A 57,671-nucleotide genomic window follows, 5' to 3' on the forward strand; every position below is an offset into this window, starting at 1 on the left:
CTAAATTGCCTGCCGGCATAAAACAGCCTCTTCCATCAGGCAAACCATGGCTAAGTGAGTCTCCAGAGAACAACCATCCACACTGGATGCTACAGCGCCGTAGATGGGGTCATGAAATCCGGCATCTGCGCTCGCGCTCAATATCCGTTTCTCAGCTTCAGGCTTATGCAATGCGTCAAGAATTCCTGTGCTTGCCGCGAGTACAGCAGCAAGAGCGTAGGCGCCCCAGTTCGATATGGCTGCGGTCAGCAAGAGATCAACAGGAGTAGACGGAATGACATTAGGCAGACAAACGCTTTCCCCCGGCTTGGCGGACAGAAGATTTTCCCGGATCGCATCGGCAATATTCGCCATGCCGATCTCATTGCCGCCGTCGCCAATAGCCAAGGTGGCAATCCCCTCGCGCCGCGCCGCCATAAACAAGTAATCCAGCTTACTTTGCGGCTCGCTGATTTCCTGTCCTCCCATGTTGTGAATCAGGCCGGCGTCATTCATGCCGCCGCACTCTATCGCGATGCAGGCGGCAGGCTTGAACCGCCGGATCAGCTTGACCGCTTCACTCCGGGCTTGCTCCCGTTCACGCGGAAACGGCAGGACCGAAAGTGTAAGCAATTTATTGCGTTCGACAGAATGATGGAGAACCTCGGGCTCCAGACAATGAAAGCCCGCTGCCTGAGCGACCCGCTGCATTCCTGGAATAAGGCAATCTGTGGTCACAATCAGGGGAACCGCTTTTAGGGCCAGCCGAAGCGCCCGCGCTAAAACGACCGCTCCCGCCGGACCGTCCGATTCACCGCATTGCGGCGCCACCAAAGGCTGATCGATCCAGCCGGTGGCGATGACAACAGGATCTCCCGGCTGGACGGTATGACGCAACAAGTCTACCGCTGCCAGCAAAACAGGCTTATCGACCTTGTCCCGCGCGGCCTTATACAGCGTATGAATAACCCCTCTGCCGGAAATATCGGCATTGCTCAGCCGGTCCAGTGCTTCTGCGACTTCTGTTAATTTTGCTTCGTTCATGTTAACGGCTTCCTCTACAAGGTAATATTCCATTTTTGAATTAGTTTTTTCAACTCACCGCTCTTTTCCATATCGACAATGGTTTCTGTGGCCAATTTGGTTAAGGCTTCATTGCTCTTTTTCAAGCCTACGGCATTTCTCTGCGGTGAATAGCGGTCTTCCAGGATGACCACGCTGTCGTCGATATAACCGGACAAGATCGAAACATCGCCGCCGTATACATCGACACGACCGGAGTCAAGCGCTGTCTTGATTTCCGGGTGCGATCCGAATTCCAGAAACTGCACTTTAATGCCAAGTTTGTCCGCTTCCGCCTGCAGGTCCCTGCGAGCCGTAGCGCTTTGCGCCACCCCGATCTTCTTGCCATTCATATCCTTCAGCGACTTCATGCCCGAGCTCTTCTTGACCATAAAGCCGATATGATCGGTAACGTAGGGATCAGTAAAATTATAGCTTTTCTTGCGCTCGTCCGTAACTGTAAAACTGGCAATAGCCATATCGATCTCGCCGTTGTCAAGCAACGCTCCCCGCGTTTTCGCAGTAACAGGCAGCAACTCCAGTTTCGTCTCGTCGCCAAGGACTTTTTTTGCCATCGCCCGGGCAATGTCAATTTCCAGTCCGTCAATTTTATTCGTTAGCGGATCTTTGTAGCCAAATTTAGGTACATCCACCTTGACACCGACCTTCAGCACGCCGCGGTCTTTTATCGCTTTTATCTCTGCGGCTTCGCCGCCCTTTCCTCCCTGCTGCGCCGGCTGGCTGCCGCCGCATCCTGACACAAACAGCATGAGTCCCATCATCAGGCACATGACAAAAACAGCGAATCGTTTCATGACTATCTACTCCTCTTTATTTTCGATTTTTATCAACCATGTAAAAAACACGAATGCCTTGCCCGAATACGATCGACCTGTCCCTCCTCTCCTGGCGGGAAATAAAAAAAGCGCCTCGTCTCCAAATGGAGACAGGCACCATTGCCAGCCACTATATTATCAACCGGAAGCGAGTTTTCTCTTCCTTACAGCTATAATAAATAATTATATCCTAAATGTCAACTAGATAATTGCAGGATGCAGAAATTACTCGCGTTTTAAAAACGTGGGTAATTTTTTGATTTTTTACTCAAGTTCTATTGATATAGGAAGGAGTTTGTCGTTTGGAGCAGAACTTTTTTTGCGAAAAGAAGTTGCGTAAGTGGCGACGCGCATTTATATAAACGTTCTGACGGAGGTCTCCCATGTGCTTAACCTGCAGACTCATTCAACAAGAAATCACTCCCCCGGGCGGCATTATTCATCAAACTAGCTGCCTTATACTTCACCAATGCTTGGATATTAACATCCCTGGTTATTTAATCCTCTCCCCAATACGCCACGTAACCCACTACCAGGACCTTGCGGCTGCCGAATTAACGGCCATACATACTATACTCCATCAATCGGCAAGAATTCTGCAAGAGTTACCCGATGTAGACAAGGTATATATCTGTAGTCTAGGAGAAGAGACTACCCATTTTCACTTTCACATCTTCCCCCGATATCAGTGGATGCTGGATTGTCCATCCGAATCAATTTATACCGGTGACAAAGTAGACGGGGCCAAGCTGTTTTCGTTTATGCGTATCAAGTATAAGACTTCGACCGCTGCGCTGTTATCCAATGAAGTCATTGCTACTGTGGATTATATAAGGAATAAATTAGTTGCTCGAAGTGCTCAATCGCAGGAGTCAGAAGAAGAGTCTGACGTGGGAAGGATTTGCAAAGCTTGAGGAGCGATTCCCGCTTTGGCTGACTGCCCCAATCGGCAGTTTTTGGAATAGCATGAAAAATAATGAGCCAGACTAGATGTTCACTTTTCAAAAATGTTATACTAATAAATAGCGAATAAATACTTTTTGTTGAAATTGATTTCATAGGGAGGGACTTGAATGAAAAAACTATTTATACTCAGTCTTGCAGTCGTGATGATTATAACGACAGGCACATCTTTTGCTGCACCAAACAGCCTTACTGAAATCGGCAATGGTGTAAAATGGCAGGAAGGCATAGTTACGGCAACCGGCACAGGAGTTCGGCCACACAATATAGTGAGTGATGCCCAGGGAACTGCACTCGCTCGCAGAGCAGCCGTAGTAGATGCTTACCGTGGACTCGCCGAACAGATTTACGGAGTACAGGTCGATAGCAATACAACTGTCGAGCAGTTAATGGTAGTAGAAGACACGACAAAAACATCCGTATCGGGCCTAATTAAAAACGCTAAGATTTTAAAAGAAAAACAATTGCCTAATGGTACATACCAAGTAATATTGAGCGTCAATCTATTTGGAGCGCAAGATAGTGTGGCCGCCAGTATCTGGACTAACAAGCCACCTGCTATAGCTACGCCGGCACCAATCCAGCCGTTTGAAACTGTGCAGCTGCAAAATAGAATGGTACCGATAAATTCAGTTACCGGAGTTATTGTAGATTGTCGCGGTCTAAATCTTGATCGGGTAATGTCACCGATCATTACAGATGATTCTGGTCGTGTTATTTATGGAGCCCAATATATTGATGTCAGTTCCATTATTAACTATGGTGGGGTAGGCTATGCGGGTCCTGACAATCCAAACGATGTTATGCGGGCTGGGGCTCAGCCAATTCATGTAAAAGCGTTGAGCCTTAATGATTTTAATAGAAATCCCGTGATCTCTAGAGAAGATGCAGACAAAATCTTATCAGCAAACTCGGAATCCGGCTTTCTTCGGAGCTGTCCTGTAGTTTTCCTTCAATAACTACGAAACTACGACGGCAGCCAAACAGCTACTCATTGTATGTGTATAGTTTCAGTATAAGGGTGGTTTACTTTGCAAGTAATAAAAATCATGGTTATCACGTTGATTGTAATTGCACAATGCCTATTAGTATCAGCACAGACAATCCTTGTAGACGGACAAGGGCCAACACGTGATGCAGCGCTGCACGACGCTATGCGTCAGGCCGTTGAACAAGCGGTGGGAACTTTAATTGACTCTCAAACGCTGGTACAAAACAATATGGTGTTAAAAGACGAGATATATGCAAAATCACAGGGTTATATCCGTGACTATACTATTCTAAGCGAGAAACAAGCGGGTGGTTTATTTACTTTACAGGCCAATGTAACAGTTGACTCGCAACCCAACTCAGCCTTAATGACAAAACTTCAACGTTTAAAAATAATTGATATGGGGTTGCGTGATCCCAGAATTGGTGTCGTAATTAAAGAATACTACATACGTCCTATCCCTGATCCGGCCGCCGAAACAGCAGTTATCGATCAATTAGCCGAAGCTGGATTCCGTAGAATTGTAGATCCCAACAGCTTAGCTCAAATCCGTCGGTCGGACACTGTTAAGGCAATAATTCATGGAGACACTCAAGCAGCCCTGCCGATGATGCTAAAAGACAGAATGGACTACTTAATCGTAGGCGAAGGTTTTGCCGAATATGCCGGCCGGGACCCAGGAGGCAGTATTATATCCTGTCGCGCCCGAGTAGAAGCCAGGCTCATAAAGGTGGATACAGGCGAAATTATAGCCGCTCAAGGTTTTCATACTGGCGGCATCGATGTAACAGAATTCACGGCCGCTAAAAAGTCTCTAAATAATGCCGGCAAAGCTGCAGGCAAATATTTTGCCGAAAAACTCCTTACCTATGCAGCCAACCCGGAAAAAGGTATACAAATTAAAGTCATCGGAGTCAATGACTATTCCCTGGTAAATTTATTAAGTCGCTCAATTAAGCAGCAAACAGGCATTACTAACGTGTTTTTACGTGATTTTCAACAGGGAGCCGCTATGCTTGATATTAACTATACAGGCTCCCCGTCTGTGTTGGCTGAACAGTTAGAAGCTATGCCGCAATTACCTATCAAAGTCATCGAAGTATCCAACAACTGTATTACAATTTCCCTTAAGTGATACAAAATAAGGACAGTTGCAAATTTGCTAACTGTCCTTGCATCGTTTAAAAATCGTGTTTGCCTGACCAGCCTAGCCCCAAAAATCCACGCTGTTTTTTCTTTAATTTCTTTACTGCAGCATCGCCCGGCTGAATGTCTTTCTTTACTTTTGCGTCCTCTGAATCTTTGACTTTAGCAATACAAATGGAATCAAAAACTTCCGTCACTTCAAGTTCGCCAGCATTTCTCTTCATTACAATAAGTTCACCGGTTACCGGATGGCGCATAGTACTGCTGGCGCTATTAACTTCAAAGATATCACCAGTAGTAACATTGTGGTTAGTGCCTAAATCAATAACATATTGGCCAGCTTCACTTTTAATTATATAGCCCTGCAATGGAATAAATTTGTATATTTTCCTTACAGAATCATACGCCGCTTCGGCAAGAGCGCCGTTAATATCGTCGTCATAATTGGTAACTGCTGTCTGATCAGACCAAACGATCTGTCCATTTTGGACATCAATTAATTTTAGCGTAAGCACAACAGTAGTCTTTTTTGTACCTTCCACCCATTCATTCCGATTGCGTTTTTTATTGTAATAATTATGTCCGGGCTCTTTCACCGAATCGCCATCAACAGATCCCGTCAGCAGATAATTCAGCCCAAGAATACCACCTAATTCTGTAACAGAGGCTTCATTAATATATCCTTTGGCACCCAAGCTTTGTTCAGCAAAAACCCTGGATAATTCATTTCGTTCCACGACAATACAAGACTTTAACTTCGTTAAATCAGCAGTAATTGTCTCAGCGGCAATAGATCCAAACTGGCTGTACTGACTGTCGTTTTTTAATGTAAGAACACCAATCTTTTTCGCAGGAGTTCCATTTGCTAAAACGGCACTAGAAATAACCAATAGCAACAAACCAGTTAAGATGACTACAACAAAACTTTTTCGCATGCATACCCTCCTGTATATCTTCAAATTGTAACATCGTCTTATTGTAATTCAATTTTTTACAGCTATGTCCTCCTAATTTAGAAAAATATGCCACAATTGGAAAGTTGCTGTCGAATAGAAGCGTACCTCTCGGCGTGGTAGTTGAGTTTGGTTGTTCAAGTCAAAAACCGTCCCGTGCGCCAAGAAGCGCACGGAGTATAGCAGGAGCCGAATGCCTTAATTGGGCACGTCCGGTTCCGTGAGGGGAGCTGGGGCGTGAGCACCGCTACTACTCGACAGAAGGGCAGGGGACCTGTCCCCTCGTCTCCTGAGCTGAAATATATAAGTTTTTTCATGATACATGCATTCTTTTTAGCGCCTTTTTAAAATTTTATGCTAAAATAATAAGGTAATTCTAGCATTGAAAAAGAGGACGATAAAAAGAATGACAGCGTGGAATGTGTTTGAAATTTTGGGAATTGTGGCCTTTGCCGTTTCGGGAGCGTTAACTGGAATCCGTAACCGGCTGGATATATTTGGCGTCCTGGTTCTGGCCATCATCACCGCAATTGGTGGCGGGATACTGCGGGATGTAATTCTTGGCAATACGCCGCCATTGACGTTTCGTGATCCGACCTTCTTTATCATTAGCTGTGTGTCTGCGGTTTGTGTATTTTTTACCTATCATTGGCTGGATCGATACAAAAATACGATTCAGGTGCTTGACGCCATCGGTTTGGGCGCGTTTACCGCGACCAGTGCGAATCTGGCAATTCAGCACAATCTGGATTCCTTGTTTATTGTCACGGCCATTTCAGTTATTACCGGCATTGGCGGCAGCGTGACGCGGGATATGATTGTTAAGGAAATTCCTTATGTATTCCGGCAGGAGGTCTATGCGATCAATGTCATCATCGGCGCTGCGTTTCTGTACTATGCGCAGCAGTATCTGCCCGGTAACATTCCTTTATACCTTTGCTTTACCGTTACGACAGTCCTGCGGCTTTGCTGCATTAAATACGGCTGGAATTTCCCGGTTCTCGGCATGGATTCCAAGAAAGCGATATCCGGCCCGCGCAAATCCTGACAAAGACTGTGCTGTGATCATAGTAAAAGCACAAGCGCCATGAGATTGTCTCGTGGCGCTTGTGTCATTGGTTCCACAGCGCCACACATAAGTGCAAACTAAAAGGAATTTTATAGAAAAAGATTGCAGCGGTGCAATGTTTATTTACATAACGCAAACAACTTGCTATAATGGCGGTGAGTATAACAGGAAAATTGTAATCACAGTTATAGTAATTAAAATGATTATTAAAATTTATTGAATACAAGGAGTTAAGGTCAATGAACAAATCAAGAATAATGTTGATTACCACATTAATAATTGCTTCGGTATTATTGCTTTCGGCGTGTACAAAGGCAACTAGTGATTCGAAGGCTGAAGTTGTAGCAGGAGCCTTAAATTCGTCTTATTTGATTGGAAAGGAAAGCATAACTCTTGTCAACGGTGTGTTTGAAAAACCAGCTGCACCAGGTTCTGCGGCAGTGAATAAAACACAAGTGTGGGATCAACCGGTTATCGGGGATTTAAATGCTGACGGGAAAGAGGATGCGGCTGTTTGTTTGGTTAACTCTCCAGGTGGCAGTGGTACGTTTTATTATATAGCTGCTGCTATAAAAGATGCGAATACGAAAAGCTATAAAGGAACAAACGCGGTATTATTGGGCGATAGAATTCAACTTTCGAAAATAAGCATTGAAAATAGTGTCATAACCGTAGTATACAATGCCCGTAAACCAGGTGAGCCAATGGCCGTGGCTCCTACTGTCACAGTTTCCAGGAGATTTTTGGTTGATAATGGCTTGGTCAAAGAAATAATCGATGAAAGTGCTACCAATAAGACTTCGTATAATCTTATAAGAACGGCACATAAAAATAGCAGTAACGTTAATTTTCCACAGCTATCAGGATTCAAAGGTCAGATGTTAATGGACTATATGAATCAAAGCCTGAGAAAGGTTGCAGACAAATATGTCGGTAAAGATGAATATACTGATGTGAAAATTGACTACACTGTAACAAGGCAGGATGATGCGGCTCTTAGTGTCGTATTCAAGGGAACTGCTGTAATGAAGAATATCGGAAATATCAAGATTATGGAAAGTATAAACCTCGATGTCGGGCAATCTTCTAATGAGATTAAATACGATAACCTAATCAAGAATACCGACGAGGCTAAATTAAATTTAAAGAATAGCCTCAAGCAGGCTGCGGAACAAAAAGGCATTAAAGGCGGATTTCAGGCTGAAGGCGTACGAATATACTTTACAAATACGGACATAGTATTCTTTTACATGCCGCCGGATGATAGTGCCAAGGAGTTTGTGGAATTGAGTATTCCGAAAGTTGAAATAGAACCATACCTAAACAATGATTTTGGACCTAAACCTGCTTCGTAGATTACCCTTAGTCTTCTTTTTATCCTTCGCACGGCCTGGGGACTTTCGGGGTCAGGCCTCACTATTTACACTAATGGTAAAATATGATAGTATGGCCTCAGAAGAGAACGGCAGGATGGTGGCGCCAGTATGGCAAGACAATCGAGAATTCATTATGCGGGAGCTCTGTATCATATTATAGCTCGCGGCAACAACCGAGAAGTTGTGTTTCATGATGGAGATGATAAGTCAAAGTACCTTGCCCTCGTTGAACGATATAAACAGAAGTACCAGTTTCATCTGTACGCCTACGCGATCATGGATAACCATGTCCACCTGCTGGGAGGAGTTGCAGATGAACCACTTTCTAAAATCATGCAGGGGATTCAGCAGAGCTATACCCAATACTATAATCGTAAATATGACAGAGTGGGACACGTCTTCGAACAGCGATATAAGGCAAAGCTGTGTAATAGTGATCAGTATCTTGTAAGCCTATTGCGGTATATTCATCAGAATCCCTTAAAGGCCGGGACCTCTCAAACCTGTTGGACTAGTCATCCTGCGTATCAGACTGGAAACAGCAATATCGTGGATACGGAATTTATATTATCGATGCTTTCTAATAACAAAACGAAGGCGATCCAGAAGTATATGGAATATATGGAAGTAGAACTGTCGGAGATTCAGCAAACCGAGACTTTTGAGCATATATATTCGATGCCGAAGACAACAGAAACATCCGAGGCGTCAGAAGCCTCGCCCGTCACTTTTGATGAATTATTGACAACAGTAGCATCAGTTAGCGAGATCAATAAAGAGCGGATCATGCACGAAAGACATGATCGTCGAGTGGTAGAGGCGAGAAATATCCTCATCTACGTAGCCGTTCGGATGGGAGTAATGACCAAAACAGAGTTGACCAAGGTGCTGCCCCTAAGCATGAGCGGGATTATTGGAGGGTACAACAAAGTCGTTGACAGAGATGAGCTGAAGCGCCTGGCAGAGAAGATTAGCAAACAATTTGTGTAAAGAGTGAGGCCTGACCCCGAAGCGCTGCGAAACGGCTGCGGGCCGCATGTTGCACGGTCTGACGCCGGGGCCCATGCTGTTCCAGGAAAATCCCGATTTTGTCTGGACTGTAATCGCCAGTTTTTATGTCGGCAATGTCGCTTTGTTGATCATCAACCTGCCGCTGGCGAATTTGTGGGCTAAAGTTATTTTAGTGCCCTATAAGCTGCTGTATCCGTTTATTCTGATCTTTTGTATTATCGGCGCCTATAGCATCAATAATCAGGTGTGGGACATTGGTGTGATGCTGCTGTTCGGCGTAATCGGGTATTTGATGAAAAAGCTGGATATTCCGATGACTGCTACCGTCCTGACCTTTGTGCTGGGGCAGCAGATTGAGAGCGCGCTGGTTCAATCCTTGATCATATCGCAAGGCAGCTGGCTGATTTTCTTCCAACGGCCGGTATCGGCAGCGCTAATGGGATTAGTTGCGATTATTCTTGTTGTTGGCATCTATAGCAGCGTCAAGAATAAGCGCGATATGCTTGCGGATGATTTAGAGGTCTGATGCCGGATTAGTCAGGCGCGCTTGGCGGCTGTCCCGAAATGGTTTGGCTGCCGCAGGCGGTTATGGTTAAACCAGGCGGACTTGACGAATAAGGTGGCTTTGGTGGCTTATCTGATCAGATAGACAGGAGCGAGTTGTGAAAGCCCCGCTCCTGTCTTTTCTTCAGAGAATATCTTCGTAAGATAATCACAGTCAATAATTCATCGCAATTTTTATCCGCGCGGGAGATTGTCGTTTTTGTTTATCTATGTAACAATAATTATCAATTAGTATTTGTTTTGAACATAGCTTTGCTTTGCAGCTACAATCAAAGAAGGGGATGCCATTATTATGAAAATCTCAACACTGAAAATGCGTTTACTGCTGATTCTACTACCGTTCTTTTTACTTTCGTTTGCCGCCCTGGCCGGAGCCGGTTATTATCTGTCGCAGCAGGCTCTCAGTCAAAGTGTTGAAGAAACTGCCCTGTCTATCGGGACTGATTACTCTCACCGGGTTGAATCGTATGTTCATGAAGCCGCTCTCCAATTGGAGTCTTTTTCCGCGATTAAAGAGATCTATAACCCTGCTGACAAACAATTGCTGCTGAATGCGCTCAACGAAAGCAAACAGCGGTTAGAGAATCTGGAGAGTATAACCTATATCGGGCTGGACGGTTCCGGTCTCCGCCCTGACGGCACGATTGTGCAATTGGGTGAACGCGGATACTTTCAACAGGCGGTCGCTACGAAAAAGCCAGTCGTTTCGGAGGTTTTAACCTCTAAGACAACCGGTAAAGTCGCCATTAATGTGGCTGTGCCGGTAACCTTTAACGGACAGCTGACCGGCGTATTGACAGGAACAATTTCGCTTGAAAAACTCAGCAGTCTGATTAAAGGCTTGCAGTTTCAGGATACCGGCTATGGCGTGATTGCCGATCGTGCGGGCAATGTCCTGATTCACCCCCGGCTGCCCGAGGTTGTTGGCAAGTTGAACTTTACCGAGAAAAAAGTCAACCCTGAGCTGAAGCTTAAACAGTCGGAAATGGATGATCATTTACTCGGTTTGTTCAAAACCGCCGCCGAGACGGGAACGGCAACAAGAGGCATCTATACGTTTGTCGATGGTGTGACCAGAATCGGCGTATTTAGCCCGATCGACCTGATCGGCAGCCAGCGCTGGGTTATGATTGTCACCGCGCCGGAAGCGGAAGCCATGCAGCGGATCACATCATTAGCGAGGGTTATGCTGCTGGTATCGATTGTTTGCCTGGTCTTAGCCATTATCTTTATCCTGTTCATCAGCAAACGGATTGCAGCTCCGATTACCCTGCTGCGCGATGAATGTCTGCGCCTGGCGCAGGGGGATCTGCGCGAACAAGAAACCAGCATTCGCTCTGACGATGAAATCGGTCAGCTGGCGCAGGGATTTCAAACCATGCGCGGCCATTTGCGCTCACTGGTCGGTCAGATTCAGTCGCAGTCCGGGCAGTTGGCCGCTTCCAGCCAGGAATTGACCGCCAGCGCCCAGCAGTCGGCCGATGCCGCCAATCAGGTAGCCGGGTCTATCACTGAAATTGCCGGCGGCGCTGAAGCGCAGGCGGCAGCTGCCGCACACATCATGACGATTGCCGAAACCATATCGGCCCAGGTATCACAGATTGCCCGCAACGCCAGCGATGTGTCAGGCACGGCGATGACAACCTCTCAAACGGCCGAGCAGGGACGGCAGGTGGTCGATAAAACCGTTGGCCAGATGAGTGAAATTGACAAAAGCACCGCTGCCTCTCAGTCGATGATTGTCGAGCTGAGCAAAAGCTCTCAAGAAATCAGGGAAATCGTGACATTGATATCCACCATTGCCGGCCAGACCAATCTGCTGGCGCTCAATGCCGCTATTGAAGCAGCCCGGGCCGGCGAGCAGGGACGCGGCTTTGCCGTCGTAGCCGATGAAGTCCGCACTTTGGCGGAAGCATCCCGCCAAGCCGCCCAAAAGATTGGTGCGCTGGTGGAAAAGAATGAAGCCAATCTACGGCACGTCGTTGCCGCTTCGCAGACTGAAGCAGCCGGCATTCGCACCGGCATTGCTCTGGTTCACGATACCGGCGAAACCTTCAAAACGATCGTAGACGCTATTCTGCAGTTAACCGGTCAGGTTGAAGCAATCTCCGGCTCTATCCGCCAGATTGACGCCGGCAGCCAGGATCTGGTCCGGTCAATCCGGGGAGTTGAAACAGCCAGCAAGAATGCGGCGGCTGAATCGCAAACCATTTCGGCGGCTACAGAGGAGCAATCCGCGTCGATGCAGGAGATTGCCTCGTCCAGTCAAAGCCTGGCTATGTTCGCCGCCGACCTGCAGACTGCGATCGAAAAATTCCGGTTATAACTGAAGCATACACCGGAAGGAATGGCCGATCTGCAGCGAATAAATAGACCCGGAGGAGAACGCTCCTTCGGGTCTATTTATAGTTTACACCGGATATTGGGTGCGGCCTAACATTGCTCCTCGCTCATTCCAGGCTCTTTAATCCGCCAGTTCACCCAGGCGGCAATAATGGCAAACAGTAAGGCGATTACCCAGAATACAGACGGTATGCCCAGCGCCAGCGCAATCGCGCCGCCGCTCAGCGGTCCGATCACGCTGCCAAGCTGCACCGCCCCTGTGGTTACGCCGTAGGCGACTCCCTGCCTGGCGCGCGGGATGAGGAAAGGGACTTTCGGGGTCAGGCCTCACTATTAATACTAATAATGAAATATGATAGCATGGCCTCAGAAGAGAACGTCAGGATAGGCTGTGGCCCGCATGGCATGACAATCAAGAATTCACTATGCGGGAGCTCTGTATCATACCATAGCTGCGGCACAACCGAGAAGCACTCTTAAAGAATTACTGACAACGGTAGCTTCAGTCAACAAGATCAATAAAGAACGGATCATTCACGAAAGACATGACCTTCGGGTGGTAGAGGCGAGAAATATACTTATCTACGTAGCCGTTCGGATGGGAGAAATGGCAAAAACAAAATTGAGCAAGGTGCTGCCCCTTAGCATGAGCGGGATTATTAGAGAGTACAGCAAAATCGATGACAGAGATATTCAGGCGTCTGTGCAGAGAAGATTAGTAAGCAATATTGTGTTAAGAGTGAGGCCTGACCCTGAAGCGTCCATCAGACGAACAAAAGTGAAAGTTTAATTTAAACCATGTTCACTTACTGATAAGGGAATAAGAAAGATGAAGGCAATGCAGGATGTCTCGATAAGGCAGTTAGCAAGGATAATAGGATATCGAAGAGTGTGATTGATAGAATCTGATTGGGACGATGGACCTGCCCCCTTGCCCCTCATAATCAAAGTACATAATGATGAATTATTTATTCATAGTGATAATCAAGCATTTTCATAAGTTTCTCGGTATCAGCCAACCTTTTCACCGCCTTTGATTTTGCCACTTGCGATAATTCTGCTACCAAAAGATCGGCAATATATAGCGGTCCAGTCATCGAATTGTGATAAGATAAACTATCATATTCGCAAGGCAATATAATGTCCGAGTAGGGCACTAAAGGTGCTGCAAACCCATCAGTAATAGTTATTATTGATGGGGATCTTAATTCCCGAATTGCTTTTACCATTTCTATTGTGGATTTTGCGTAGCGCGGTAAGCTAACCACAATCATCAAATCATCTGCGGTAATACTTGATATTCGATCAATATCTTGTCCCACCGGGGAAAGCAACTCGCAATTGTCCAATTGTTGGCTTAAACACTGATACAAAAAGTATGAAATTGTAAATGATGTTCTTGCGCCTAACAAATAAATGGTTTTTGCTTTTTTTATAAATTGTATTGATTCTTGGATCACTTCTTCAGATAGCATCGCTTGGGTATTTTTAATGTTGTTTATCTGTTTTTCAGCACACTTCACTATAAGAGAAGCATCATTAACCGTTTCCAAGTTCTTCGCCAGTCTAGATTCAGGAGTTAATTTGTTGCGAATATAGTTTTGAAGTTCTTTCTGTAAGTCGGAATATCCGCTAAATCCTAGACTAAAAGAAAAACGCATAACAGTAGTGGTGCTGGTGCCTATACTTGCGGCTATTTGATCAAGAGTTTGAAAAGAGGCCTCAACCAGATTATCTTGAATGTATTCAGAGACCTGAAGCTGTGCCTTTGTTAAATTATTAGAGCTGCTTTGAATTTTCTGCAGTATATTCAGTTCCATTATATCATCCTAACTAATTCAATAGTATTTACTACTATTATAGTATCTTAATTTATGAATTGGCAATGTTCTTAGAATTATTAATTATATTCTTGACATTTGATAAACGGGGTAGTAATCTATAGCTATAATTGTCGTATTTAATACAACAATATTATAATTATAATAGTATTTAATACTAAAGTTCGATCGGAGATGAGCGGGGATGAATTCAATTAACACAATATACAGAAGGTAACGAATGTTAATTACCGAATGGAAAAAGGCCTTTCAATTCTTTGGTCAATTCATTAACATGAGTATGATTCACCGGTGTAATTTCTTTTTTGTCGCTATATGTAACGCATCACTCATTTCCTATACCGGACATTGAATAAGAAAAAGTACACAATTTTGTGCAGTTTAACTTTGCGATAATTGTGTACTTTCATATTTCCATAACACTAACAGAGGAAACGAAAACAGCCAAAGATATAGAGCTTTTTTGCGATGTTTGTCCTTCCGATTTATTCGCTATCCAAATCATTCGGGCTGCAAAGACTACCCGGTAGCATACTTGAACAATACTTTTGTGCCCTGGCTGATTTATAGAATTTAGAGAGGAGGTATTAATTAGGCTTAATAGCAGATGTTAGCATTTAGTTTTCTTTTGTACACCGGCCTAATTATGGAATTTAGAAAGGGGTTGTATTCATGAAGGTAGCTTTGACGGGGAAAAAAGGGATTCCTATGCAGATACTAATAGCATTTATTCTAAGTATTGTAGTTGGAATTATGTATCCCGCTTTTGCGAAATCTATTAAGCCGCTGGGAGATATTTTTATTACACTCATCAAAATGATTATTGTACCGGTAATTTTTTGTACGATTACTACCGGCATTGCCGGTATGGGCGATATGCAGAAATTAAAACGGGTAGGCACTAAAATGTTAGTCGTTTATGTTGGTATGACGTTTGTGGCATGTGCCATTGGATTAGGCGTGGGGTATCTGGTCCGTCCGGGAATGGGTGTTACTATGGCGGCGTCTCAGGCATTCACCCAAGTGGTTAAAACACCGACAGTCGGGGACTTTTTATTGGCTATGATACCCTCAAATTTTGTGGGGGCGCTAGCTAAAGGAGATATTGTGCAAGTTTTGGTATTGGGAGTTTTTGTGGGGGTTGCCCTTATAGGCCTTGGCAAAAAAGCTTCAACAGTTAAAGAGGTATTGGAGCAAGGTGCAAGTATCAGCTTTTACATTATAGATATTATTATGCTGTACTCGCCAATTGGTGTATTTGCATTGATGGCTAATGCAGTTGCTGTTTATGGTGTTTCGATTTTTGGCGCGATGATGAAATATATTATTGCTGAGTATATTGCCGCGCTATTAATAGTGATTTTAGTTTTTATATTGCCGCTCATGTTGTTTGCGAGGATCAATATAGGTAAAGCGATTAAAGATATCGGCGCAGTTTTCATTATGAGTGTTTCAACCTGCAGCGGCGCTGCTACTCTTCCTTTGGCAATGGATACGGCCACGAGCAAATTCAAACTACCCCAATGGCTCGTTGACTTTTGCCTGCCGCTGGGCGGTACTGTCAATTCGACTGGAGCCGCTATGTATAAATCTATTCTTATTGTTTTCGCGAGCGATTTTTACGGGCTTACGCTATCTGTTGATCAAATGATCATAACTGTGCTGATATCGACCATGCTTTCTGTCGCTTCGCCGGGAATCCCAGGCGGTGGGATAGTTATGAGTGCTATTATGCTGAACCTGATGGGGCTGCCTTATGAAATTGCCGGTATGCTTGCCGGTATATATCGTCTGGTTGACATGGTTCATACCCCAATGAATGTAATTGGCGATATTGTAGGGGCAATCCTGATAGGCAAAAGTGAAGGACTTTGGTCGAATGAAGAGTATGTGAAGGAAAGTGAAGCCTGAATTTATTGAAACGGCAAATGTTGAAAGGTTTTCAACTGATTTCAAATTTAAAAGCCTACGGGCGAGGAGGATGTAATGATGTCAAACGCAGGATGCAGAATCTTTTTAAAAGTCAACCGTCCCAGTAGAAATCTGGTAGAAGGCTTTAAAGGAATACCGGTCGCCAATATTGCCGATGAAATGAATCGTTTCAGTTGTGTGGATGCGCGGATTAAGCCGCTTAATTCCCAACCGCTGTTAGGGACGGCATTTACGGTGAAAACAAGAATTTCTGATAATTTACTGCTCCATAAGGCGTTAGAACTTGCCCAGCCTGGAGACGTTATCGTCGTTGATGCCCAGGGCGATACAGTTAATGCGATAACCGGCGAAATTATGATGTTGACGGCTGAAAAACTGGGATTGGCCGGTGTCGTTGTTGACGGTGCAGTGCGTGATGCCGATGCACTGAAAGAATTGAATATGCCTGTATATGCAGCCGGGGTTACTCCCAAAGGTCCTTACAAAGATGGTCCGGGCGAAATCAATGTGCCGGTATGCATCGGCGGAATCGCTGTCAACCCAGGGGATATCGTGGTAGGAGACGCGGATGGTATTGTGATAATCAATCCGTCCGACGCTGCGGTTATACTGGAAAAGGCTAAAGGAAAGTTGGCTAAGGAGCAGGAGATACTTAAGGGAATTAGGGATGGTGTTCCCAGAGATAAAAGTTGGGTAGATAAAACCCTAAAGACACTGAACTGTGAAATTATCGATGATTATTATCGATAAGAGCAGGTGGTTGTCTATGCCGGGTAACGGCAAGCGGAGAGTAGTGGCATACAATAACGTAATTAATGGAGGCACGTAATATGATTTCCAAACGAGCTCGCGAGGTTCAAATTTCGCCTACAGTGGCACTGACCGGCAAGATAGCTGAGCTCAGGCGACAAGGAACAGACATCATCTCATTTAACATTGGCGAACCAGATTTTCCAACACCGGATTATGTAAAAAAGGCGGCTTTTGATGCGATTAACAAGAACTTTACCAAATATCCTCCCGCTAGCGGCTTTCTGGATCTGAAAGAGGCGGTGGTTAATAAATTGCGGATTGATAATGGGCTATCCTATGATCCCAAACAGATTTGCGTTAGCAACGGAGCGAAGCAGGCGGTGGTTAATGCGTTGTACGCGTTATGCGGCGAGGGGGACGAAGTCATTATTCCTGTGCCTTGCTGGGTGAGTTATACGGAGATGGTTAAGCTGACCGGAGCGGATTCGGTGCTAGTCAAGGTCGACGAAAAGAATGGTTTTGCGCTTGATCTGGCGGCAATCGAGTCGGCGATAACGCCGCGCACTAAGGCGATCATTATCAACACGCCGAACAATCCATCCGGAGCGGTATACAGCGAGGAGAGCTTACGGCAGCTTGCCGCCATGGCAGTGGAGCACGATTTTTACATCATCTCAGATGAAATCTATGAGAAACTTATTTTCGACGAGGAAAAACATTTTTGTATTGGGTCGATTTCGCCTGAGGTGCAAGAGCGGTGTGTGATCATCAACGGGGTGTCCAAAGCATATGCCATGCCGGGCTGGCGGATTGGTTATTCCGCTGCTGCCAAACCAATTGCCAAGGCAATCGAAGCATTTCAAAGTCAAATGACATCAGGGGCCTGTTCCGTTTCTCAAAAGGCGGCGCTTGCGGCAATAACCGGACCGCAGGACGACCTAAATAAAATGCGGGAGGAATATGACAGACGGCGGCGCTTTATGCAGAAACGGCTTAGCGAGATCGATGGTTTTGCATGTGACCCGGTCAAAGGAGCATTTTATTTACTTCCGGATATTTCAGGATTGCTGGGACGGACATATGCTGGGAAAACTATTGCCAGCTCGATGGATCTTGCCTCCTTTTTGCTGGAAAAAGCCAATATTGCTGTAGTTCCGGGGGAAGCGTTTAACGCTAAGGACAAATTGAGATTTTCTTATGCGAACTCAATGGATAATCTGGCGGAAGGGCTTAATCGGATCGAAGCCGCTATTGCTCTGTTGAGCTAAGCAGAGGAACGAGAGCAGCTAAAAATATAGAGTATTTTAGTACGATAAAAGCGTAAATGTTAGACGTCGATGGGCGTTTTACATTTGCGCTTATTCTTTTACAATAAGAGAGTAATTGGTCCGGCGAAATTGCTTTTAGGGCTTGACTTTAATTAGCTGGTCTTTGTCCCTCTATAGCAAACGAAAGGTACGCCTAGGGTGTGAGCCTAGGGCGTACCTTTTTGCCTCCGTTCGGCTTGGCGGGAGGTATTTGTACGAATACATACCAAATTGCCGGAATTTTGCAGGGAATCGCGAAGCGGCAGATAATGTATGTATTGTGGGGCTTTTGCACTAATTTTTGCTAAATGAGGGGGCGGGCAGTTTAATACGCTTCCGTTACTTTAAAGACTCTTCGCCGTTTAACTCTATGTAAAAATACTTTCATTGTAGGAGATTAAAATGATAAAGTTTATGAGAACAATAACGAGCATCAGCCTGATCATCATAGTAGTCTTGGCAGTAAGTGGCTGTGCTACCAAAGGTGTTAGTCGACCACCAGAACCTGCTAAGCAACAAGTTGTTCAAGACGCGGCAGTCACAGAAAAAGCGGTTATGGATAACTTCAATGCGCTAATGCAGAAAAAGGATATCACTGTCCAGGAGATAATTAAGTACATTGATGAAAATATTGCTGCTGTATCGCAAATTAGCGCATCAACTATGGTCATTGGGCTTGAGAACGTTCAAAAGGAAAAGCTGCCCAAACTGCAAGACAAAGTTGGCGATAGCGAGGCAGTCCAAATAGCATTGACAAGAATCTATAAAAATGGTCTAACAAGTCAAGCTATCAGTAGTATCGAAAACAAAGAAGTCAAAGATATATTGATTGAGGCCCAAAACAGCGGTTTCAAGATCGAAACAGCCGAAGGAATGTACTTTCCCGTAATCGACTACTCCGCTTACAAGAAGTACCGCAATGCTGTTACCCAAGACATTGCTGCCTTTATGGATATCATGGCTGTTGAATCAGATAAAACTCCTATTAAGGATGCTGCACTCACGATAAGCTGGAGTGAAATACTCAAGCGGGCGATGACGCAAGAACAGTTTATCAAGAACTATGGCAATTCAGCTAAAGTAGAAGATATAGCACAAGTACTAAACCGTTATGCGGCTTTCGCCCTATATGGTGCCAATAATACGCCTTTATTTAGCTATGATACGAAACAAATGGTGCCGGAAGCTAAGAAAACGTATTTGGAAACTATGTTTGATGCTAATAAAGGTAGTTTTTCAAAGGTCATGAGTGAGTATCTTGCTTTGTTGACAAAGAATGATTATAAATTAACTGATGAGGTACAGAAATATAGAAATAAAGCATCCGAGGAAATTCGCTAAACATGGTGGGGCGTTTGGTTAACGTGTGAAATTGCTCCGCCAGCGTTCTGTAATCCAGATTGCTCATAAGTGTCTCAGCGTACCCGCAGCTATATAAAATAAAAACAACATATACCGGCAAAATTCTGCAAAAGAATTCATTTTTGCAGGATTTCGCCGTTTTTTTGGGAATGTAATGAGGAGGGGGTCTGTAGCTTTTTCGCTGAAGAGAGAGACCTGATGTATAGGGGTAACGGTTGAATCATTTGTCCGAATTCCAGGCGTTCAAGCAACCTTCACGGCTAAAGGAAGAAACTGAAGTTAGCACGGAAAAAGGCAGTGGACAGGCGTGAACGTGATGAGATTCTCAAAAAGCTCAAAGGATTGGACGGAATATCCATCCGGCAAATTGCCCGAGTGACGGGCATTGGAAAAAACGTGGCAGCAAAGGCATAAGACCGTAGAACCGTCCCCGTGTCTTCCCCGTATCCTCTGTTCATCCACATAGCTTAAGACATAGCTTTGGAACAGATCTCTATATCGGGATTCGCAGAATATCCGCTTAGTACAAAAGGCATTAGGGCATGCCGATATATCCACGCCAATGATATATACACATATTATTGATACCGAACTAGAAGAGGCGATGAATAGCTTTAGAAGATAGTAATAATACGTTTTTTTTGAATAAGTACGGACAGATTCAACGATAGGCATTTTTATAATGGACAGGAAAAACTACTAAAAATGTTGAATTATAAAATATCAGACCGAGGTTTGAGGCGGGTTCGTTATTAAAAATGAATAGGAGAATTTATAATGAGTTATAACTTGGGATTCATTCAAGATGAAGATATATTTAATCATGTTAAAGAAACGGTGGAACAATATAGATTTAAAATAAACTTAACCGAGTTTAATAATAATATAATTGACCCCATAAAACTTACTTTTGATTCGAAAGTATATGGTAAATCGTATGAAGATATTATTGAAGCCGAATGCATAAGACAAATAGACAAAACTAATTCTAATCATATTGGCTATTTTCACCAGAATATTTTTAAATATCTTGGAGACGGTTGGGAAGTTCCAAGTCAAGGGTATGATGTTATTAATGAAAAGAAGAATATATTCGTTGAACTTAAGAACAAACATAATACAATGAACTCTGCTTCATCTCAAAAAACATATATGAAAATGCAAAGTACAATTCTTAAGAATGATAAAGCAACATGTATGCTTGTTGAAGTAATAGCAAAGAAGAGCCAAAATACTACGTGGGTTACTAGCCTAGACGGTCAACAATATTCACATGAAAGAATAAGAAGAGTCTCTATAGACAAGTTCTACGAAATTGTAACGGCAGATACTTTTGCATTCAAAAAAATGTGTGAAAAGCTACCCTTGATTTTGGATGATGTAGTTTCCTCAATTAAGCGAGGTAAAATTGAAAACTCTGTCTTTGCGGAGTTGAATAATATTTCCCCCAATATCCTAAAAAGCCTATTTTTGCTCTCTTTTAATAAATATGACGGATTTGATTCGTTTGAGGTGTTAAATGAAGAAGAATAAAACTATTTCAGCTACTGATTTTGCAGATATTTTATCTGTATCCAAGAGGACTTTGGAAAAATGGGAGAAAAGTGGAAAGTATATACCAGAATATAATTATAATCTGAAACGAAAAGAATATAAAATATCAGATATTGCCGATATTCCCGAAATAAAGCGGATGTTAGATACTAATTGGCATAGCGAACTGGAGACAAAGCCCAAATCCAATTATAAGTCTATTGAGCTATTTGCGGGTGCAGGAGGTTTAGCTCTTGGGCTTGAAACGGCTGGTTTTGAATCGGTTCTCTTAAATGAAATAGACCATGATGCTTGCTCTACGTTAAGAACAAATCGACCTGAATGGAATGTTGTCGAAGGGGATATTGCCAAGATTGATTTTTCGGATTATAAAGGTAAAATCGATTTCTTGTCGGGGGGCTTTCCGTGCCAAGCTTTTTCTTATGCTGGAAATAAGTTGGGTTTTGATGATACAAGAGGAACATTGTTTTTCCAATTAGCTAGGGCAATACGCGAAACAGCGCCAAAAGTTTTTTTGGCAGAAAACGTACGTGGCCTTCTGAATCATGATAACGGGAGAACCATGGAAACAATTAAAAATGTAATAGCTGAAATTGGCTATACTTTAATTGAGCCTAGAGTTCTTAAAGCTATCCACTATCAAGTGCCTCAAAAACGTGAGCGGTTATTTCTTATTGGTATACGCAATGATTTTGCGCAGGGTATTAAATATTTGTGGCCATCTCCATATAAACGAATAATGACGTTAAGAGATGCTTTATTCAAGGGAGATCTTTACGACAGTGATGTTCCAAACTCGATAGGGCAAAAGTATCCTCCGAGAAAGAAACAAATCATGGATATGGTTCCGATGGGGGGGTACTGGCGCGATTTACCAATAGACATACAAAAGGAATATATGCAAAAAAGCTTTTATCTAGGCGGTGGAAAGACTGGGATTGCAAGAAGGCTATCGATGGACGAACCAAGTTTGACTTTAACTTGTGCACCAGCCCAAAAACAAACTGAACGTTGTCACCCACTTGAAACAAGACCTTTAACTATTAGAGAATATGCTAGAATTCAGACTTTCCCAGACTCATGGGTATTTGCGGGCGCGTTAAATAGTCAATATAAACAAATAGGAAATGCTGTACCAGTAAATCTAGCATATGCGGTAGGAAGAAGCCTAATTAGATTGTTGAATGATATTTATGAACAATATGATATTGTACCAAAAGAGGCATGTTTGAGTAATGTTGGGTAATTTCAATAGAGACATATTTGTTGGCGAGATGCAACTCTATGCTTAAATCCCAACTGCTTCTTTTATTGGGTAGTCATAAGTCGGTCATCTATGATTTGTGCGGATTTGCAATAAACGGGAAAATCCTTTATCATAGAATGTGCAATATAACTATGGCGGAGGTTAGGCCTTTATGGATACAAACGATGCACTCTTTTGGTGGAAGTATTCGCCAAATGTCTTGAGAAATAAGGGAGATATCATCGTTCCTTTGAAATGTGCTATCAAATTGCCTTCGGAGCTGAGTGTAGATTTTGACGGTGTTGCTCACAGTCTTATTATAGATTCCAGGAATCGAATTCGTGGCACTGGTGCTGGCGATGCAATTTTTAACTGGTTATCACAAGCTCGCTTAAGACTAGGAGATTCCGTCCCTGTGTTTTTCGACCAGACCTCAAACAAGCTTATTTTTGACTCAAAAAAAGCGATACGGACGATTGTACAATATGCTAGTCGATAGATAGTTAACCCCGCGATTCTTCGCGGGGGTTTGTATTGTTATGTAGTTTTAATTATACGTCTTTTGGTAACCGCCTTAGGTGTTTTATCCTTTGGCTTTTTAGGAATTTCCCGTGCCGAGTTGAACGTGACTAGTTTTTCCCAATCGATAGTACCATCCTGATGGCAGAACATTGATATGAATTCGGCGGTAAACCTATTTGTTGCCGCATCGAAAGCAGCACGGAACTGCGGCAGGTGCTCCTGAGGCTTATTTTTCATCAAGCGAATGATGGCAAGATAGAAGTCTTCATCACCCGTGATCTCGGCCCAAAAGGCTTGTCCCGCTAGCTCCCTGTATGAGGCTGTGGATTTTGGTGATTGTTTCTTTCGTCCATAGCAGTATCCCACCACTGGATCAAACTGTTTCTGAAGTTTTTGCATTCGTTTCCCTAGTGCGTCGAAATCTTGTTTTTGCCTTTTTTTTGATTGAGCATTAAATACATTAATTCCGCTTTTTACAGCGATGGCCATATATTTCGCGTCTGTTTCTATTGCGACATCCGCTCCCTCAGTTGGGGAAGCGACTCCGCCCGAAACAAACTTGGCGAGTGGCTCAAAAAAGGCATCGCCAAATATGCCTTCATCGGAGCTTGACATGTATGCCGCCAGCGTTCCCTCGACTATTTCAGAGGCCCTCTGCGTGCCAATAGCTCTGAAAAGATATGGGTTTTTTCGAGTGAGTGCCTTTCGTAGGTCAAGCGTTGAAATTTTGGCAATTCTTCTCTTGTAAAAGTCGTCCAACAACTCTGCAATTTTCGCTTCGACCGCTTTTGCAACTATCATTTAGCTATCCCCTTTTCAACCGACTATATCGGTGAGCTGTGCTTGCAGCTTTTCTGTCTGCATATGGGTGGATGTACCCCTACTTCTCTTCGTGCGTATCATGGCGTTTCCCTCGCGACAGCACGGAGGGCTTGTCCAACAGCCTTTCCTAAACCTATAGGAAAGGCGTTTCCTATCTGGCGATAGCATTCAATAAATACAAGTTCATTGTTTCTCTGCAAAATCCTGCTGTTCGGATTAGAGCGGTGCTGATATTTGAGTGCTGTTATAGCTGAACATAGCCATGAAAGTACATTTTATTTAGATCGAGAAGGTAGCTATCTTTAGCGTTGCCAAGTGTATCTTTTTTCCTGTTACAATATGGATGTAGCGGCGCAAGTTTTTTATTTACCCAGTCTATGATATCGCTAAATTCACAAGACCAAACGCCATTCACAGGTTCTACTGTGTAGATTTTCTCGCTCCACTTTTGTTTATATTCCGTCTGACGCCAATTAACCCAAAAGATAATCGCAATATCAGGATAATTTTTAAGATATCTTTCATAATCTTTTTTATTGAAAGTAACTGTAAACTGAGGTTCTATGCTATATAATTCTTTGACCTTAAAAAATGGCGTAGTCTGGCACTTTAGATCAGCAAGCCGGCCGTATGATGTAACTAAGTCTGGCACATAAGGGTTATTGCTTTTTTCAGGATTTAGTGATACATCTACATCTTTAACCTTTGGGGCAATATGCGAGATGAAGTATTGCTCTTGTGGTACTCCATAATGTTTTACCCACCATTGTTTGTCTTCAGTGTCGTGCATAATGTACCTCCGATAAAGAAGTTATTATAAGGCCCCAAACAAAAACACAGCACCTCCCGTTTTTTAGTTAGTGCTGGTCTAAGTACTGTATTCACTTTTTTATTTGCTTGTCATGTATGGTTATTCTTCAGAAAGGCCTAAAGACCTGCCTGTTTATAAAAAATATTGAAATATTATCGCAATATGGGAGAACGTGAAGGATAGAGGATAATGTTGGCGAGAATGAAGCATGAAAATAGTGTAAAATACTTCTGAATTGTTAAAATGTCGATTTTCTTTCGTCACGAGTAAGCATTCGCTGCAACTGAATAATCACCCAGTAACGCAATTTCTTATCGCCGCTTTGTGCCAGTATAACACACTGTCAAGATGACTAAGCTGCCCCCGAGAATTTTATCTCCTTTTCGGATTATCAGATAACCCCAAAAGCCAATCGGTCGACACTTCATAAAAGTTAGCCATTTTAATCAGCGTTTCAATGCTAATTGCCCTTCTGCCGTGTTCAAGAGAACCAACTGCGCTTGCAGTAATACCAACGGCTTCGCCAACTTCTTTTAGCTTTAAATTGCGCTGTTTTCGCAGATATTCAAGCCTTTGTGCTAATATTGGCAGAATCATGATAATCATCCTTTAAAAAGTAGTTGACGGTGTGCTGGTGGCACGGTATAATCAGAACAAAAGGCGTGCTAATGGCACAAAAATGCAAGGAAAAGAAAGATGGAATAGCCCAATAAAAGAAGCGAGGGATTGGTAAACTGCACTGCTGAGTCAAAAGTGGGGTGAAACGTGTAAGGGATTATACAAAAAGAAACAAAGCCTGTGTGCCGAGGTGAGAAGCGGCGGGCAGGGAAAGCATGCATTCCATGGTTCAATCGCCTTCATTATATCGTAATCAAGCTATCCTCACAATGGAGCCAGCTTGCTGAATTCAAGGCAAGCATGATCCTTTATCCAAACATAGGCGCAAAATGCGCCCATACCACTTTGGCGGCACGCAGTGCTGGCGTTTTGGCGGTTCGAAAAATGTAATTGTCGTTTTTTCTCAGTATTACCTGCGTTCCCGCCTATCTGACAGACCAGCCAGGTAATCCAGTGAGACATGAAAGTATTCGGCAATATCAACTGCAACGTCAAAAGGCGGCAGCCTATAACCAGTTTCCCAATGGCCGACAGTTTGTTTGGCGGCACCTAATTTTTCGCCGAGTTGTTCTTGCGCAAGATTATTTGTCGTTCGCAGTTCTTTTAGTCTCTGACAAAAAACTTCTCGTTTCAACATAAAAACAACTCCTTGACAAGACTCCTTTGAGGAGACTATAATAAAAACGTTAAATCTCCTTAGAGGAGATTCGTAAAAGGATGATAGCGCTATAGGAGACTTATCAATATAAGCTCAACCGTCAACTTCGGCTATATCCCAACAATTTATACTAATGTTTGCGGAGGCAAGTCTTTTTCTGATCTGTAAGAAAAAAATCTTTATTTATCATAATTACCCCCCCTTGGCGTTTGCTAATAGGGAAACCTATGTCATGAAAAGTGTCATTTAGTCACAAACAATAAGCTGGCTGATCTAAATTGACACCTGCCAATGGGGACATAACCCTAGATCTTAATAGCCTATCAGGGCTAACCGGTCTAATTTCGTCCAACCGTAAGCTATCACTACAACAAACTAAGCCGCTCAACCGCTCTACCCATCCATTCGCAGCCGGAACAGCGGCCAGTTTAGAAATCTGGCATGAAAGGAGTGAATCATTTTTCCCCGACAACTCAATAAAAAGCGAGGTGAAACAGAAGCGGCATTCAAAGTGTCGAGTGAATGCTGCCCGGTTTCCTGCGCCCAAATTGCGTTGTAGCGAACGCATGCGGGCTATGAACTCATGGCAACTACATTATAGCGCATCTGCCGGAGGCCGTAAACATACCGGTTTATTTGGCATGCCTGCGGCGGGGAGTACGCGCCTGGCAGTCGTTTGGCGCAGCCTAAAGAAAAGAAGGTGAAGGCTATGGAGAGTAACACAGACCTGTCTGGTCAGGGAATACAAAGCCGGTTTGCCGCGAATTTATCGATGCTGTTTACTGAGATTCCATTTCTAGAACGGTTTGACCTGGCCCGACTGGAGTACATTCCTCGTCCGGACAGCAGGTCTTCGCTGGACTGGCTGGCGGATTTCGACCGCGGGTTGAGAAGATAATAAGCTTTAATGGGGAAGAGGGAGTGGATAGGCTTGAAAATCGGATTTATTGGACTTGGTATCATGGGTAAGCCGATGAGCAAAAATTTGTTGAAAGCCGGTTATGAGCTGATTGTATGCGACGTGACCAAAGCCGCGGTGGATGAAGTCGTTGCCGCCGGGGCGAACCGCGCGGCATCGCCGCGGGAGGTCGCCGCACAGACCGAAGTGATCATTACCATGCTGCCTAATTCACCTCAGGTCAGGCAAGTCGTGCTGGGGGAAAACGGCCTCATTGAAGCGGCTAAAGCAGGATCAGTCTTGATTGATATGAGCTCGATCGCGCCGCTGGTGAGCCGGGAAATTGCCGCCAGTCTGGCGGAGAAGGGGATCGAGATGCTGGACGCGCCGGTAAGCGGCGGCGAGCCGAAAGCGATTGACGCGACCTTGTCGATCATGGTCGGCGGGAAAAAAGTGGTTTACAATCGATTGCATCCGGTGCTGAAGGCGATGGCGGCATCTGTGGTGCTGGTTGGCGATATCGGAGCCGGCAATGTCGCTAAGCTTGCTAACCAAATTATTGTCGCCCTGAATATTGCCGCCGTGTCGGAGGCGCTGGTTCTGGCCGCCAAGGCCGGTGTCGAGCCGGAATTAGTGTATCAGGCAATACGGGGTGGCCTGGCCGGCAGCACGGTGCTGGATGCGAAAGCGCCGTTGATGCTGGAGCGTAAGTTTAACCCCGGCTTCCGTATCGGTCTGCACATTAAGGATCTAACTAACGTGCTGGAGACCTCGCATGAGCTGGGCGTGCCGCTGCCGCTTACCGCCGCCGTCATGGAGATGCTGCAGGCGCTTAAGGCTGACGGACTGGCGGGAGCTGATCATGGCGCGCTGGTACAGTATTATGAAAAGCTGGCAAAGGTCACGTTAGCCCCGTTAGCATAAGCTGCCGGCGCGTGGGCTGTTACGCTCTGGGCAATAGAGCTGAATATAAAAAAGCTAAGCAAGAGAGGAGAAGCAAAATGAACAAAAGTACAACACAAAACAAGGTTGGATTCAGGCCCCGCGGAGTGATCCCGGCGGTGATAACCCCGCTGACGCCGGAAGGGAAATTTAACGCAAAGGCAATGCGCAAGCTGATCAATTATCTGATTGACGGCGGCGTACACGGTCTGTTTGTTGTCGGTACTACCGGCGAATTTTACGGGCTGAGTTATGAAGAGAAACGGGAAATCTTTCAGGTTGTCATGGATGAGACCAGGCAAAGAGTGCCGGTTTATGCCGGAACAAACGGCATTACCACCCGGGAAAGCGTCGAATTGACGCAGCTGGCGGAACAATGCGGCGTGGACGCGGTATCGGTCCTGACTCCCATGTTCATCAGTCCCAGCCAGGAGCAGCTGATTACCCACTACACAACGATTGCGCAAAACACGTCCTTGCCTGTTCTGCTGTATAACAACCCTCCCAAGACCGGGGTCAATCTTGCCGCCGCTACTGTCGCCAAGCTGGCTGCGGTGCTGAACATCGTTAGCATCAAAGACTCCAGCGGCGATCTGACATTAACTACTGAATATATTCGTCTGACCAGAGACCGGGATGATTTTAACGTTTTGGTCGGGCGGGATACGCTTATTTATGGCGCTTTATGCTATGGCGCGGCGGGCTCGATTGCCGCCTGCGCCAACGTTGCGCCCAGGCTTTGCGCCGACATTTACGACAAATTCATCGCTGGCGACCGTGAAGGTTCCCTTAATGCCCAGTTTACACTAGCGCCTTTGCGGATCGCCTTCACGATCGGCACGTTCCCTGCAGTCATCAAAGAGTCTCTGAGTTTGCTTGGCATTGAGGCCGGGCCTTGCATGGAGCCGGTTGGGCCGATGACCCCGGAGGAACGGGTAAAGCTCCGTCAAGTGCTGATCGGAATGGGATTGCTTAAATAGCTGCCCGAAAAGAGGAGGAAATGGTATGGACATTAAAGCGGCGAAGCGAATGGACGTGGTTCCATTTTCCGGCATCCGCAAGATTATGGAAAAAGGGGTTCAATTGGAGAAACAGGGGGTCAAGGTCATTCATCTGGAGATCGGGCGGCCCGATTTTGATACTCCTGTCAACATCAAACAGGCTGCCAAACGCTGCCTGGATGAAGGAAAGGTATTTTATACCTCCAACTATGGCATCCCAGAGCTGCGTAAGGCGATAACGGAAAAACTGGCAACGGAAAATGGCGTGTCATACGATCCGGACACAGAAGTTATTGTTACTGTGGGATTAAGTGAAGCGATTTTCGATGTTCTGACCTCTCTGCTGGACGCAGGGGATGAGATATTAGTGCCTGATCCGGTCTGGTTGAATTACATTCATGTGCCAAGGCTGGTTGGGGCGGTTCCGGTGACGTACAACCTGTTGGAAAAGAATAATTACCAATTGGATATTGCGGAAATCGAGCGCAAAATAACCAGCAAAACGAAAATGATCGCCATCATTACGCCGAATAACCCAACCGGCGGCGTACTGAACAAGGACGTATTGGAAAAGCTGGCGGCAATCGCGATTAAGCACAACTTGATCGTGCTTTCCGATGAGATTTACGAAAAGATTATTTACGATGGCAATACCCACTATAGCATAGCTTCATTTCCCGGCATGAAGCAGAGAACCGTGACGCTAAACGGTTTCTCAAAAGCCTATTCGATGACAGGCTGGCGACTGGGCTACATGGCCGCTCCGGCAGCGATTATCGACGCGTCAGTGAGAATGCATCAGTATATCACGACCTGTGCGTTATCGTTTGGCCAGTATGCGGCGATTGAGGCGCTGAAGAATTCTGATGATTCAGTTTCTGGTATGGTAGCTGAATACCAGCGGAGACGGGACTATGTTGTGCAGGCGATCAATGGTATTGACCGCTTAAGCTGCCAGAAACCGGGCGGCGCATTCTATGTGTTTGTTAATATCAAACAGCTGAACCGAACCGATGAAGAGGTTGCGGAGTATTTGCTGCATGACGCCGGAGTGACACTGGTTCCAGGAACCGCTTTTGGCGATAATGGGGCCGGCTATTTGCGGCTGTCCTACGCCAACAGCTATGAAAATCTGGTAGAAGCCTGCGAACGGATAAAACGCTCCATTGAAAAATTGCAATAAGCGGTAGAAGCCAAGGCGGGACAGTAGCTGACGAAAGGAAGACTGCTTCGTCCTCGCAGTGACATGGTAGTTTTTAGTGTTTAGTTTTTAGAGGGGGCTACAAACTACGAACTACCGTGCCATCGCGAGCGGAGCGCGACGATTTTCTTGTTTCGTAATTGACTGCCTGGAATGAGTGCGGCTGGGCTGCCTATTTGCATTGCGGAATTCGCGTATGGAAATTAGCGGGGAGGCGTGAGTATGAAAAAAATTCCGTTATCACAGAAAATAGTGATTGCCATTATCCTGGGAGCGGTAGTCGGGATGAGTACGGGAAAGACATGGACTCCTTATCTTGAGCCGCTGGGGAAGATATTCATCAATCTGTTGAAGATGGTTGTCGTTCCTTTAGTATTCAGTTCAATTACCCTGGGCGTTGCTCAGATTGCCGATATCAAGCAGTTTGGCCGCATTGGCGTAAAAGTCGCTATGTATTATTTTGTAACAACGATCGTCGCCGCATTAATCGGAGTCGGTTGCGCGCTCCTCATTCAGCCCGGCTTAGGCTTTGCGGTTGAGAGCGCTGAAAAGGTGAAGGCGGCAAATCCGCCCGCCTTAATGGATGTGCTTGTCGGCATGATTCCGAGCAATGTTATTGATGCCATGGCGAAAATGGATCTGAATGCCATAATATTCTTTTCTATTATGTTGGGAATCGCCCTGGTCTTAATCGGCGACAAGAAAAAAGCGATCGTCGATGTGCTGATTTCCTTTAATGCGGCCATGATCAGGCTGACCGAAATCTGCATACAGTTCGCTCCGATCGGCGTCTTTGCATTAATGACGATTACGACCGGAAAATATGGTTTGAGTTTAGTTAAGCCGCTTGCCAAGTTTTTCGCCGCCGAATACCTGGCTATGCTTTTACAAATATTTGTCGTGTATGCTGCGATAACATTCCTGATTGTGAAAGTAAATTTCTTTACCTATCTGAATCGGATCAAAGATGTCATTATCATGGCTGTAAGTACAACCAGCAGCGCGGCGACCTTGCCGCTTGAGCTGGAGGTTGCCCAGTCCAAGCTGGGGATTCCGTCGCATCTTGCCGGATTTTCTTTGCCGCTGGGAGCAACGATTAATCAGCATGGAGCAGCGTTGAACATACCGATTTGCGTTATATTCTCGGCTCAGGCATTTGGCTTGAATTTGGGCCTGGGCGACATCTTCACGATAACATTCCTGGCAATTATCATGTCGACAGGAGCCGCGGGCGTTCCTGCCAGCGCCAGCGTATTCGTGCTGATGATACTAAGCCGGTTTGGCCTGCCGGCGGAAGCGTTCGCGATGATTCTGGCTGTATACACATTGCTTGACATGGGTCTTACCGCCGTTAATGTCGTCGGCGACCTGGTCTGTGTCAGCGCCGTAGCGGAAGCGGAGAACCTTCAGGACAGATCGGCCTGGGATACAAACCGCTCGACAACGGTCTGATATTTCAATACGAAGAGGTCATTATCAAGAAAGGCCTGGTTGGCGTAACACACCCCACCCTTCGCACAGTGCCTAGTGTTGAGCGTGCCTGGACGGCACGCTCAACTGAGTGAAACGACGTGGCAATCTATTTACATGCGTAACCAATAAGCATGGGCTGCACAAAGCCCATGCTTATTGGTTACGGAGGCAGTTTAACAGATGTGTTTGACCGCTAAAATGCCAATGCTGCACGCTGCCAAAGGAGTACCGGCCATGTTACGTCTGCTATCGGCATCAGTCATCGCGCGAGCGCGGCGATCCTCCCTGGCTGTTTGCTCCAAGAGGCTGATCTACCCTCGAATATATGGCAGACAGCCAAAGGAACCCGATAACTGTTTAGCAACGGAAAGCAAGGTATCCTTGCCGGCATGAAAATCGAGGACTATTAAGAAGTTAACGCGAAAAAGGAAGATCGCCTTGTATGAGGAATATAGTTGTTAGGTTCTTTTTAAAGGAGTTTTATTATGCCAGTGTCTCCTACCCCGCCAACAATGCCAACGCCGCCTGTTGCACCAACAATTACTCCGGCAAGCTCAAATACAGCTCCTGCTCTTCCGGCGGCCTCTCATAGTGGCGCGCCCCAAAACGTAAGTAAGCCGGTCAACTCAGAAGTGTCAGGTATCGTGAAGGAACTGGAAGGGATAAGGAAGGCTTTCCAGGGGAAGCCGCCACAGACCAAAGACGGCGGGAAGACAGAGCCTGCCGCAGCAGCAACAACCAAAACAAATAGTATCAAGGCCGCTCCCGCGCCCTATGTTTCTCAGGAGCGGGACTCTGCGCAAACTGTCGTTTCCCCTAAGCCGCTAGTAGATAACAAACCGTTCAGTGTAAGCTATCTTCCTTTTGTCGGGATCGTGGGGATAGTTGCCATCCTCTTACTGGGCCTGCGTTTATTTAAAAGGCCAACGAAGCAACCCCGCACTCCTGACTATTCTAATGCAACGATGACAGCCATGAATAATGAGGGCATAGATGCAGTTGCACCTCAGCAGACTATGGCGCCTAAAGGTAAAAGTAACTTTGAAGTTCGAGTATAGTTCCAGCATTTAAAATCAATTATTGACAGCGTTTTTTTGCTTAGAAGTATAGAGGTTATCAGCTTTTCTTTTCATGAACACGCCTGGCTTGAAGAATTCGTACATAACCATTTCACCTTAACCATGTTATAATCAGTTTAATAAGCTGGGAATAGGTAGCTAGGGTTCCGCCTGAATTATAAGGGTCAGCGACCAAGCGCTACATCCCTGTCCCAATTGGGACAGGGGCACCTATTGGCACAAAAAGCCCGAGGGGGATAGCTTGGCGTACTTCGTGTGCGCCGAGATATTTCCCTCGGGCTTTTCTTTGGAAAAGGAGTGATGGCATATGTTAGCGGAAAGATACGATGTATTCTTATTTGACCTGGATGGGGTAATTTACATCGGCGATCAGCTTTTACCAGGCAGTAAGGAGGCGATTGAAGAACTGCGAAAAAGGGGAAAGCAACTCTATTTTCTAACCAATGATCCGCGGTTTTTGCGTCAGGAATTGTGTGAACGATTATCGCATCTGGGAATAGCCGTCAGTCCGGAAGAGTGTATTACGTCCGGCTGGGCCACGGTGCATTACCTCGTTCAACACGCTATCCATTGTGTGTATGTGATTGGCACGGAAAGCTTAAAAACGGAAATAGTTAATCAGGGTATAACAGTGGTGACGCAAGGGGATTGTCAGGCGGTCGTCGTCGGTTATTGCGAGAATACGACTTTTCACGAAGTTCAGCAGGCAGTCAGGCAAATTGAAAGAGGTGCTCAATTCATTGCCACCAATCCGGATTCATCGTTTCCTGGTGCGCAGGGGCGATGTGTGGCTACGGGAGCCATTGTGCAAGCCGTACAAGTGGCATGCGGCCAGCGTCCCGTCATGATCGGCAAGCCGTATGCGCCGATGTTCCATATGGCACTGAGAAAGGTAGTGAACCATACACGGGTGGTGATGATCGGCGACAGTCCGGATACCGATATTTTGGGGGCGCATCAATGCGGCATTGATGCCATACTAGTGGACCGGGAACCGCGTTATTATCCGGTACATGGTGATTACCGCTGTCCCAACGCTACAATTAAAAATTTGCTGGATTTGTTTAGCCCTAATAGTGTCTCAGTGGACTGGAGTTTCCCTGGGTTTCCCTGGCCGGACACGATAGAACCGGGAGTAGCAGCAGTGATTTTCAACGAATGGGGTCAGATTTTTTTGGTCAAGCGCGCGGATAACGGGCTTTGGGGTCTGCCGTCAGGTCATGTGGAAGTGGCTGAGACCGTTACGGAAGCCATTGGCCGGGAACTCTATGAAGAAACAGGATTGATTGTAGCCGTTGAAAAATTAGTGGGGGTCTATTCAGACCCCGTTACTCAGGTTTTCAGCTATCCATCAGGTAAGATTACGCATTTCATTACCTTATGTTTTCTGTGCAGCATAAAAGGGGGAACTTTACAGGTAGATTATAACGAGATCAACGAGGCGGCCTTTTTCGATATTGGGCAATTGCCTTCAAAACTGATGACGATGCATCCTCAGTGGCTCGCAGATGCCTTGGCCGGGGCGAATGGGGCATTAATCAGATAGGGGCAGGGCAATGGCAAATTGAGTGGTGTAGGGTCTGGTTTTTCATGGTATAATAAGGAAATTAAATAAAAGGAGAATACACTATGAATAGAATCAATCTTATTGCATTAGGTGTGCGCGACATTAAAAAATCCCGTGCTTTTTACAGGGATGGACTGGGATTTTCTACGCCGAGCAATGAAGAAAATCCCCAAGTTGTATTTTTTAATAATGGCGGTACAAAACTTGAATTATATCCACTGGAAGAATTAGCAAAAGATATTAGCGAAACCAATCCTCCCGAAATTAGCAGCGGTTTCACTGGAATTACTTTAGCGTATAACGCAAAAAGCAAAGAAGAAGTTGACACCATATTTAGCAAGATTGAAAGTATCGGCGGTACTATCGCCAAACAGCCGCAGCTTGTGTTTTGGGGCGGATATAGTGGTTATTTCAGAGATTTGGACGGGTATTATTGGGAAGTAGCCTATGCTGACTCGTGGAAGTTTGATGAGAATGATATGCTGATTATAGAAGAATAGTGTTTAAAACAACTTGCGGGAACGGTCCCTTTTTGGCAACATCTCACCGCTAACGGTGAAATGTTGCCAAAAACTTTTTCGTGGAGCAAAGCCAGGGATTTACCTAGTGTCATGCCAGAATACGGGGTGAATTAAATAGGTTAGCGGCTACTTTTCGACTGGCCCTTTCCAACTGTTCATTCCGCTTGTCACATTATACACATTGCTAAAGCCCTTGTCCCGCAGGAGGCTGACAGCCTGATTGCTGCGGTTGCCGCTGCGGCAGATAATATAGATTTTTCCTTTTTGAGGCACTTCACTTAGGCGGTTGGATAACTGATCAAGGGGAATCAGCTTAGCGCCGGGAATATGACCTTCGGCGTATTCGCCAGGAGTACGCACATCAAGAATGATAGCGGAATTGTTTTTCCAGTCTGCCAGAGCCTGGTCAATAGTGACATCGCGGCCAGTGGCGGCAGAGCCGTTGGGAGCAGCTAGTCCGCAACCGGTAAATAGCAAGCCAAATAACAAGATAACGATAACCGGCAGTTTTTGCATATACCCTCCTTGAAAGCTGGTAGTATGTCCATTATATCACGGTGAAGCCACTGTTCGTCTGCTGTTTTAAGTAAAATCCGGTTAGTGAAGACGGGTGGTTGAGGAGATCTTTCGGGCAGCCTGCAAAGATTATTTTTCCGCCGTCCTGACCGGCTCCGGGGCCTAAGTCGATGATCCAGTCTGCCTGACTGATGACGTCGAGATTATGTTCGATGATAATTACAGTACTGCCGTTAGCGGTGAGCCGATTCAGTAGTGCAATAAGGCGGCCGGTGTCAGCCATGTGCAAGCCGGTGGTGGGCTCATCCAGGATATAAATCTGACCGCTGCTTTCCAGCTCGGCGGCTAGTTTCAGCCGCTGTCTCTCCCCGCCTGAAAGTGTGTTGAGCGGCTGGCCCAGCGTGATATAGTCCAACCCGACATCGTTCAGTCGTGTCAGAATGGACTGGATTGGTTCTTCTGGGAATAAGTCCCGCGCTTTTGCAACACTCATGGATAGAATCTCGCCAATGTTCTTCCCGCGTAGGGTATATCCGAGAACTTCGACGGTAAAGCGACGGCCCTGGCATACTTCACACAGACTGATGACGGGGTCCATAAAGGCCAGGTCTGTATAGGTGAAGCCAAGTCCTTTGCAGGCCGGACACGCGCCGGTGGAATTAAAACTAAACAGTGAGGCGCTGACTTTGTTGGCCTGGGCGAACAAATCGCGGATCTGATCAAAGATTCCGGTATACGTGGCCGGGTTGGAACGCTTTGAGGCCCGGATGGCTTCCTGATCGATGAAGATTGCTTCTGGATAGTTCCGGGGCAGCACGCCGTTAATCAGTGTGCTTTTTCCGGACCCCGCTACTCCAGTAACAACCGTCATAACGCCGCGTGGAATTTTTACGCACACATCTTTCAGATTATGCAGTGTCGCATGCTCAATCATGAGCCAGCCGTCCGGCTGCCGCGGCGACGGCTTCAGTCGGGGCTTGCGTGCGAAATGTTCGCCGGTCGGAGTAGCAGCGAGCGCAAGGCCTGCAAGATTGCCTTCATAGATGATCTCGCCGCCTTGGGAGCCGGCTCCGGGACCCAGATCAATAATGTGGTCGGCAATTGCAATGACTGCAGGATCATGCTCGACAACAAGGACGGTATTACCCTTGCTGCACAGCTGACGTATGAGAGTATTGAGACGCTGGACATCGTGGGGATGAAGTCCGGTGCTCGGTTCATCTAAAATATAAGTGATATCAGTCAGGCTGCTGCCGAGCTGACGGAGCATTTTTACCCGCTGCGATTCACCGCCGGACAGTGTGCCGGTTTCCCGGCTAAGGCTAAGATAACCTAATCCAATCGCGATGAAGTGCTCCAGGCGTTCCAGGATTGCAGCGACGACAGGGGCTGCCGCCGGGGCATCAATTGCGCGGATTACGGCGAAAAGATCGCTTGCCTGAAGGGCCGTACAATCCGCAATGTTTCTGCCATTGATCCTGCAGTTCAGTACATTTTGGTTCAGTCTGGCCCCCTTGCACAACGGACAGGTTTCTGTGGAAACAATACGGTCTATTGCTTCTCTGTAACGTGCGGCTTCTTTGGACTCTTTTGTCAGAAAGCTCCGTTCGATCCGGGGGATAAGACCTTCGTAGCTGGAAGTCGGCGGCCAGCCGGGATGAGGCTGTTTTAGTTTGATACCTGTTTGGTAAAGCAGCAGGTCACATTCGTCAGTAGTGTATGCGCCCAGTTTTTTATCATTATCAAAAAGTCCGGTGAGAGCGTAGCGTTTCCAGCGCCATTCACCGGGACTAAAAGTCGGAAACCGGATAGCTCCTTCATTCAGCGATTTTTCCTGGTCAATCAGCCGATGGACTGCGATAGAGGCGACTGTTCCTAGACCTTCGCAGCGGGAGCACATCCCTTGAGGATTGTTAAAAGAAAACACGTCGGAATATCCGGCAAAGGGTCTGCCAATCCGGGAATACAGCAGGCGGAGCAGTGCGTAGATATCGGTTACCGTGCCTACTGTCGATCTGGCATTGCCGCCAAGCCGTTTTTGATCAATCACCATTGCGACAGACAAATTTTCCAGCGAATCGACATCCGGCTGACCATAGCGCGGCAGCCGGTGGCGAACAAAACTGCTGAATGTTTCGTTAAGCTGGCGCTGCGATTCAGCGGCAATCGTATCAAAGACAAGCGAAGACTTGCCCGATCCGGATACTCCGGTAAAAACAGTGATCTGTTTTTTGGGAATGCTTACCGTAATGTTTTTCAGGTTGTTTTCTCTTGCGCCGGTAATATAAATAAAATCCTGACGGCGCCCAGGTTCAATCGTTTGCTGCGGCATTTGCCGTTCCTTTCTGTGAAAAAACAATTTATTGATTTACCTAGGGAAACTAATTGCTTGGTTTCTCCTGAATTTCACCAAGAGCTGCCGCCACCTTCAGACATAGTTCACTAAACAGAGACTGTTCACCGGGAGTAAGAACGGAGGCGGCTGTTTTTGCCGTGTCACGACGGCTTTGGGCTGCGCGTTCCAGAAATTCCTGGCCCTTTTCCGTAAGCGATGTCGACTGCTCCCGCCGGTCCTCCCGACCCTCGGTTTGCTGGATTAACTGGCTGTCTTTTAAAGCTCTGAGGATTTTGGAGGTGCTTGGACGTGACATCCCCAGGGTTTCACTTATGACCGAAGGCATCAATACGCCCTTAAGGCGCAAAAGCTCAAGTATGTCATATTGGGGCCAGTTGATCTGTTCAGGGTTGATGCGTGTGCGTCTCGCAACCAACACGCACTGCAGTTGGGATAAAGCGTTTTCCAGTTCTTGCGGCTGATTTGGCGGCATTTGATAAAGACTCCTCTCGTTTGATGGATGCTATCTCTGATAAGTGTAGCAAATTGATTTCCGAAAAGCAACTATATGCAAGGATCTTCTTAGCATCGCTCATTCAGTATTTTCATAGAAAACGTTGACATGACGATAATACTCTAAAGCTGGGTGACAGCGGATGGCGATATCCTACGGGTATTACTATGGCCTGTATCTTATATTGACAATAGCTTCTGATAGAATTAAAATGTTTGTATACAAATGAATCGAGGTTGAATAATGACGACAATTTCTCCTTCCCGCTATATATGTTTTAAACTAAGCAGAGCGATGCGAAAAGTTCAGCGTTATTACGAGGTGAATCTAGCTCCTCTCAAGATAACGCCGGTTCAGTTTTTCGTACTGAGTTCCCTCTGGGAAGCAGATGGAGTTAAATTCAAAGAGCTTGCCCAAAAGTTGAGTATGGACGGAGCGACTCTCACCGGGATACTGGATCGCCTGGAACGGCTGGAGTTCATCGCCAGAGAGGATGATCCGGAAGACCGGCGGTCGTTGCTGGTTTTTCTTGGCGAAAAGGCCAAGCTGCATCATGATGACTTTCAGCGTCTGGCAGAGACACTCGATAATGAAATTCGGGGTCAGTTTGATCAAGCGGATTTTGCAACGTTTGTGAGAATGCTGGATACGATCGGAATTGACGGCAAGGAGTAGTCATTTTTTTATGAGTATAAGTTCGCGAAGAGGACGAGACTACGTTTTCCACGGAGGGCACGGAGGATACACGGAGGCCACGGAGGTAAAGGTCACATATTTACCAGCTTTGCTGGCCTAAAAAGGGTAACCTTCCGTGCGAGCCCTCCGTGAACTCCGTGCCCTCCGTGGAGCGGTATTCCGTATTTCCCGAAAGAGCATGCGTGGTCTTTCTTAAACATATTGTTAGTATACCAATAATTTGTACACATTTATTCGACTGAAAAGAGGAGGCTATTGGATGAAGGAAAGGATTAAGCGGTTTGCATTGGATTTAGGTGTCGATGATGTAGGGTTTGCTAAGGCAGACGACTATGACAGTCCGAAATCTTATGCGTTGGAGAAGTTTCTTCCCGGAGCGAAGACAATCATTGTCTTGGTTTTTAAAGAACTGTCTACTTGTGAAAGCCCCAGTGTTACCATTGCCATGAACGGCAGACTTGATTTGATGTCTTTTCAGCGATCCTGCAGCTACCGGATCAACCGGTTTCTGGAACGGGAATATCAGGCGAAGGTTGTGAATATGCCTTACTCGTATCCGATGGAATTGCACAGCGACAGGCCGGCGCTAGCGGATTTCTCTCAGCGCCATGCGGCTGTAGCCGCTGGGGTGGGGACTTTCGGGCGACACAATCTGGTTATTCATCCTCGTTTCGGAACCCGGATCGGCCTGGCTTCCCTCATTACCAACCTTGCTATAGAGCCTGACGCCAAACTAGAACAAGACCTATGCATCCATTGCGACCTGTGTGTTAGAAATTGTCCGGGGGCCGCTCTCAATGAAGCAGGTAAAACAGATGTTATGCGTTGTTTAAAGAAGTCACAGCCATATGGTCTGGGGGGGAATATCGCTTTTTGGAAGCAGTTTGTCGACAGTTCTCCAGAGGAGAAAAAGCAAATGTTTGCTGATGAAAGGTATTGGCGGCTGCAGCAAACAGGCTCTATCGGGCAACAGTACTTTTGCTTTAATTGCCTGAACTCCTGTCCGGTTGGGTTACAGTCCCGGTAGACTGAAAAATAACAGTAAGGGGTGTAGTGATGAAATCATTGTTTGATCAAACTCAGTTGGCCGGTATGAAGTTGAAAAACCGGTTTATCCGCTCGGCCACGTATGATGGATTGGCGGATGAACGCGGGCATATGACGCAAGAATTGTTTGCGGTATATGAGAATTTGGCAAAAGGGGGAGCCGGTACGATTATTACCGGCCTTGCCCAGGTAACTGATTTGGAGCAGCCCTATCCGGCTCAGATGGGTATCTATGATGATTCCTTTATTGATGAATATAAGAAGCTGACTGAAGCAATTCACCACTATGATGCAAGGATAGTGCTACAGCTAGCCTGCCTTGGCTCGCAGACTTCGTTTACTGCCAGTGGCAAGGTGATGTGGGGACCGAGTCAGGTAGAGGATCTGGGGTTTAAAACTACTCCGGCGGCCATGACCACAGATGAAATTCTTTTCGTACAGACGGCCTTTGCCGATGCCGCGCTCCGCGCAAAGCAGGCAGGGTTTGACGGCGTGCAGATGCACGCAGCGCATGGGTATTTATTAAATAAATTCTTAACTCCTTACTATAACCGCAGAACTGACAGCTATGGCGGCGGCATTGAGAATCGAGCAAGAATGGTTGTCGAAACCTATATGGCCATACGGGAAAAGGTTGGCCCGGACTATCCGGTTCTGATTAAAATCAACAGTGAAGACTATATGAGTCAGGGGATGACGTTCGCGGAGTGCAAATATGTATGCAAAGTGTTAGTCCAATTAGGGATAACTGCCATCGAAATAAGCGGCGGCAGCAGCTCGTCGCGGCCTAATGAGGGGCCTGTACGAGTGGTCACACCGGAACAGGAAGCGTATTTCCAGTCTTACGCTGCGGAAATCGCGCAGGAACTCACCGTGCCGGTTATCGCAGTTGGCGGCAATCGGGATGTTGCATCGATGACAGCAATATTGAATGATACTTTAATTGAATACATTGCCCTTAGCCGTCCGCTGATCTGTGAGCCTAATCTGATTGACCGGTGGCAGAGCGGAGATCTAAACCGCGCGAAATGTGTCTCCTGCAATAAGTGCTTCCGCCGCGGCGGCACGCGATGTATTTTTAACTGTAAGAAGCCTTCTGACGTCTAATCATCGAGTAGAAGCAGCTTTAGCCGGAGATCTCATGCCAAGCCGAGATCATCATCGTCTGGCATGGTATATATTTATTAGCTAATGGCAAAATTACCGCGCAGGACAGCGAAGAGAATTTCAGCGGAGGTTCGCAAAACCTCCGCTGAAATTCTCTTTAAAACGGATCATAGGATTGTAGGTACACTTTCACTGACTAGTGTACAATCATCGGCGTGATAATAGGGATTAGCGTCGAAGTCACAATCGCCGAGAGCGCCATGCCTATTCCAGCCATTAAGCCTTGCTGTTCACCTTCCATCAGCGCCGTGGCTGTACCCTGACCATGCGACAAGGTTCCCATGGCTAAACCGCGGGTAAGCGGACTGGTAATTTGCAGCAAGGTTAACAAGGTTGGACCGGCAATCGCGCCAATCGTCCCGGTTGCAATAACAAAAGCAATCGCCAGGCCGGGATCGCCGCCATTGACTTTAGCCACTTCGGCGGCAACCGGCGCCGTAATTGATTTCGAGCCAATCGATAAAACGACTTCCTTCGACAGCCCTGCCAATTGCGCTATCATCATCGCGGTTATGATTGTCAGCGACGAAGCCAGGCATACCCCTAACAGGACGGGAGCCAGATGCTTTTTCACAACCGCGCGGTTGTTATATAAGGGTACTGCCAGGCAGACCATTGTTGGCCCCAGCAGCATGGTGATAATCTCTTTCCCCGGATTATACACGCTATAGGGTATATTCAGCAGCAGTAACGCTGCGATAACCAAAGCGCCGCCGACTGCAACGATATTGAGCAACGGACTGCGGTAACGGATGAATAACATGCGCGCGGTCAGGTATGCGCCAAATGTCAGCAAAACCATCAGTATTGTCATCAACACGTTCATATTATTCTCTCCTTTCCTGCGCGAACCCGGTCAGGCGAAATCCAACAAAGGCAATCAGCAGGCTTACAGCCAGCAGGCCGAACAGCACTAATCCATCTGTATAAAATAAATCTCCATAGTTCATTAAACCAACAGCAACCGGAATGAAAAAGAAAGACATGTGCTTAAGCAGAAACTCAGATACCTCCCGGATCTGCGATGGGTTCAAAATCCCTGTGCTTAACAGGGAAAACAGTATTACCATGCCGGCCACACTGCCGGGAACCGGCAGGTGGGAATAAGCAACAAGCGTATCGCCTGCCAAGGAAACCAGCGTAACAATGCTTAACTGTTTAGCAATCGAAACTACTTTCGTGACTGTCGCCATCATAACCCCGCCTTTCCCGTTTATTTCTCTTGATGGTTCTCATTCTACATGCAGACAAGTTATAAGTAAAATATATAGTAAAGATATTTACTATGAGAAAAAGAGATAGTAGAATAGGGCAAGGGGGTGTTGACATGGATATTCATCATTTGCGGTATTTCATCGAGGTTGCCCGGCAAAATAGCTTCAGTAAAGCCGCAGCGATCTCCCATGTATCACAGTCGGCGATCAGCAAGATGATTAAAGACCTGGAGACCGAGCTGGGGGTTTCGCTGTTTAGCCGCAACTCTAAATCGGTGCAGCTAACTGATGCCGGCATCCTGTTTCTTGGCCAGTCCCAGCAGGTAGTCTCGATGTTTAATAACCTTGCCGCTGAATTTGCCAATGAGTTCAAATTAGAAAAGGGCAGACTATCGATCGGATTGCCGCCGATCACAGAAGCCACTGTTTTTGCTCAATTACTGGGGGAATTCAAGAAGAAGTATCCCCAGATCGATATGGAATTGTACGAGCATGGATCAAAAAACGTTGCCCTCAAAATTCAAGAAGGAACACTCGATTTCGGGATCATCTGCCAGGCTCCGGATAATGCGGTTTTCGAGTCGTTCTCGTTAGCGAATGATCCACTGAAGGTTATCATTCATCTGGAACATCCGCTAAGCATTTTAACCGAAGTGGATCTGAAAGACCTAAGCAATGAATCGTTTGTTATCTATCGGGATGATTTCAGCTTGCATGATGAGATTATTAACCAATGCAAACTGGCCGGCTTTCAACCAAAGATCATTTTTGAAACCTCGCAACGCGAGCTGATGATTCAAACTGTGGCGGCGAATCTGGGCATAGCCTTATTGCCCAGCCGGTTATGTTCTGACTTGTGCGGCAAACAGATCAACGCTGTTACCTTGGCAAATCCACAAATTTTGCATCAGATGTCTGTCATTTGGCGCAAAGGACGATATCTTTCGCATGCTGCGCAGTTATGGCTTAATTTTGCCAGAAAATATCTGCTGCAAACAGACGTATAGGAGAACCGCAGCATCAGCTACTCTGTGCCGCCGGCTTATCGCCGCCGCTGTTTCCCCTTTTCTACTATTTGGAATACCTGTAGTTAGATTTAGCTAAACCAAAAAAGGCTAATTTCTCTTTTAGTTTTAGAGGAATTAGCCTTTAGTCTTTCTGATCAGCTTGAAATCCTTATCGACAGATGATTAATGCAACAATCATCATATTAGATATAGTATATATAGGCAATGGGATACTGCCAAGATTTAAAGCTTACCTGACCGGATAATAGCATAAAATAGCCAAAGAAACATGACCATGGCAATTCCGAAGCCAATTTCTACAACAGGAATTCTCCACAACAAGGAAGATTGTCCGGCAATACTTAAACTGACAATGATGCTGGCCATAATAATACTAAATGCCAGCAAAATAATGCTGAAGGATAGCCTGTTGCTAATACGGTCTTGCGTTTCTAAGATATGTTCCATCTCCGGAATCGCTATCTCTAAACGCAATCGCCCGCGCTTGACAATAGAACTCAGCTCTTTAAAATGTTGAGGCAGGCTAATGAAAAGCTCACTGAAGTCGCTTATATTCTGCCGCAGTGTATTGGTCAGAGTCTTAGGATGCAGGCGCTCCAGTAGTAATTTTTTTCCGAATGGCTCGGCGACATCAAGAATACTCAAATGGGGGTCTAGCTTTTCAACAACCCCCTCCATAGTAAGCAATGCCTTGCCTACTAGTATCAGATCGGCCGGCATTCTTATTTTGTGCTTCAGAGCGACTGCAAAAACCGTATTCACTGCTTCACCAAGACTTATCTGACTTAACGGGACTCCATAGTATTTTTCCCTTAATCGGTCTATATCGTCCCTGAGTTGAAGCCTGTTGACATGCTCGGGGGCAATTCCCATGCGGAGAATCGTTTTGGTTAAATCATCTGAGTCTTGACGCATTAAGCCGATTATTAATGAAGCTAGATTATATTTCATTTCGGGGCTGAGACGGCCAACCATGCCAAAATCCAGGAAAGCAATGATTTCTCCCGGCAACACCACCACATTCCCAGGATGAGGGTCGCCATGAAAGAAACCCTCCATAAAAATTTGCTGGAAAATTGCTTTGGCAAAGCGCTCCGCTAAAAGAGAAAGGTTATAGCCCTGCTGCTCTAACTGTTCGCTTTGACTAATTTTTATCCCCTCGATATATTCTGCCGTTAGTACTTTTGGCGTCGAATAATCCCAATAGACCTTGGGAACGTAAATCATGGGATTGTTGATAAATTGCTTTGAAATTTTTTCGGCATTGCGGGCTTCACTCGTATAATCAAGTTCGTTGCGAAGAGCTTTCGCGAACTCATCGATCATATCCACAAGTTGATAGGTTTCCGCCCAATTAAAGCGACGTTCCGCCAGGCTAGCCAGTTCATATAGAATTTCCAAATCGGTTTCGATATCGGTGGCGATGTTTGGTCGCTGAATTTTTACCGCAACTGTCTCGCCTGTTTTTAAAACTGCCTGGTGAACTTGTCCGATAGAAGCTGCCGCCAGCGGCTCTGGCTCAAAATACTGAAAGATTTCTTCCAGTGTTCCCCCTAACTCTGCTCGAAGCACAGAACGTACCTCTTCAAAGGGAAAGCCGGGTACCTTATCCTGCAGCTTTTCTAATTCGCCAATAATCTCCGGGGGAAGAAGGTCCGGCCGCGTACTGGCAATCTGACCTAGTTTGACATAGGTTGGCCCTAATTGTTGAAAAACCAACCTAATTCGCTCACCTACGCCCCCGGTATTGTTTTCGGTAAATACCGGCCGTACGCGTTGGTAATAGGGAACCTTCTGGGGTAAACCCATCTCTTCCACAATATAGTCAAAGCCTTGACTTAGCAGCGCGGCAGCAATTTCACGGTAGCGATTAATGTGGCGCACTCTCTTTGCAAACATAAATACCCTCCTGACTTATTAACCCCCGTTGGCCACCGTTCTAAAGACGAATTTGAATAATATTACCTTTTGTAGTTGTGTATACTTGTCTCTGTAAATCCATGATTTTCTCAGTATAAAACTCTACTCCAACAGGCATAGTAAAGCAATAAAAAAGCTATCATTTTTGAAAATGCAAAAATAGCAATACCACTTTTAGAGGAAGTGAGCTTGTTGAAAAAAGTGGGCTTAGCTTTGTGCGGCGGCGCAGTAAGGGCGTTAGCCCATATTGGTGTGTTAAAGGTGTTTGAACGCGAAAAAATCGAAATTCATTCAATTTGCGGTACAAGCATGGGCGCCATTATTGGCGGTCTGCATGCTTGTGGGGTCAAACCCGGGGAAATGGAGTCCATCATTGATGAAATCTCCATTATACGAAATATAAATCTGGGAATTGGTCAAAAAGGCTTATTAGGAGATAAAGTGTATGGCTATTTGCTGCAAATTTTAGAAGAAAAGGCCTGTATCCAACAAATTGAACAATTAATGATTCCTTTTAAATCCGTCTCTGTTGACTTGATCAGCGGCCAACAAGTGATTCATGACCAGGGATCGCTGTTGCTAGCCTTAAAGGCAAGCTGTGCCATACCGGGAATCCTGCCGCCGGTAAGATGGGAAGGCCGCTTCCTCGTTGACGGCGGTGTATTAAATAATATGCCGGTTGATCTTCTCGACCGCACTATGGTCGATGTTAGGATTGCCGTTGATGTCAATCAGGCGACTATGGAAAAAGAACCACGAAATTTGCCTGAACTTCTTTTCCGCACATACAGTGTAATGATAAACAGCCTGCGGACAGCTACACTGCCTTACGCCGACATAATCATCCAACCAGACGTACATGGCATTTTTGCCTTGGATATACGTAAAATGAAAGCTGCCATTCGCGCGGGAGAGCGAGCTGCTGAAACGCAACTAAGCAACATCATTAATCTAATTTCATAATTAACTATTTCCCTGTTAGCAAGGTGTCTATACTTTGCCTAATCAAGAATTTTATCATTCTCTTGATGGTTAAAGAGCCCGGTCGCTGCTTCTTAGCGACCGGGCTCTTGTCAATATCTTGATCAATATCCCCGTACCTGTACCGGAACCTCTATTCCTGCGAACAATAAAGCTCAGGGTCAATGCGGCTGATTAGCGGTGAAACAGTGCCGCTGTGATAGAGCCTTAGGTGGTGCAAGGCCCGGGTGCAGATGGTGTAGAGAAGCTGACGGTCTGCTTCTCTACCATAGTCAACATTGTCGACATCGCTCACTAGCACGGCATCGAATTCCAGGCCTTTTGCTAAATAAGCGGGAATGACGACAGTACCAAGCGCGAATTCATCCTCTTCACTGGTGATGAGTGAGAGCCTTGTCTGGTTACGCAATGCCTCGAACAGAGTCCGGCTGGCGTGTGCTGTTTTGCAGATGATGGCAATAAACTGCTGCCCTTCAGCTTGGAGTTCTTGAATGGCTTGCAACAGAGCGGTGTAATATTCGCCAGGGCGGTTGATGCGGATCAGTTGCGGCAGCGGTCCGTCCCGCCGGACAGACTCGGTTCTTGCTTCCGGAGGCAGTAATGCCTGACAAAAGGCTTGAATTTGCCGTGTTGAGCGGTAGCTGCGCTGCAGTCGGAAAAAGACAGGGTTGTCTTTGCCGATGATGCTAGCGGCAGTTTCAAAATCAGCTGTCTGCAGGTAGGGGTGAACCGTTTGGGCTGGATCGCCCAGAACTGTCCAGGAACAGTTGGGGAAAAGGCGGGCCATGATCTGATATTGCAGAGTGGTATAATCTTGTGCTTCATCAATAATCAGATGCTTAATTTCCGACTTGACAGCAAAGCCCTCAAGCATTCCCTTCAAGTAGAGATAAGGGGCTGAATCTTCGTAGGGAATCCGTCCATCCCGCAGGCAGGCCAGAGTTCGTTTTTTGATGTTTTGCCAATCGGTAGGAATCGCCGTTCTCGCTGATAGGCTGCGGAATAGCGCTTCATCAGCAAAAAGGCGCTGATAGAGTAGCGTCGGGCTTAGGGCAGTAAGCCGCTCGATTTGCCGATACAGTGGCTCAAGCATTCGGCTAACCGACAGCCTCGCCAGCGCAGTAAGCGTTCGTTCGTTGACTTCCTCGCCGGTTTTCGCGATTTCGGCGATTTTTTGCTCGCGCAACTTGCGGACTAGTGGCTTCAGCCGGCGCTGGATCAGCTCGTGAATTTTAGTGAGCCTTCGGGCCGGTGCCCATAATGAGAAGTTATCCAGATAGTAAGTTTGCCAATCTTGACGGCTGAAGAGGATGTGACCTTCATGCTTGATGGCGGGAAAGTCTGCGACATATTGCCGCTCGATATGCTCGACATAGCGTTCCATGATTTGGGTAAAAGCGGCAGACGATTTATAGCGAATGCCGGCGGTACGAATTTCGAAGGCGGCAGTATTTTGCTGACTAAAAAGGGCTTCGAGATGATCAGTGCGGCTTTCGATCTCGATTGCTGAAACGTTATTAGGCGGATTAACGCAATCGTGAAACGTCAGTCGCAGGACGTTTTCCTCACCAATTTCCGGTAGGACGCTGGCGATATACTCGCTAAATAAGTGATTTGGCGATAGGATCAATACATTCTTTGCGGTCAGAGTTTCCCGGTCTCGGTAGAGAAGAAACGCGATACGATGTAAGGCAATCGACGTTTTTCCGCTGCCAGCCGGGCCTTGCACAAACATCACAGGCTGGTCTTGGCTGCGGATAATTTGATTTTGTTCGCGTTGAATACTGGTGACGATGGTATGCATCTGCTCATCAACGTTTTTGCTTAAGACTTCCTGTAGCAATTCATCATCAATCTTAATGTCTGCATCAAAACAATAAATCATATTACCATTGCTAATCTTGTATTGACGTTTACGGGTTATGATTCCCTCAATTTTGCCGGCGGGGCAGAGATACCAGGCTTTGCCGCGTTCGAAATCATAGAACATGCCAGCCACCGGTGTTCGCCAATCGTATACCAGTAATCGGCCGTTTACTTCATCAGTCAACGTAGTAATACCGATATAAAATTGCTCAGCTTCGATCGTATCGTTTTCGGTAAAGTCAAGTCGTCCAAAGTAGGGTGAGTCTGCCATGCGGATTAACTGGCGCCGTCTAGCCTCCGTGAGTGCGACGAGGCTTTTCTGGCGATCAATCGCTTCAATATATTGAGCCGTATCGGCGCTGTTGCGACCCGTATTCTCCCAATAGCTCTCGAGGGTATCTCTAAGCTCTGTTTGAGATTCGGTGCAGGTCCCGGTAACGCTGGTTAGCTGTTTGTTAACATGGCGGAGAACAGTCGATAGCTGATCAAGCTCTTCGCTGCGTTCTTGTTCGTTCATCGCTTGCGCTCCTTTCACAGTGGCAGGAAAATATGTGTAACAATCATTATAGCATGAAGTGGCAGAGAAAAGGTATCTTCGCAATTTCTAGTATGCATTATTCGATCTATTTGAAATCGCTATAATCACGATAACACTAAGCCTTATTTAAAATACCGAAAAAAGAATGTAGGGGTCGTCGATAAGCGATGCAATACAGGAGACAAACCAATCATTATCTAAGCCAGCGGCAGGTAAAGGAATTTCCTCCAGGCAGAGCGAAGACGACGCTAAGGGGTGATGAAGATGGCAGAAATTCGTTGGGGCATGATTGGCTGTGGTGATGTTACAGAGGTCAAGAGCGGTCCGGGATTCCAAAAGGCGCCGCATTCCCGGCTTGTGGCAGTCATGCGTCGTAATGGTAAATTAGCAGAGGATTATGCCCGCAGACACGGGGTTCCTAAATGGTATAGCGATGCAGATAGCTTAATTGCCGATCCTGATGTAGATGCAGTTTATGTTGCCACGCCTCCCGCCTTTCACAAAGACTATGCGATTGCGGCGGCAAGGGCGGGTAAGCCTGTCTATGTGGAAAAGCCAATGGCATTAACGTTTGCAGACTGTGAAGCAATGCTAGACGAGTTCCAGTCAAAGCAGATCCCGTTATTTGTAGCGTACTATCGCCGAGCCATGCCGCGATTTCTGAAAGTCAAAGAACTGCTTGACGGTAACGCGATTGGCGCGGTGCGCTTTGTTCAGGTCAGTCAATATGCCAGACCGTCAGAGAAAGACCTTGCCAAAGCCTTATCTTGGCGAGTCGATCCCCAAATCGCTGGCGGCGGGTATTTTTATGATATGGGGTCTCACACGATCGATTTTCTAGACTTTCTTTTTGGCCCGATTGACAAGGCTCAGGGATATGCCAGCAACCAGGCGGGATTATATGCAGCGGAAGACACTGTTGCCGGGTCCTTTGTTTTCAAATCAGGACTGCAAGGTGCAGGAACGTGGTGTTTCGCGGCTCCGTACGATTATGAGGCAGTGGAAATCATCGGCGAAAAGGGACGCTTGATTGTTTCGATGTTCGCCAACCTGCCGGTGCGTCTGATTACTGGAGCTGGGGAAGAACAATTCATGATTGAGCACCCAGCCCATGTGCAGCAGCCGCTGATCGAGACAGTAGTCAATGAGCTCCTGGGATTGGGGAACTGCCTGAGCAGCGGTATAACCGGCGCCCGGACGAATTGGGTGATGGAGCAGATGATTAAGCGAATCGACCGATAGCGAGTATATAGCCCGAGTAACAAGAATATAGCCTTCGTCCCGCTTTCCGTGATGCGAGATGAAGGCTTTACCTATTTTAGACTGATTTAAAAACCCTTTTAACATGCTCAACAAATGCCCGAACTGCCGATAACTCTAAAGCAGAGTGAGTGCATAAGAGCCAAGTTGGCCTGCATAGGGGTTGTCCATCCTTCCAATATAAGGGCTTGCTATACAGTTCGTGGTGACTGGAGACACCAATGGCGGGCAGTATCGCCCAGCCGAGTCCGTGACAGACCATCTGACGGCAGGTTTCCATACTGTCGAGCTCCATAGTTACCTTTGGCGGCTTGTTAAAGTTTTGCCGCCACCATTCTTCGAACATAGCTTGCAGCGGGCCGTCTGTTTGGGCGATGATACGCGGCTTATACGGCAATTCTTCAAGTTCAATCGGCTGACTGGAAACTAGACAAACTGGTTCGTTGAGTAGTAGATGCTTTTCTTCGTTCCAAGGGAATTCACCCCGCAGAATGGCTACAGATATTTCGTCTTTTTGCAGTAAACGATTTATCTTTTGGCTCATGCCAGTCTTGACTGAAACCTCAACATCGGGGTAGCTTGCAAGGAAATCTTTAAGAATTGAGGGCAGTTCATAGTGGGCAATTACTGCAGAGCAGCCGAGTCGCAAGGTGCCTTGAACCTTATTATCCATGTCTTGAATACGCTCTTTCAACTGAGTAAACCGCTGCAGCATCTCATCGGCGTAGGCAAGTAAATATTCTCCTTGCGGGGTGAGGGAAACTCCATTTGCTGTACGTACTAAGATCGTAGTGCCAAGTTCCTTTTCCATATTCTTCAGACGGTAGCTGAGCGCTGGTTGGGACAGATAAAGGCGTTCAGCCGCCTTGGTAACATTTTTCTCTTCAGTTACAGTTTTTAGTATAATCCAATCTTTGTATTCCATAGCCCACATTCCTTATTTTTATTGCCATATCTTTATTATAATAAAAATTGTTTATCGATTACAATAAAATTCAAATATTTTATTAATTGCAATTACTATAGTACACTGATTTTGGGATTACCCATGATTAAATATGGGAGGTAGTTAAGATGTTACTTTTACTTGGCGGCATTGTTGTTCTTATTACCGTATATTGCTTAGTTAAACAGTATGAGTCACGTATGGTTTTATTTTGTGCGGGTGTTGTATTGGCCTTTATGGCAGGTGACTTTATGGGGCCATTTAAAGCCTTTTCTCACGCTATGCTAGAAACTAAACTATTCGAATCGATTGTATCCGTCATGGGCTTCGCCATGGTTATGAAAGTAACAGAGTGTGATAAACATCTCATTAATTTACTGATTAAACCCTTGAAGAAGGCTGGGCCGTTACTGATTCCAGCGACAACTTTAGTAACGCTATTTATTAATACTTCAATTACTAGTTCCGCGGGCTGTTCAGCAGCTGTTGGCTCAATACTGATACCTCTCCTGATGGCGGCAGGTATTCATCCCGCAATTGCTGCTGCAGCTATCTATGCTGGAACATATGGGGCTATATTCAATCCTGGGTATGCGCAAGTAGCAATCGTTGTCAATGTGGCAAAATCTACGCCAGTAGCTGTTGTAGCTAATCATTTTACCGCGCTGCTAACTGCCGGGGTCATCGGTGCTTTTAGTCTGTTGGTAGTAGCCTACCTGCGAAAAGAGAATAAAGGCTATGAGCTGTCTGCAGAGAAAGTGGCAGAAGATGTTACGGGTGCTTTTAAGGTTAATCTGCTACGCGCCTTTATGCCTCTCCTTCCTATCGTCATTCTAGTTACGGGGAGTATGAACGTGATTGCGGCTTTTAAGCCATTGCAAATTTCTCACGCTATGATTATTGGCGTATTTTGCGCCTTTATCGTTACGAGAGTCAACCCAGCGAAGATTTCAAAAGAATTCTGGCACGGCGTAGGAGATTCATTTGGTCATGTGTTTGGAATTATTATTTGCGCCCTGGTCTTCGTTGGTGGCATGCAGTCAGTTGGTCTTATTAAGGCTCTTATCGATCTCATGGTTGCCAATCCCTCCATTGCTAAAATAAGCTCAGCTGCCGGACCGTTTATTTTAGGCGTGATGAGCGGATCAGGTGATGCAGCAGCCGTTGCATTTAACAAGGCGGTCACCCCTGAGGCCGTTAAGTTTGGTTTATCGGCTATGGATATGGGCAGTATGGCAGCTATTGGTGGTGCGCTTGGGCGCAGCATGTCACCAGTTGCAGGTGGATTGATTATTTGCGCTGGTTTAGCGGGTGTTTCACCGATGGAAGTAGCTAAACGCAATGCGCCTGGTATGGTCTTAGCCTGTGTCGCTACGCTAATTTTGCTGTTATACAAGTAACTATTCACTAATAATTTATTAAGGAGAATCAATATGACCGAAAGAATTAAGATGCTCACCCCCTTGGTAGAGATGGATGGGGATGAAATGACTAGGGTTATTTGGAAAATGATTAAAGACATTCTCTTGACCCCGTACATAGAACTCAAAACGGAATACTATGACCTTGGCCTTGAACATAGAGATAAGACTAATGACAAGGTAACCGAAGAATCAGCGCTGGCGATAAAAAAGTATGGAGTTGGCGTTAAGTGCGCGACGATTACGGCAAACGCAGATCGGGTAAAAGAATACAATCTAAAGCAAGTGTGGAAAAGTCCGAATGCGACAATCCGGGCTATCCTGGATGGAACAGTTTTTAGGACGCCGATTATTGTTGATAGCATTAAGCCCTTTGTGAAAACATGGAAAAAACCGATCACTATTGCCAGACATGCCTATGGTGATATATACAAGAGTATTGAATATCGGGTCAAGGCTAAGGGGAAGGCTGAGCTTGTTTTTACAACTGAATCCGGCGAGGTTTCCTCGCAAACAATCCATGATTTTGCTGGCCCTGGCGTAATTATGGGCATGCATAATCTTGATCAGTCAATACAAGACTTTGCCAGAGCTTGCTTTACATATGCTCTAGAGCAAAAGCAGGATCTGTGGTTTTCAACTAAAGATACCATATCAAAAACATATGACCATACCTTCAAAGATCTATTCCAGGAAATCTATGATAACGAATACAAGGATAATTTTGCAGCAGCCAACATTGAGTATTTTTACACTCTGATTGACGATGTTGTTGCAAGAATAATCCGTTCTGAAGGTGGAGTGGTCTGGGCTTGCAAAAATTACGATGGCGATGTCATGTCAGACATGGTGGCAACCGCATTTGGCAGTCTGGCAATGATGACATCTGTCCTTCTTTCTCCCGAAGGTTATTACGAATTTGAGGCTGCTCATGGAACTGTTCAAAGGCACTACTACAAGCACCTTAAAGGGGAAGAGACCTCAACAAACTCAATGGCCACCCTCTTTGCCTGGACTGGAGCGTTGAAAAAACGTGGTGAACTGGATGGACTTAACGAGCTAGTTGACTTTGCGAATAAATTGGAAAAAGCCTCGATTCAAACGATTGAGGAAGGCGTAATCACCAAAGACCTTGCAGAGCTTTCGGAAGTCAGACAAAAAAGGGTTGTAAATACAGAAGACTTCTTGCGAGAAGTAAATAAACGTCTTATAGCCATTCTGTAATGAGTACAGGCAGCGGAGCCAGCGGTAGCTGGCTCTTTTCTTTTTGTAGGAAAAAAGGAAATCTACTTATTTGTAGAGAAAGAAGACGGCAGTAGCAGGTGAAGGAGGATATGTATGAAACGGATAGGCAGGTATGTGATATTGTTTACTCTGGTTTGTCTTTTCGTATTATCAAATTCGGCGCTGGCTAGTGACTTCTCGGCAGATCTCATAACTGTATCAGGTAATGAGAAAATGGAAGGTAAGGTTCTGGTCGGCAAGGAAAAAATGCGTTTTGAAACAGATGAAATGATAACAATCACCAGAATGGATAAACAGGTTGTCTGGATGTTGATGCCTGGCGAGAAAATGTATATGGAACAGCGGCTCAGTAAAGGCAATGTTGTGCCATCCAAGGAGCCGGCGCAAGGGGAATTGGAACGGATACATCTGGGAACTGAGATGGTTAGCGGCAAATCTGCTGATAAATATCGTATAACAGTGAACACTAATGGTCAAAAAGAATCGTTCTTCCAATGGAGTGCCAAAGATTCTGGCTTTCCTGTGAAGATGGCGGCAATTGATGGCAGCTGGTGGCAAGAGTACCGGAACTTGGTTATCGGTGAACCACCAAGCAGCGTGTTTGAGATTCCTGCAGGGTATCAAAAAATAGATATGCCTTTTTGATATCTGGTCAGAAAGTGAACTGGGGGTGGATTCGTGCCTCTTTGTCCAGGCTGTTTTGAGCAAACTCATAATCTGGGCGTTTGCCCCATCTGCGGTTATCGGGAGGGTACACGGCGGAGCTCTTTATTGCTACCGTACGGAACCTTGTTGCGTAATCAGTATCTGATTGGCAATGTGCTTGGTAATCCAGGCGGATTTGGCATCACCTATTTAGGATATAACCAAAAGCTTGAATGTAAAGTCGCGATTAAAGAGTTTCTGCCGCGTGAAATTGCCGGACGCAGTATTGACGGGATCGGCGTAGAAGTACATGCTGCGAATGATGCGCATATCTTTGCGGCAGGTCTTGAGCAATTCTTGCAAGAAGCGCGTTTACTCGCGAAATTTGCTCATGCGAATATTGTGCGGGTCATTGATTTTTTTGAGGAAAATGGCACCGCTTATCTGGTGATGGACTATTACTCTGGCGTAACCCTAGTGGAGTATGTGGAGAGAAACGGCGGCTCATTGTCACAACGAGCGGCTTTAGAAATATTACTGCCGATCTTTGATGGGCTTAGAGAAATTCACGCGAGGGGTATTCTCCATCGTGACATTAAACCGCAGAATATCTATATAACGACACAGGGGCGGCCGATTTTACTAGACTTCGGGGCGGCTCGTCAAACTGTTGAGGCACTGAGTCAGGGGTTTTCATTACTGATTACACCAGGCTTTGCGCCGATTGAGCAGTATGACAGGCAGGGGAAGCAGGGGCCTTGGACTGATGTGTATGGTTGCGCGGCAACCCTTTATTATATGCTGACAGGGCATGCTCCCCCAGATGCGGTTAGCCGTATGACGAAGGATAGCTTCCAACCTGCAATTGAGGCACAGACCGGGTCGCCGGGACTGCTGCTGGCATTGGAAAAAGGGCTGGCATTGTTACCCGAGAACCGGCTGTCTAGTATTGCTGAATTTCAAGAATATCTGTCAAATGAAACGATCAGAATTCCTAAGAGCCGAGAGGATGTCACTCAACTGTTAACAACTCAGCCGATGCTACATATTCCGCAACGAACGGCTGCAGCCGGTAGTGAAGAAACTGCGGAGCTTCCCTCAGAACCAGCACGGCTTCGCCCTGTTTGGCGTAACCCGAAAATGAAAATTTGGCTACTGGTTTTGGCAGTAGTTATCGGTATTGGCGTTTGGTATTTCCAACATACTCCGGTCAACCAGTTGACCCAAAAGGGAATTCCGTTTACAGAACAGGCATTTTTCCAAGCGGTTCGCACAGACAATCAGGAGGTTGTTAAGCTGTTCCTTGCTGCTGGCTATAAGCCGGACCATGCAGCGCAAGACACTGGAGAAACTGCGGTGATGGCTGCTATCGAGGCCGGGCAGTTCCCCATGGTTAACTATTTAATTGCTCAGGGAGCCAGTCTTGATCGTAAAGACTATCAAGGCCGTAAGCCGATGGATATCGCTCTTAAACAAGGCAATATTCAGATTCTCAAACTGTTAATGGATCAGCAGAAGCGCGGCCCTGATAGCAAAGACGAGCACGGTAGAACCCTGCTGGAGCAGGCAATTCTGGCTGGTAATATGAATTCTGTTAAATTTGTCATTGAGCAAGGGGCTGCGATTAATACTGAGGACATTCATGGCAACACTCTGCTTGATCAAATGCTGGCAGCCGGTAATCAGCCAGTCGCCCAGCTCTTGAAGTCGCTGGGAGCTAAACGAAATGTCAACAAAGACTTTGTTCGTGGCCAGTTAAACGAAATAAAAGTACCGCCAGGCGATACTACAGGTTTTGAGATCGACTTGCTGGGCAACGGTCTTGGTCAACAAATTACGCTCACTCGACAGAATTCCTCGCGGGGTACTGTTGCGATTTCACAGGATGGTCGTCTGCTGGCAGAGTACGGTAACTTCAGGTCACAGCGTTGGTATGCGGCCAATTTGCGTGATGATAATACGCCTGACTTGATATATTTTCGCCTGGTAGGATCCGACTTTATCGAAGAAATCAAGATTATCGGCAGAACCGGCAAAGAGACAATTGGCTTACTATTTGCACCAGATCTTGGCATGCTCAGATCGATGGGACTTCTCCACGGTCAGGCCGGGATACAGCTCGAGGGTAAACAGCTTATTGTTTACAGTGGTAAAAACCGAGCAGTTGTCGAATGGTCGCCTGAACAACAGTCTTTCCGCATGCGGAAGCTATAGGTTGAACTGAAAACGCAGAACGATCACAGCCTTTAACTCGCTATTACCGCGAGTTGGAGGCTGTGATCGTTATTTTGCCTATAGTCTGCCTTATTGCTTGATTCCCGGGTGCGCGGTTTGTAAATTTATTATTAACGGAGAAGGATTATGTCGAATTTTAGCGAAATTTATACCATATTTTGATATCGATACTCGGGGGAGGATTCACTATGTCAATCAAAACTAAGCTACTGACAGTCGTATTTATACTATTTGTCTTTATTGTCGGCTTGTTAGGAATCAATTTTTATACATTCGGCGTTTTGCAGGGAGATGCGCCAGCGATTAACTTGTCTGGCAATATGCGGTTTCGCGCCTACAAACTTGCTCTGCTCAGCAACCAATACGCTGCGGCACCTGCTGGCCGGAAAGCGGCTTTGGGTAATGAGATTGAGCAGGAGATTGCTTTCTATGACACGATAATCAACGGTTTTGCGAAAGGGGATGCGACGCTAAATCTTGTTGCTCTCAGCGATGCCGCGAGTAAGCAGGAATATGAGAAAGTGAAAACCCTCTGGGAGAAATACAAGGCGTCGCTTCGCGGGCTAAAGGACGCTCCGGATATGCAAGTCAAAGTAGAACAAATTAATTTGATGGTCCCGGAGTATGTGTCAGAAGTCAACCAGCTGGTTAATTTGTTAGACAAAAGTTCGCAAAATAAAATTATGATGTCCAAACAAGTTCAAGTGGGAGTCTCGCTGCTAGGGCTGTGTGCAGCGGTATTTGCCTTGTATATCATTCTTTATAAAGTTATCCGACCAATACGCGAATTGGCGTCTTCCTTCGCTCAGGTGGCAACCGGAGAGGGCGATCTTACGGTTCGCTTGGATGATAGCCGGCAGGACGAAATCGGCGAAGTGACGAAGTACTTCAACCTGTTTATCGCTAATGTGCAAAAAGTCATCCAGGTTTCACAAGATACGGCTCAGCAAGTTAACCAGCTAGCCGAACTTCTTGCTAAGGCGAGCGACGAGAGCAGCAGGGCGGTTGAACATGTGGCGATTACAGTACAAAATGTTGCTGAAGGCGCAAATACGCAAAATGAGAACATGACAGCGTTGGCAGCCAATACGGAAGATGTGGCCAGCGGCATCCGCAAGATGGTTGCCCACGCCAAGGATGCATCCGATCTGTCCGGGGAGTCAGAGCTTCAGGCGAATAAAGGCGGCGAAAACGCCAAGATCGTCAGCGACCGCACCGAACAATTAAAACAAACCGTAACCGAGGTCACAGGCAGTATTACGCGATTATCCGAACACTCGAAAGACATCAGCCAAATTATTGATCTCATTAAAGCAATCTCCGGTCAAACCAACCTGCTTGCCTTGAATGCGGCAATTGAGGCGGCCAGGGCCGGCGAAGCGGGCCGAGGTTTTGCCGTTGTCGCCGAGGAAGTCCGCAAATTGGCAGAGCAGACAAACCAAGCAGCCAACAGCGTCACCGATAAAATCCTGCAGATTCAACAGCAAGTCGATACTGTGCAAAATGCCAATACGCTATTGGGCGGCGAATTATCGCACATCGAAACAGCGGTGGCCGATTTGGCCAGCGCACTGCACGAGATCATGTCCGGGTCGGCAAGCAGCAAACAGGCAGTAGAGGAAATCGCTCTGTTAAACGAACAGGCTTCAGCCAACTTTACGGCGATTGCAGCTTCCTCGCAGGGAATTGCCGGAGT

53 protein-coding genes (1 of these 53 cut by a window edge) are annotated in these 57,671 nt (G+C 46.0%); 36 read left to right on the top strand and 17 right to left on the bottom strand.

Annotated elements, in window-relative coordinates:
* Together AXX12_RS08625 and AXX12_RS08630 are read right to left on the bottom strand one after the other, a co-directional pair.
* The gene (locus AXX12_RS08625; RefSeq protein WP_066241014.1) at positions 1–1,023 is read right to left on the bottom strand and encodes a glutamate cyclase domain-containing protein; all 1,023 of its coding nucleotides are present in this window, start codon (positions 1,021–1,023) and stop codon (positions 1–3) included.
* Between the two features lie 14 nt (positions 1,024–1,037).
* Positions 1,038–1,856, bottom strand: a complete 819-nt coding sequence (locus tag AXX12_RS08630) for a transporter substrate-binding domain-containing protein (RefSeq protein ID WP_066241017.1) — start codon at positions 1,854–1,856, stop codon at positions 1,038–1,040.
* 404 nt (positions 1,857–2,260) lie between these two features.
* Here AXX12_RS08630 and AXX12_RS08635 point away from each other — a divergent pair, with 404 nt between their 5' ends.
* The 3 genes from AXX12_RS08635 (at position 2,261) to AXX12_RS08645 (ending at position 4,966) form a co-directional block, all read left to right on the top strand.
* Positions 2,261–2,791 carry an HIT family protein gene (locus AXX12_RS08635; RefSeq protein ID WP_066241020.1) on the top strand — a complete coding sequence of 177 codons (531 nt, stop codon included), beginning with the start codon at positions 2,261–2,263 and terminating at the stop codon, positions 2,789–2,791.
* A gap of 159 nt (positions 2,792–2,950) precedes the next feature.
* Complete coding sequence (locus AXX12_RS08640; RefSeq protein WP_066241023.1) at positions 2,951–3,799, top strand: LPP20 family lipoprotein; 849 nt, start codon at positions 2,951–2,953, stop codon at positions 3,797–3,799.
* 72 nt (positions 3,800–3,871) lie between these two features.
* The gene (locus AXX12_RS08645) at positions 3,872–4,966 is read left to right on the top strand and encodes a hypothetical protein (RefSeq protein WP_066241025.1); all 1,095 of its coding nucleotides are present in this window, start codon (positions 3,872–3,874) and stop codon (positions 4,964–4,966) included.
* A 46-nt stretch (positions 4,967–5,012) separates the two neighbouring features.
* On the opposite strand, the gene AXX12_RS08650 is transcribed toward AXX12_RS08645, so the two are convergent.
* Positions 5,013–5,912, bottom strand: a complete 900-nt coding sequence (locus AXX12_RS08650) for a CsgG/HfaB family protein (protein ID WP_066241030.1) — start codon at positions 5,910–5,912, stop codon at positions 5,013–5,015.
* Positions 5,913–6,336: 424 nt separating this feature from the next.
* Between AXX12_RS08650 and AXX12_RS08655 the strand changes: the two genes are divergently transcribed.
* The 5 genes from AXX12_RS08655 to AXX12_RS08675 all read left to right on the top strand — a co-directional run bounded on the left by AXX12_RS08655 (position 6,337) and on the right by AXX12_RS08675 (position 12,276).
* A complete protein-coding gene (locus tag AXX12_RS08655; protein WP_066241032.1) occupies positions 6,337–6,978 on the top strand; it encodes a trimeric intracellular cation channel family protein in 642 nt (213 codons plus the stop codon).
* A gap of 260 nt (positions 6,979–7,238) precedes the next feature.
* Entirely contained in the window at positions 7,239–8,354 is a 1,116-nt protein-coding gene (locus AXX12_RS08660) for a hypothetical protein (RefSeq protein ID WP_066241035.1), read from the top strand.
* A 129-nt stretch (positions 8,355–8,483) separates the two neighbouring features.
* A complete protein-coding gene (locus tag AXX12_RS08665) occupies positions 8,484–9,365 on the top strand; it encodes a transposase (RefSeq protein ID WP_066241038.1) in 882 nt (293 codons plus the stop codon).
* A gap of 46 nt (positions 9,366–9,411) precedes the next feature.
* On the top strand, positions 9,412–9,912 hold the full coding sequence (locus tag AXX12_RS08670) for a tripartite tricarboxylate transporter permease (RefSeq protein ID WP_066241042.1): 501 nt from the start codon (positions 9,412–9,414) through the stop codon (positions 9,910–9,912).
* A 330-nt stretch (positions 9,913–10,242) separates the two neighbouring features.
* Complete coding sequence (locus tag AXX12_RS08675) at positions 10,243–12,276, top strand: methyl-accepting chemotaxis protein (RefSeq protein WP_066241043.1); 2,034 nt, start codon at positions 10,243–10,245, stop codon at positions 12,274–12,276.
* A 107-nt stretch (positions 12,277–12,383) separates the two neighbouring features.
* Here AXX12_RS08675 and AXX12_RS20160 read toward each other — a convergent pair whose 3' ends face one another.
* A complete protein-coding gene (locus AXX12_RS20160; RefSeq protein WP_407922247.1) occupies positions 12,384–12,545 on the bottom strand; it encodes a hypothetical protein in 162 nt (53 codons plus the stop codon).
* A 355-nt stretch (positions 12,546–12,900) separates the two neighbouring features.
* Between AXX12_RS20160 and AXX12_RS19275 the strand changes: the two genes are divergently transcribed.
* The gene (locus AXX12_RS19275) at positions 12,901–13,083 is read left to right on the top strand and encodes a hypothetical protein (RefSeq protein WP_156478615.1); all 183 of its coding nucleotides are present in this window, start codon (positions 12,901–12,903) and stop codon (positions 13,081–13,083) included.
* A gap of 178 nt (positions 13,084–13,261) precedes the next feature.
* Here AXX12_RS19275 and AXX12_RS08680 read toward each other — a convergent pair whose 3' ends face one another.
* The gene (locus tag AXX12_RS08680) at positions 13,262–14,113 is read right to left on the bottom strand and encodes a MurR/RpiR family transcriptional regulator (protein ID WP_066241047.1); all 852 of its coding nucleotides are present in this window, start codon (positions 14,111–14,113) and stop codon (positions 13,262–13,264) included.
* A gap of 693 nt (positions 14,114–14,806) precedes the next feature.
* Here AXX12_RS08680 and AXX12_RS08685 point away from each other — a divergent pair.
* The 8 genes from AXX12_RS08685 (at position 14,807) to AXX12_RS08715 (ending at position 22,787) form a co-directional block, all read left to right on the top strand.
* Positions 14,807–16,045, top strand: a complete 1,239-nt coding sequence (locus AXX12_RS08685) for a dicarboxylate/amino acid:cation symporter (RefSeq protein ID WP_066241050.1) — start codon at positions 14,807–14,809, stop codon at positions 16,043–16,045.
* Between the two features lie 78 nt (positions 16,046–16,123).
* The gene (locus AXX12_RS08690; RefSeq protein ID WP_066241052.1) at positions 16,124–16,816 is read left to right on the top strand and encodes an RraA family protein; all 693 of its coding nucleotides are present in this window, start codon (positions 16,124–16,126) and stop codon (positions 16,814–16,816) included.
* A gap of 80 nt (positions 16,817–16,896) precedes the next feature.
* The gene (locus AXX12_RS08695; protein ID WP_066241053.1) at positions 16,897–18,087 is read left to right on the top strand and encodes a pyridoxal phosphate-dependent aminotransferase; all 1,191 of its coding nucleotides are present in this window, start codon (positions 16,897–16,899) and stop codon (positions 18,085–18,087) included.
* 441 nt (positions 18,088–18,528) lie between these two features.
* Complete coding sequence (locus AXX12_RS08700; protein WP_066241056.1) at positions 18,529–19,467, top strand: hypothetical protein; 939 nt, start codon at positions 18,529–18,531, stop codon at positions 19,465–19,467.
* 535 nt (positions 19,468–20,002) lie between these two features.
* Complete coding sequence (locus tag AXX12_RS20285) at positions 20,003–20,113, top strand: site-specific integrase (RefSeq protein ID WP_074431360.1); 111 nt, start codon at positions 20,003–20,005, stop codon at positions 20,111–20,113.
* 152 nt (positions 20,114–20,265) lie between these two features.
* Entirely contained in the window at positions 20,266–21,021 is a 756-nt protein-coding gene (locus tag AXX12_RS08705; protein ID WP_066241059.1) for an Eco47II family restriction endonuclease, read from the top strand.
* A complete protein-coding gene (gene dcm / locus AXX12_RS08710; RefSeq protein WP_066241061.1) occupies positions 21,008–22,288 on the top strand; it encodes a DNA (cytosine-5-)-methyltransferase in 1,281 nt (426 codons plus the stop codon). The genes AXX12_RS08705 and dcm overlap by 14 nt, the downstream gene beginning before the upstream one ends.
* A gap of 172 nt (positions 22,289–22,460) precedes the next feature.
* Positions 22,461–22,787: a hypothetical protein gene (locus AXX12_RS08715; protein ID WP_066241064.1), complete on the top strand. Its 327-nt coding sequence runs from the start codon at positions 22,461–22,463 to the stop codon at positions 22,785–22,787.
* A 38-nt stretch (positions 22,788–22,825) separates the two neighbouring features.
* Here AXX12_RS08715 and AXX12_RS08720 read toward each other — a convergent pair whose 3' ends face one another.
* From AXX12_RS08720 to AXX12_RS08735, 4 genes are all read right to left on the bottom strand, one after another.
* Positions 22,826–23,611 (bottom strand): PmeII family type II restriction endonuclease, encoded by a 786-nt coding sequence (locus AXX12_RS08720; protein WP_066241066.1) that lies wholly within the window; start codon positions 23,609–23,611, stop codon positions 22,826–22,828.
* A 265-nt stretch (positions 23,612–23,876) separates the two neighbouring features.
* Entirely contained in the window at positions 23,877–24,422 is a 546-nt protein-coding gene (locus tag AXX12_RS08725; protein WP_066241069.1) for a hypothetical protein, read from the bottom strand.
* Between the two features lie 393 nt (positions 24,423–24,815).
* On the bottom strand, positions 24,816–25,040 hold the full coding sequence (locus tag AXX12_RS08730) for a helix-turn-helix domain-containing protein (protein WP_066241072.1): 225 nt from the start codon (positions 25,038–25,040) through the stop codon (positions 24,816–24,818).
* Positions 25,041–25,470: 430 nt separating this feature from the next.
* A complete protein-coding gene (locus AXX12_RS08735; protein WP_066241075.1) occupies positions 25,471–25,698 on the bottom strand; it encodes a helix-turn-helix domain-containing protein in 228 nt (75 codons plus the stop codon).
* 730 nt (positions 25,699–26,428) lie between these two features.
* Between AXX12_RS08735 and AXX12_RS08740 the strand changes: the two genes are divergently transcribed.
* The 8 genes from AXX12_RS08740 (at position 26,429) to AXX12_RS08780 (ending at position 34,380) form a co-directional block, all read left to right on the top strand.
* The gene (locus AXX12_RS08740) at positions 26,429–26,617 is read left to right on the top strand and encodes a hypothetical protein (RefSeq protein WP_066241079.1); all 189 of its coding nucleotides are present in this window, start codon (positions 26,429–26,431) and stop codon (positions 26,615–26,617) included.
* 27 nt (positions 26,618–26,644) lie between these two features.
* Positions 26,645–27,541 (top strand): 2-hydroxy-3-oxopropionate reductase, encoded by an 897-nt coding sequence (garR, locus tag AXX12_RS08745; RefSeq protein ID WP_231881878.1) that lies wholly within the window; start codon positions 26,645–26,647, stop codon positions 27,539–27,541.
* Positions 27,542–27,618: 77 nt separating this feature from the next.
* Positions 27,619–28,539 (top strand): 4-hydroxy-tetrahydrodipicolinate synthase, encoded by a 921-nt coding sequence (gene dapA, locus AXX12_RS08750; protein WP_066241085.1) that lies wholly within the window; start codon positions 27,619–27,621, stop codon positions 28,537–28,539.
* 25 nt (positions 28,540–28,564) lie between these two features.
* The gene (locus AXX12_RS08755) at positions 28,565–29,743 is read left to right on the top strand and encodes a pyridoxal phosphate-dependent aminotransferase (protein WP_066241088.1); all 1,179 of its coding nucleotides are present in this window, start codon (positions 28,565–28,567) and stop codon (positions 29,741–29,743) included.
* Between the two features lie 240 nt (positions 29,744–29,983).
* Positions 29,984–31,213, top strand: coding sequence for a dicarboxylate/amino acid:cation symporter (locus tag AXX12_RS08760; RefSeq protein ID WP_066241091.1), 1,230 nt, complete (start codon positions 29,984–29,986; stop codon positions 31,211–31,213).
* 506 nt (positions 31,214–31,719) lie between these two features.
* Positions 31,720–32,292 (top strand): hypothetical protein, encoded by a 573-nt coding sequence (locus tag AXX12_RS08770; RefSeq protein WP_066241098.1) that lies wholly within the window; start codon positions 31,720–31,722, stop codon positions 32,290–32,292.
* A gap of 328 nt (positions 32,293–32,620) precedes the next feature.
* Positions 32,621–33,859: a TIGR01459 family HAD-type hydrolase gene (locus tag AXX12_RS08775; protein ID WP_066241100.1), complete on the top strand. Its 1,239-nt coding sequence runs from the start codon at positions 32,621–32,623 to the stop codon at positions 33,857–33,859.
* A gap of 83 nt (positions 33,860–33,942) precedes the next feature.
* Positions 33,943–34,380 carry a VOC family protein gene (locus AXX12_RS08780; protein ID WP_066241103.1) on the top strand — a complete coding sequence of 146 codons (438 nt, stop codon included), beginning with the start codon at positions 33,943–33,945 and terminating at the stop codon, positions 34,378–34,380.
* Positions 34,381–34,527: 147 nt separating this feature from the next.
* Here the strand turns inward: AXX12_RS08780 and AXX12_RS08785 are convergent, their stop codons facing one another.
* The 3 genes from AXX12_RS08785 to AXX12_RS08795 are packed head-to-tail and all read right to left on the bottom strand — an operon-like array spanning position 34,528 to position 37,745.
* Positions 34,528–34,917, bottom strand: coding sequence for a rhodanese-like domain-containing protein (locus AXX12_RS08785; protein WP_066241105.1), 390 nt, complete (start codon positions 34,915–34,917; stop codon positions 34,528–34,530).
* A gap of 31 nt (positions 34,918–34,948) precedes the next feature.
* Positions 34,949–37,249 carry an ATP-binding cassette domain-containing protein gene (locus AXX12_RS08790; protein WP_066241107.1) on the bottom strand — a complete coding sequence of 767 codons (2,301 nt, stop codon included), beginning with the start codon at positions 37,247–37,249 and terminating at the stop codon, positions 34,949–34,951.
* A gap of 49 nt (positions 37,250–37,298) precedes the next feature.
* Positions 37,299–37,745, bottom strand: coding sequence for a MarR family winged helix-turn-helix transcriptional regulator (locus tag AXX12_RS08795; RefSeq protein WP_066241111.1), 447 nt, complete (start codon positions 37,743–37,745; stop codon positions 37,299–37,301).
* A gap of 264 nt (positions 37,746–38,009) precedes the next feature.
* Between AXX12_RS08795 and AXX12_RS08800 the strand changes: the two genes are divergently transcribed.
* The 3 genes from AXX12_RS08800 to AXX12_RS08810 all read left to right on the top strand — a co-directional run bounded on the left by AXX12_RS08800 (position 38,010) and on the right by AXX12_RS08810 (position 40,616).
* The gene (locus AXX12_RS08800; RefSeq protein WP_066241112.1) at positions 38,010–38,441 is read left to right on the top strand and encodes a MarR family winged helix-turn-helix transcriptional regulator; all 432 of its coding nucleotides are present in this window, start codon (positions 38,010–38,012) and stop codon (positions 38,439–38,441) included.
* Positions 38,442–38,721: 280 nt separating this feature from the next.
* Positions 38,722–39,489, top strand: a complete 768-nt coding sequence (locus AXX12_RS08805) for a 4Fe-4S binding protein (protein ID WP_066241114.1) — start codon at positions 38,722–38,724, stop codon at positions 39,487–39,489.
* 29 nt (positions 39,490–39,518) lie between these two features.
* Positions 39,519–40,616 (top strand): NADH:flavin oxidoreductase, encoded by a 1,098-nt coding sequence (locus AXX12_RS08810; protein WP_066241117.1) that lies wholly within the window; start codon positions 39,519–39,521, stop codon positions 40,614–40,616.
* A 196-nt stretch (positions 40,617–40,812) separates the two neighbouring features.
* Here AXX12_RS08810 and AXX12_RS08815 read toward each other — a convergent pair whose 3' ends face one another.
* Both AXX12_RS08815 and AXX12_RS08820 read right to left on the bottom strand, forming a co-directional pair.
* Complete coding sequence (locus AXX12_RS08815; RefSeq protein WP_066241119.1) at positions 40,813–41,502, bottom strand: LrgB family protein; 690 nt, start codon at positions 41,500–41,502, stop codon at positions 40,813–40,815.
* 1 nt (position 41,503) lies between these two features.
* Entirely contained in the window at positions 41,504–41,872 is a 369-nt protein-coding gene (locus tag AXX12_RS08820; protein ID WP_156478616.1) for a CidA/LrgA family protein, read from the bottom strand.
* Between the two features lie 131 nt (positions 41,873–42,003).
* On the opposite strand from AXX12_RS08820, the gene AXX12_RS08825 reads away from it, so the two are divergent.
* Entirely contained in the window at positions 42,004–42,897 is an 894-nt protein-coding gene (locus AXX12_RS08825; protein ID WP_066241124.1) for a LysR family transcriptional regulator, read from the top strand.
* Between the two features lie 243 nt (positions 42,898–43,140).
* On the opposite strand, the gene AXX12_RS08830 is transcribed toward AXX12_RS08825, so the two are convergent.
* Entirely contained in the window at positions 43,141–44,817 is a 1,677-nt protein-coding gene (locus AXX12_RS08830) for an ABC1 kinase family protein (RefSeq protein ID WP_066241127.1), read from the bottom strand.
* A gap of 210 nt (positions 44,818–45,027) precedes the next feature.
* Here AXX12_RS08830 and AXX12_RS08835 point away from each other — a divergent pair, with 210 nt between their 5' ends.
* The gene (locus AXX12_RS08835) at positions 45,028–45,801 is read left to right on the top strand and encodes a patatin-like phospholipase family protein (RefSeq protein WP_197470681.1); all 774 of its coding nucleotides are present in this window, start codon (positions 45,028–45,030) and stop codon (positions 45,799–45,801) included.
* A 151-nt stretch (positions 45,802–45,952) separates the two neighbouring features.
* On the opposite strand, the gene AXX12_RS08840 is transcribed toward AXX12_RS08835, so the two are convergent.
* Complete coding sequence (locus AXX12_RS08840; protein ID WP_066241133.1) at positions 45,953–48,202, bottom strand: HelD family protein; 2,250 nt, start codon at positions 48,200–48,202, stop codon at positions 45,953–45,955.
* A 285-nt stretch (positions 48,203–48,487) separates the two neighbouring features.
* Here AXX12_RS08840 and AXX12_RS08845 point away from each other — a divergent pair, with 285 nt between their 5' ends.
* Entirely contained in the window at positions 48,488–49,465 is a 978-nt protein-coding gene (locus AXX12_RS08845) for a Gfo/Idh/MocA family protein (RefSeq protein WP_231881848.1), read from the top strand.
* A 76-nt stretch (positions 49,466–49,541) separates the two neighbouring features.
* Here the strand turns inward: AXX12_RS08845 and AXX12_RS08850 are convergent, their stop codons facing one another.
* Positions 49,542–50,408 (bottom strand): LysR family transcriptional regulator, encoded by an 867-nt coding sequence (locus AXX12_RS08850; protein ID WP_066241139.1) that lies wholly within the window; start codon positions 50,406–50,408, stop codon positions 49,542–49,544.
* Between the two features lie 149 nt (positions 50,409–50,557).
* On the opposite strand from AXX12_RS08850, the gene dcuC reads away from it, so the two are divergent.
* The 5 genes from dcuC to AXX12_RS08875 form a co-directional block, all read left to right on the top strand.
* On the top strand, positions 50,558–51,829 hold the full coding sequence (gene dcuC / locus AXX12_RS08855; RefSeq protein ID WP_066241142.1) for a C4-dicarboxylate transporter DcuC: 1,272 nt from the start codon (positions 50,558–50,560) through the stop codon (positions 51,827–51,829).
* A 33-nt stretch (positions 51,830–51,862) separates the two neighbouring features.
* Positions 51,863–53,074 carry an NADP-dependent isocitrate dehydrogenase gene (locus tag AXX12_RS08860; RefSeq protein WP_066241145.1) on the top strand — a complete coding sequence of 404 codons (1,212 nt, stop codon included), beginning with the start codon at positions 51,863–51,865 and terminating at the stop codon, positions 53,072–53,074.
* A gap of 114 nt (positions 53,075–53,188) precedes the next feature.
* Positions 53,189–53,740 (top strand): DUF4412 domain-containing protein, encoded by a 552-nt coding sequence (locus tag AXX12_RS08865; protein ID WP_066241148.1) that lies wholly within the window; start codon positions 53,189–53,191, stop codon positions 53,738–53,740.
* 126 nt (positions 53,741–53,866) lie between these two features.
* Positions 53,867–55,954 carry a protein kinase domain-containing protein gene (locus AXX12_RS08870; RefSeq protein ID WP_197470682.1) on the top strand — a complete coding sequence of 696 codons (2,088 nt, stop codon included), beginning with the start codon at positions 53,867–53,869 and terminating at the stop codon, positions 55,952–55,954.
* Positions 55,955–56,163: 209 nt separating this feature from the next.
* Positions 56,164–57,671, top strand: the 5' portion of a protein-coding gene (locus tag AXX12_RS08875) for a methyl-accepting chemotaxis protein (RefSeq protein ID WP_066241153.1). Its footprint extends 148 nt past the window's final position; only the first 1,508 of its 1,656 coding nucleotides appear in the window; the start codon lies at positions 56,164–56,166; the stop codon falls past the right edge of the window.

This window comes from Anaerosporomusa subterranea (assembly GCF_001611555.1).
Classification (GTDB): Bacteria; Bacillota; Negativicutes; order Sporomusales; family Acetonemataceae; genus Anaerosporomusa; species Anaerosporomusa subterranea.

Coding starts and splice junctions, on each gene's coding strand:
- AXX12_RS08625 (WP_066241014.1), bottom strand. CDS start 1,023: ATGAACGAAGCAAAATTAACAGAAGTCGCAGAAGCACTGGACCGGCTG.
- AXX12_RS08630 (WP_066241017.1), bottom strand. CDS start 1,856: ATGAAACGATTCGCTGTTTTTGTCATGTGCCTGATGATGGGACTCATG.
- AXX12_RS08635 (WP_066241020.1), top strand. CDS start 2,261: ATGTGCTTAACCTGCAGACTCATTCAACAAGAAATCACTCCCCCGGGC.
- AXX12_RS08640 (WP_066241023.1), top strand. CDS start 2,951: ATGAAAAAACTATTTATACTCAGTCTTGCAGTCGTGATGATTATAACG.
- AXX12_RS08650 (WP_066241030.1), bottom strand. CDS start 5,912: ATGCGAAAAAGTTTTGTTGTAGTCATCTTAACTGGTTTGTTGCTATTG.
- AXX12_RS08655 (WP_066241032.1), top strand. CDS start 6,337: ATGACAGCGTGGAATGTGTTTGAAATTTTGGGAATTGTGGCCTTTGCC.
- AXX12_RS08660 (WP_066241035.1), top strand. CDS start 7,239: ATGAACAAATCAAGAATAATGTTGATTACCACATTAATAATTGCTTCG.
- AXX12_RS08665 (WP_066241038.1), top strand. CDS start 8,484: ATGGCAAGACAATCGAGAATTCATTATGCGGGAGCTCTGTATCATATT.
- AXX12_RS08670 (WP_066241042.1), top strand. CDS start 9,412: ATGTTGCACGGTCTGACGCCGGGGCCCATGCTGTTCCAGGAAAATCCC.
- AXX12_RS08675 (WP_066241043.1), top strand. CDS start 10,243: ATGAAAATCTCAACACTGAAAATGCGTTTACTGCTGATTCTACTACCG.
- AXX12_RS19275 (WP_156478615.1), top strand. CDS start 12,901: ATGGCAAAAACAAAATTGAGCAAGGTGCTGCCCCTTAGCATGAGCGGG.
- AXX12_RS08680 (WP_066241047.1), bottom strand. CDS start 14,113: ATGGAACTGAATATACTGCAGAAAATTCAAAGCAGCTCTAATAATTTA.
- AXX12_RS08685 (WP_066241050.1), top strand. CDS start 14,807: ATGAAGGTAGCTTTGACGGGGAAAAAAGGGATTCCTATGCAGATACTA.
- AXX12_RS08690 (WP_066241052.1), top strand. CDS start 16,124: ATGTCAAACGCAGGATGCAGAATCTTTTTAAAAGTCAACCGTCCCAGT.
- AXX12_RS08695 (WP_066241053.1), top strand. CDS start 16,897: ATGATTTCCAAACGAGCTCGCGAGGTTCAAATTTCGCCTACAGTGGCA.
- AXX12_RS08700 (WP_066241056.1), top strand. CDS start 18,529: ATGATAAAGTTTATGAGAACAATAACGAGCATCAGCCTGATCATCATA.
- AXX12_RS08705 (WP_066241059.1), top strand. CDS start 20,266: ATGAGTTATAACTTGGGATTCATTCAAGATGAAGATATATTTAATCAT.
- dcm (WP_066241061.1), top strand. CDS start 21,008: ATGAAGAAGAATAAAACTATTTCAGCTACTGATTTTGCAGATATTTTA.
- AXX12_RS08715 (WP_066241064.1), top strand. CDS start 22,461: ATGGATACAAACGATGCACTCTTTTGGTGGAAGTATTCGCCAAATGTC.
- AXX12_RS08720 (WP_066241066.1), bottom strand. CDS start 23,611: ATGATAGTTGCAAAAGCGGTCGAAGCGAAAATTGCAGAGTTGTTGGAC.
- AXX12_RS08725 (WP_066241069.1), bottom strand. CDS start 24,422: ATGCACGACACTGAAGACAAACAATGGTGGGTAAAACATTATGGAGTA.
- AXX12_RS08730 (WP_066241072.1), bottom strand. CDS start 25,040: ATGATTCTGCCAATATTAGCACAAAGGCTTGAATATCTGCGAAAACAG.
- AXX12_RS08735 (WP_066241075.1), bottom strand. CDS start 25,698: ATGTTGAAACGAGAAGTTTTTTGTCAGAGACTAAAAGAACTGCGAACG.
- AXX12_RS08740 (WP_066241079.1), top strand. CDS start 26,429: ATGGAGAGTAACACAGACCTGTCTGGTCAGGGAATACAAAGCCGGTTT.
- dapA (WP_066241085.1), top strand. CDS start 27,619: ATGAACAAAAGTACAACACAAAACAAGGTTGGATTCAGGCCCCGCGGA.
- AXX12_RS08755 (WP_066241088.1), top strand. CDS start 28,565: ATGGACATTAAAGCGGCGAAGCGAATGGACGTGGTTCCATTTTCCGGC.
- AXX12_RS08760 (WP_066241091.1), top strand. CDS start 29,984: ATGAAAAAAATTCCGTTATCACAGAAAATAGTGATTGCCATTATCCTG.
- AXX12_RS08770 (WP_066241098.1), top strand. CDS start 31,720: ATGCCAGTGTCTCCTACCCCGCCAACAATGCCAACGCCGCCTGTTGCA.
- AXX12_RS08775 (WP_066241100.1), top strand. CDS start 32,621: ATGTTAGCGGAAAGATACGATGTATTCTTATTTGACCTGGATGGGGTA.
- AXX12_RS08780 (WP_066241103.1), top strand. CDS start 33,943: ATGAATAGAATCAATCTTATTGCATTAGGTGTGCGCGACATTAAAAAA.
- AXX12_RS08785 (WP_066241105.1), bottom strand. CDS start 34,917: ATGCAAAAACTGCCGGTTATCGTTATCTTGTTATTTGGCTTGCTATTT.
- AXX12_RS08790 (WP_066241107.1), bottom strand. CDS start 37,249: ATGCCGCAGCAAACGATTGAACCTGGGCGCCGTCAGGATTTTATTTAT.
- AXX12_RS08795 (WP_066241111.1), bottom strand. CDS start 37,745: ATGCCGCCAAATCAGCCGCAAGAACTGGAAAACGCTTTATCCCAACTG.
- AXX12_RS08800 (WP_066241112.1), top strand. CDS start 38,010: ATGACGACAATTTCTCCTTCCCGCTATATATGTTTTAAACTAAGCAGA.
- AXX12_RS08805 (WP_066241114.1), top strand. CDS start 38,722: ATGAAGGAAAGGATTAAGCGGTTTGCATTGGATTTAGGTGTCGATGAT.
- AXX12_RS08810 (WP_066241117.1), top strand. CDS start 39,519: ATGAAATCATTGTTTGATCAAACTCAGTTGGCCGGTATGAAGTTGAAA.
- AXX12_RS08815 (WP_066241119.1), bottom strand. CDS start 41,502: ATGAACGTGTTGATGACAATACTGATGGTTTTGCTGACATTTGGCGCA.
- AXX12_RS08820 (WP_156478616.1), bottom strand. CDS start 41,872: ATGATGGCGACAGTCACGAAAGTAGTTTCGATTGCTAAACAGTTAAGC.
- AXX12_RS08825 (WP_066241124.1), top strand. CDS start 42,004: ATGGATATTCATCATTTGCGGTATTTCATCGAGGTTGCCCGGCAAAAT.
- AXX12_RS08830 (WP_066241127.1), bottom strand. CDS start 44,817: ATGTTTGCAAAGAGAGTGCGCCACATTAATCGCTACCGTGAAATTGCT.
- AXX12_RS08840 (WP_066241133.1), bottom strand. CDS start 48,202: ATGAACGAACAAGAACGCAGCGAAGAGCTTGATCAGCTATCGACTGTT.
- AXX12_RS08845 (WP_231881848.1), top strand. CDS start 48,488: ATGGCAGAAATTCGTTGGGGCATGATTGGCTGTGGTGATGTTACAGAG.
- AXX12_RS08850 (WP_066241139.1), bottom strand. CDS start 50,408: ATGGAATACAAAGATTGGATTATACTAAAAACTGTAACTGAAGAGAAA.
- dcuC (WP_066241142.1), top strand. CDS start 50,558: ATGTTACTTTTACTTGGCGGCATTGTTGTTCTTATTACCGTATATTGC.
- AXX12_RS08860 (WP_066241145.1), top strand. CDS start 51,863: ATGACCGAAAGAATTAAGATGCTCACCCCCTTGGTAGAGATGGATGGG.
- AXX12_RS08865 (WP_066241148.1), top strand. CDS start 53,189: ATGAAACGGATAGGCAGGTATGTGATATTGTTTACTCTGGTTTGTCTT.